Genomic DNA, 55,896 nt, shown 5'->3' with positions numbered 1-55,896 from the left:
TGGGCGATCGCCTTCGGCCCGGCGGAGTACTTCGTGCTGATGGTGTTCGCCATCGTCTGCCTGGGCGGCATGGCCGGCGATCGGCCGCTTAAGACCTTCATTGCGGCGCTGATCGGCCTGTTCCTGTCGGCGGTGGGCATCGACGCCAACAGCGGCGTGTACCGCTTCACCGGGGACAACATCCACCTCACCGACGGCATCCAGTTCGTGGTGCTGGTGCTGGGCCTGTTCTCTATCAGCGAGATTCTGTTGCTGCTGGAGAAGACCCATCGCGGCCAGGAAGCGGTGAAAGCCACCGGACGCATGATGTTCAACTTCAAGGAAGCGGCCTCGGTGTTCGTGGTGAACATCCGCTGCGGCCTGCTGGGCTTCATCATGGGCGTACTGCCCGGTGCCGGCGCGACCCTGGCCAGCGCCGTGGCCTACATGACCGAGAAACGCATCGCCGGCGCCAGCGGCACCTTCGGCGAAGGCGACAAGCGCGGCCTGGCCGCCCCGGAAACCGCCATCGGCGCCTCGGCCTGCGGTGCCCTGGTGCCGATGCTGACCCTCGGCGTTCCCGGCTCCGGCACCACGGCGGTGATGATCGGCGCCCTGTCGCTGTACAACATCACGCCCGGCCCACTGCTGTTTCAGCAGCAGCCGGACATTGTCTGGGGCCTGATCGCCTCGCTGTTCGTCGCCAACATCATGCTGGTGATCCTCAACATCCCGATGATCCGCCTCTTCACCCGCATCCTCGCCGTGCCGAACTGGGCCCTGGTGCCGGTGATCGCGATCATTACCGGGATTGGCGTCTACGCGGTGCACGCCACCACCTTCGACCTGTTCCTGATGGTGGGTATCGGCATCTTCGGCTACATCCTGCGCAAGCTGGACTTCCCGCTGTCGCCAGTGCTGCTGGGCTTCATCCTCGGCGGCTTGATGGAGCAGAACCTGCGCCGGGCGCTGTCGATCTCCAATGGCGCGATGGAGATCCTCTGGTCGAGCCCGATCACGGTCGGGGTCTGGGTGTTGACCCTCCTCATGCTGTTCATGCCGCTGCTGCGCATCTGGCGCAAGCGTTCGGCCCAGCAACGTGCCGTGGCCGATGTCTGAAGCCCGCTTCAGACAATGGTGGGGCACGCCCCTGGTGGGCCTGGCTGGCGGTTATCTCGCCAGCCAGATCGGCTGGCCATTGCCCTGGATGGTCGGCTCGTTGCTGGCGATCATCCTGGTGCGCTGCCTGACGCCCTGGCAATTGGCGGAAATCCCCGGCGGCCGTAAATGCGGGCAATGGGTGGTCGGCATCGGCATTGGCCTGCACTTCACGCCGCAGGTGATGGAACAGGTCATGAGCCACTTTGGCCTGATCTTCTTCGGCGCCCTGGTCACCAGCCTGTCCAGCGTGGTCGGGGTGTGGTTGCTGCGGCGCACCGGAGAGGACCGGGCCACCGCGTTTTTCTCCAGCATGCCCGGCGGCTCCGGGGAGATGGTCAATCTCGGCGCGCGCAATGGAGCGGTGCTCAGCCGCGTGGCGGCTGGGCAGAGCCTGCGGGTGCTGGCCGTGGTGCTCTGTGTTCCAGCGGCCTTCAAATATCTGCTGGGGGAAGGCACCCCCGCCCTGCATGCCACCAGCGTGGACTGGCAGTGGCTGGCCCTGCTGTTTCCCGCGGGCGCGCTGCTGGCCTGGATCTGGCAGCGTCTGCACCAACCCAACCCCTGGCTGTTCGGCCCCTTGCTGCTCAGCGCTACGGTGAGCATCGCCTGGGACCTGCACATCGGCCTGCCCGAGGGCGGCAGTCAGGTGGGCCAATGGCTGATCGGCAGCGGCCTGGGCTGTCACTTCAATCGACAGTTCTTCCGCCGGGCGCCGTCGTTCATGGGACGGACCTTGATCGGCACCGCCCTGAGCATGCTGATCGCCGGCCTTGCGGCCCTGGGCCTGAGTGTGTTGACCCACTTGGATCTACGTTCGCTGACATTGGGCATGATGCCCGGCGGTATAGCGGAAATGAGCCTGACGGCCGAGACCCTGCAACTGTCGGTGCCACTGGTGACCGCCATGCAGGTGATGAGGTTGTTGTTCGTACTGTTTCTCGCCGAGCCCCTGTTCCGCCACTGGAACAAAGGCCCCCTGTAGCTGCTGCCGCGGGCGGCGACAAGGTTCACAGCCTTCACCGCCGCGTCCCTACGGGCCGTTCGCAGCCTGCGGCAGCGGCTACAGAAATGCCTTGGTTCAAGTCGCAGGTGGTTTTGCCACCAAGCAGCCCCCAATCGAGCAATAGTTACAACGGCGGCAAGCGCCACTCGATGGGCGTCTCGCCATTCTGCTCAAGGTATTTGTTGGTGCGACTGAAATGCCCGCAACCGAGGAAGCCGCGGTAGGCCGACAGCGGTGAAGGATGCACCGAGGTCAGTACCAGATGCTTGGTGGCATCGATCAGTTTCTGCTTGCTCTGGGCGTGAGCACCCCACAACAGGAACACCAGGTGCGGCTGGTGCTCGCTGACCACTTCGATGATCCGATCGGTAAAAAACTGCCAGCCCTTGCCCGCATGGGATGCCGCGTTGGCCCGCTCCACGGTCATGGTGGTGTTGAGCATCAGCACGCCCTGGTCGGCCCAGCTTTGCAGGTAGCCGTGGTTGGGAATGTCGATGTTGAGGTCACGCTTGAGCTCTTTATAGATGTTCACCAGCGAGGGCGGCGCGGGCACCCCGGGCTGTACCGAGAAGCACAAGCCATGGGCCTGGCCCGGTCCGTGGTACGGGTCCTGGCCGAGGATCACCACCTTGACCTTGTCCAGCGGCGTTGAGTTCAAGGCATTGAAGATCATCGGACCCGGCGGATAGATTTCCTTGCCGGCGGCATGTTCCTGGCGCAGGAATTCGCGAAGTTCGCTCATGTAGGGCTGCTCGAATTCGGCACGCAGCGCTTCCTTCCAGCTCGGTTCGAGTTTGATACGATCGTCAGCAGTCATGGCCATGCCCGTGAAAAAAACAATGGCCGCACCCTAGGAAAGCCGACTTCGCTTGTCAATTGATCTGACACGGAACCTGCACTTTCCCTACCAGCGATCATACTGAGCGCTTCTATTTCCCCTCGAGGTCACGATGAACCTGCACGTCGAAGAACTCACCGGCACCGATGGCGCACGCATCGCCATTGCCACCCTGGACGCGGAAAAATCCCTGAATGCCCTGTCGCTGCCCATGATCCAGCAGTTGAGCGAGCGTCTCGATGCTTGGGCCAAGGACCCGCAAGTGGTCTGTGTGCTGCTGCGGGGTAACGGCGCCAAGGCTTTCTGTGCCGGCGGCGAGGTACGCAGCCTGGCCCAGGCTTGCCTCGATCACCCCGGCGAAGTACCGGCCTTGGCCGGGCATTTCTTTGCCGCGGAATACCGTCTCGACTATCGCTTGCACACCTATCCCAAACCCTTGATCTGCTGGGGCCACGGTTATGTGCTGGGCGGTGGCATGGGTCTGCTGCAAGGTGCCGGGATTCGTATCGTCACCCCCAGCAGTCGCCTGGCAATGCCGGAAATCAGCATCGGCCTGTATCCCGACGTCGGCGCCAGCTGGTTCCTCTCGCGCATGCCCGGCAAACTCGGCTTGTTCCTGGGGTTGACCGGCGCCCACATGAATGGCCGCGATGCCCTGGACCTGAACCTCGCCGACCGCTTCCTGCTGGACGAACAACAGGAAGCACTGATCGAGGGGCTGTTGCAGTTGAACTGGCAGGAACAGACGCCAAGGCAACTCAACAGCTTGCTCAAGGCCTTGCAGCAGGAAGCCTCGGCTCAACTGCCCGAAGCCCAATGGCTGCCGCGTCGGCAGCAGATCGACACCTGGCTGGACGTCAGTGACGTGGCCTGTGCCTGGCGTGCCATCAGCCAGTTGCAGAACCACAGCGATGCCCTCTACAGCCGAGCGGCCAAGACGCTGGTCGAGGGCTGCCCGCTGACCGCGCACCTGGTATGGGAGCAGATCCACCGTGCTCGCTACCTGTCCCTGGCCGAGGTATTCCAGATGGAATACACCCTGAGCCTGAACTGCTGCCGGCACCCGGAATTCGCCGAAGGGGTGCGCGCCCGCCTGATCGACAAGGATCATCAGCCCCATTGGCATTGGTCGGATATCAACAGCGTGCCCGAGGCGGTGGTGCAAGCGCATTTCCACAAGGCCTGGGAAGGCCGTCATCCCCTGGCGGACCTGACGGATTACTAAAAAGCCTGCAGCCGCCGACAGCGGCTACAGGCTTTTGGCCCACTCGGGATCAATGGCCGCGACCGCCTCGCCCATGGTCGCCCCGGTCACGATCGCCTCGACCACGATCACCACGTCCGCCGTGACCGCCCCATTCCCGATGGCCACCGTTGTTGCCCCAATTGTTGTTGCCCCAGTTACTGTGGCGATCGTGCCCGCCCCAGCCCTGGTTCGGATACGGCCGGTACACCGCCCGGGGTGGCTGGTAGTAGCGCGGAGCCGGTTGGTAGTAACGCGGAGCAGACTGGTAATAACGGGGTGCCGGCTGGTAGTAACGCGGTGCGTAGTAACTGCGGCCAGTGGAGTAATAGGAAGAACCACCACCGTAGTAATAGGCCGGCGAGGGAGAACTGTAGACTTCGGAGCTGTAATAGCTTGAACCTCCACCGTAATAAGGGACGCACGCGCTAAGACTCAGACCCAGTAATGCAACAAGCAGAAGTCGACGATACATGGCGGCCTCCTGGACCGCGAAGAAGCCACACCAGCGACGCTGGCAGGCGGCAGTCGACAACAGGTCGACTGACGAAATATCTGACCGCGAAAACCCCTTCTGGTGCGATTTTGGCAACACGTTGATACAAGTCCTTCGACCGCCGGTAACCGCCCTGTCAGGACGCCTCGGAGTCGCATTTCCGGCGCCGGAAAAACACCATGCCACGTATCGATTCCGAGACAACTCAGTGCGCTGATGAACGAGTTATTTGCGCGCCGTGCCACTAGAATGCGTCATCGGGCCACTATCACGGAATTGCCATGCCGCTTCGTTCTCCCTTGTATTCGCAACGTTCGCTGGTACTGGTCCTGATCACCTTGCTGGGCAGCGGCTTCCTCGCCACTTCCCTGCTCAGCTACTACGCCTCCCGGGACTCGATCCGCGACAGCATCGTCAACACCGAGCTGCCCCTGACCTCCGACACCGTGTACTCGGAAATCCAGAAGGACCTGGTACGGCCGGTCCTGATCTCCTCGATGATGGCCCGCGACACCTTCATGCGTGACTGGGTGGTAGCCGGCGAACGCGACCCTACCCAGATGACCCGTTACCTCAACGAGGTCATGACCCACTATGGCGCCTACACCGCCTTCTTCGTCTCCAACACCAGCCTCACCTACTACCAGGCCAAGGGCGTGCTGAAGCAGGTCAAAGTCGATGAGCCCCGGGACGCCTGGTACTTTCGGGTACGCGATATGGCCACGCCCTATGAAATCAACGTCGACCCGGACCTGGCCAACCAGGACAAACTGACCTTCTTCATCAACTACAAGGTCTACGACTATCAGGAGCGCTTCATCGGTGCGGCTGGAGTGGGCTTGACGGTGGACGCGGTGATCAAGCTGATCGACAAGTACCAGCAGCGCTACCAGCGCAGTGTGTACTTCGTCGACACCTTCGGCCGCATCGTCCTTACCGGCGCCGACGGTGGGCCCCAGGGCGCCCGCAGCGGCCAGTCCCTGCATGACCTGGACAGCCTCAAGGAACTCATGACCCAACTGCCCAAGCCCCACAGCGGCAGCTATGAATACTCGACCCAGGGCCAGGGGCACTTTCTCAATGTGCGTTTCATTCCCGAACTGAACTGGTACCTGTTCGTCGACAAGCGCGAAGACGGCGCCCTCAACAGCATCCGTCAGTCGCTGTACCTGAACCTGCTGATCTGCCTGGTGGTCACCAGCATCGTGCTGATCCTGCTCAGCGGCGTGGTGCGTCGCTACCGGCGCAAGATCGAGGCCCAGGCCACCCTCGACAGCCTCACCCGCCTGCCCAATCGTCGCGGCTTCGATCTGCTGGCAGCCCAGGCTCTGCAGGAAGCGCGGCGGGACATGACGCCACTGTGCGCCCTGCTGCTGGACCTGGATCACTTCAAGCGCCTCAACGACACCTACGGCCATCTGGCCGGGGACCTGGTGCTCAGCGGTTTTGCCCGTGACCTGCAGGACTGCCTGCGCCAGTCCGACATCGTCTGCCGCTGGGGCGGCGAGGAATTCATTGTCCTGCTCAAGGACACCCAGAGCAGCGCCGCCCTGATCATTGCCGAGAAGATCCGCCAGCAGACTGAACAACAGCGCTACTACTATGAAGGGCAGCCTCTGCAACTGACCGTCAGTATCGGCTTGACCGCTCTGCAATCGGCAGACACCCTGCACAGCCTGCTGTCCCGTGCTGACCATGCGATGTACCGCGCCAAGCAGAGCGGACGCAATCGAACCTGTGTGGAAATGCCCCACTCCAGCCATGAATGAACCTGACCTTTGCCCGGCCTGCGGTGCCCGCAACGACTGCACCCTGGCCGACCCGCGTACTGCGGACCAAGCCTGCTGGTGCTACAGCGTGAGCATCGACCCGGCAATCATCGAAGCCTTGCCGCCACAGCTGCGCGACCGCTCCTGCCTGTGCCCCCGTTGTGCCGGGGTCGAAGCGCAGTTGCGCGCCGGCACCTTGCCACGCTCCTGAACCTCCTCGCCTTGCCCCCAACCGCCGATCACCATGCGCATTGACCGTTTCCTCAGCAACCTGCCCCGCTTCAACCGTCAGCAGGTGCGCCTGCTGCTGGTGCAACGCCGCATCCGCATCGACGGGCAGCCGGTCAGCGACCCCAAGGCCGAGGTCCGTGAGTTCAGTCGCGTGGAACTGGATGAGGAAGTGCTCCAGGTCGGCAAGCCGGCGCGTTATTTCATGCTGCACAAGCCCATGGGCTGTGTCAGCGCCACCCGCGACCCGGAGCACAGGACCGTGCTGGAGCTGATCCACGAGCCGGATCCCCAGGATCTGCACATCGCCGGGCGCCTGGATTACAACACCACCGGGCTGATGCTGATCACCAACGACGGCAGCTGGTCGCGACGCTTGACCCAGCCGCAGACCAAGCTGCCCAAGCTCTACTACGTGGAAACCGAGCAGGAGATTGGCCCCGAGTACATCGAGACCTTCGCCCAGGGTCTGTATTTCGCCTTCGAGGACCTCACCACCCTGCCCGCGCAGTTGCAGATCCTCGGCCCTCATAGCGCCAGGCTGAGCATCGTCGAGGGGCGCTATCACCAGGTCAAACGGATGTTCGGCCACTTCAACAACAAGGTGGTGCGCCTGCACCGCGAACGCATGGGACCACTGGTACTGGATGAATGCCTTGCCCCAGGCCAATACCGCCCCCTCAGCGCAGACGAAATCCGCCTGATCTGACGCCGCGTCCCGCTGAATGACCGCTGGGCAGAAGCTGTCGAACAATTTGCCCAACGCACTTGCAGGTTCCCGGTTGCCCTGCTTGAATCAGACCGTCGGCCGAAATGTGACCGATGAGTCACCCATACACATCTAAGAAACCTTTTGCCGGCCTGAGCCCTGCCTGCTCTGCATTCAACCCGGTAAATCGCCCGCCTATAACAATACCCGTCGACCTGCATTACCGGATCGACATGGGCTCCGATTCCAGGCGTATGCCTACCTGTCACATTGCCCGTGCACACTCAATGTTGCGCGCATACCCGCTTGCCAGGAGTCTTATGACATGAGGCCAGAAATCGCTGTGCTGGATATACAGGGTCAGTATCGGGTTTACACGGAGTTCTATCGCGCAGATGCCGCAGACAAGACCATCATTCTGGTCAACGGCTCGATGGCCACCACTGCGTCCTTTGCCCAGACCGTGAAGAATCTGTACCCGCAGTTCAACGTGGTGCTCTACGACCAGCCCTACGCGGGCCGGTCCAAGGCCCACAACAAGCACGAACGGATGCTCACCAAGGAAGTGGAAGGGCAGATCCTGCTGGAGTTGATCGAGCACTTCGCCGCCGAGCATGTGCTGTCGTTCTCGTGGGGCGGCGCCGCGGCCTTGCAGGCCTTGTCCCAACGTCCTCGACGCATCGAGAAGGCGGTGATCAGCTCGTTCTCGCCGGTGCTCAACGAACCCATGCGCGACTACCTGGAGCGCGGTGTCGACTACCTCGGCAGCCTCGACCGCCATCGCGTCGGCCACCTGGTCAACGACACCATCGGCAAACACCTGCCATCGCTGTTCAAGCGCTTCAACTATCGCCATGTCAGCAGCCTGGCGGAGCATGAGTACGGGCAGATGCACTTCCACATCAGCCATGTGCTCAACGGCGATCGCCAGTGCTACTTGCGGGCGGCGAAGAACATCCAGGTGCCGGTGCTGTTTCTCAACGGCGAGTGGGACGAGTACACCTCAGCCAACGACGCCAAGCTGTTCGCCGACCATGTACAGCACGCGAGCTTCAGCACCATCCAGGCCACCGGGCATTTTCTCGACATGGAACACAAGGCGGCCTGCCGCGACAGTCGCCAGGCACTCCTGGGCTTCCTCAAGCCAGCCCAGTACGACAACCGCTCGCGTCCACACTATGTTCATGATCAGCATGCACGGGCCATCTGAAACCCCGTCGCCACAGGCCGTCACCCCGCCTTGAAAAACCCTGTTTTTCCTGGCGGGTGAGGCACCTGTGGCGACCTCAACCGACACGCAAGCACAAGTCAGATAAAGAAAAACTTCAAATCCCCGGCCACTTCTGGTACAAAGTCAGCCGTTCGAGCGGGTGTCGTATAATGGCATTACTCCAGCTTCCCAAGCTGATAACGAGGGTTCGATTCCCTTCACCCGCTCCACTTCCCCAATCTGCGGGCTCCAGCAGATATCTGTAGAAGCTTCTCAGGTCGTTGATTCAAACGATCTCCTCCCCTCCCAGCAGCAAACCTAGCGAACCAAGCCCAAGCCTCGTGCAGATCATTGGAGCGCCGCTGTTTCAGCATCGACCTGTACCAACGGCCCATCAGCCGGGTGCGTGGCACAACTGATCGGGATTGGCCAAAAAAGCGGCATAGTCATCCGCAACGACGCAGGTTCGACCCGTCTCATGGGACCACAGCACCACAACCGGCTCACCGGCGTCGCCCAGTACCGCGTAATCGAAGCAGTAATAGTCGCCCGTCCCAAATTGAGCGAACGGCAGCAGGCTGGAGCAGTCGAGCGCGATGCGGGAGAAAGTGTCTTGCCAAGCCCGCCAGCCTTGCTCGAAATGGCGGACTATCGACTCCCAGGTCTTGCGGGGATCACGCGCATCAAAGACAGGAAACACTTCCAGCCCCCCCAGCGCCTTGCCGTTGTGCTCCAGCAGCCAGTCCACGAATGACCCGGGCAAGGTTCGCCCCAATGCCGTCTCGGCAGCATGAATGGCCTCTATTGTCGTGCCTATCACTCGCGCTTTGCCCAAGGTGCCTCGCTTAGGGTACAGACCCGGGTTCGGGGGATTCGGTTGGCCCTTACAGACGAACACCCACCGCTATCGGTTGGCTTGGTGTCGATGACGACGCTGATCGCTTGAGGCGTGGCGCACGATAATGCATAACCCACACTGAGTGAAAATCGCCGTGACCGGGTCAGAGGAAAAACCTCAGCCGCGTCTTTTGCATCATCCGCCCGACATCACGGCTGCACACGAACCTCAAGGAAACGCTGCATGACCCAGAATATTTACGACGATCCGACCTTTTTCCAGGGCTACAGCCAGATGGGCCGCTCCCTCGGCGGCCTCGATGCGGCACCGGAATGGCCAGCCCTGCAAGCTCTGCTGCCCACCATGAACGGTCTCAAGGTGGTGGACCTGGGCTGCGGCTATGGCTGGTTCAGCCGCTGGGCCAGCGAACAGGGGGCCCGACAGGTACTGGGCCTGGACGTTTCGCAAAAGATGCTGGCGACCGCCCGCGCCAGCACCTCGGCGCCCAACATCGATTATCAGCGGGCCGATCTGGAACACCTGAGCCTGCCCGCCTGCAGCTTCGACCTGGCCTACAGCTCCCTGGCCCTGCACTACATCAAGGACTTGCGCGGGCTGTTCACCCAGGTCCATGCCGCCCTGGTACCCGGGGCACGCCTGGTGTTCTCCATCGAGCACCCGATCTTCATGGCCCCGCGCAACCCGGGTTGGCAGGTGGATGACCAGGGCCGCAAATCCTGGCCGCTGGACAGCTACCAGCAAGAAGGCGAGCGAGTGACCCATTGGCTGGCGGAGGGCGTGATCAAGCAGCACCGGACCCTGGGCACTCTGCTCAACACCCTGATCGACACAGGGTTCAGCATTCGCCATGTCGAGGAGTGGGGACCGAGCGCCCAGCAAGTGCTGGAGCAACCGGCTCTGGAAGAAGAGCGCGAGCGACCGATGATGTTGCTGGTGGCCGCCCAGCGCTGAGGCGGCCGCCGTTGCGCGGCCACCTCGGCAGGCTTGCCCTGCCTGCTAGAAGCCCTGCTGCAACGGAAAACGCCGGGCCCCGCTGTGAGCGAGGAATTTTTCCTGGGCCATGGGCCGGGCCAGGAAATAGCCCTGGGCTTCGTCGCAGCCAAAGGCCCGTAGCATCTGCAGGCATTTGAAACTCTCGATGCCCTCGGCCACGGTGCGATAGCCCAGCTCCCTGGCCAGGGCAATGACCGAACGGGTGATCTTCTGGTGCTGGGCGCTGCTCTCAAGGTCCGTGACCATGGATTTGTCGAGCTTCACCACATTGGCGGGAATCTGATGCAGGTAGGCGAAGTTGCTGTAGCCGGTACCGAAATCATCGATGGCCACGTCCATGCCCAGGCCGCGTATCTTGCTCAACTGATCCAGCACCTTGGGGTTGGAGCGCAGCCAGGCACCTTCAGTGATCTCCACCTCCAGGCGCCGGGGATCGATGCGGTGACGCTGGCAGGCCTCCCTGAGGACATCGGCAATGTCCTGGTCCTCGAAATCCTGGGGGGACAGGTTGATCGACAGGCGCTGTACATCGCTGGAACTCCAGCTGTGCAGCCTGTCCAGCACCGCGTTGATCACCCAATGGGTCACCCGGTGGATCAGGGCGTTGCGCTCCATGACCGGAATGAATTCCGCCGGGGAAATCGGTCCCAGCCAAGGGTGATCCCAGCGGATCAGCGCCTCGGCGCTGACCTGGGCACCATCGGGCAGGGCGAAGCGCGGCTGGAACATCAGGTAGATCTGTCCGCTGTCGAGGGCTTCGCTGATGTCCGACGCCAGATTGAAGGCACGTCGATAGGCCTGGTCCCGCACCACGTCATAGGGCGCCCAGGTGCTGCGCTTCAAGGTCGCCAGCTCCAGGGCGAACATGGCTTTGCGCAGCACGTCCGGCACCGCGTCGCGGTCCGTGGAGAACTCCACGGTGCCCGCACATACCCCGGGAATCATCGGCAACTCAAGGCCCGGCGGCTGGCGCCGCAAACGCCGAACCAGCCCTTCGAGAAAACGTTCGATGCCCGGCGCTGCCGGTAGCAGAAAGCCAAAACGCTTGACCGAGACGTGATACACCCGGACATGCCGCCCCAGGTAGGTGAGCAGTTGCTGGGCCAGGAAGCGCACGATGATTTCAAACGGAGCCATGCCCATGGCCAGGGTCAGCTCGTGAGCCACGGTCATGTCCACCGCATCCACCAGCACCAGCACGCGCTTTTCACCAGGATGCTGTTCCGCCAGGTCGTACAGATCGCTCTGGAATTGCTCCCGATTGGGCAGGCTGCTGACCGGATCGCGACGGGTCTGGCGCTGACGGTGCTCGATCTGCTCCATCACCAGGCACGCCAGGTCCCGCAGTTGCTGGCGCTCGACGGCATTCAAGCGCTGGGGCTGTTTATCGATGACGCACAAACTGCCGATGGCATGGCCGGTGGATGTGATCAGCGGCGCGCCAGCATAAAAGCCGATGCACGGATCTTCGGTGACCAGGGGATTGGCATGAAAGCGCACATCCCGGCGGGCGTTTTCCACTTCAAACACATCGCCGGACTTGATGGTGTAGGCACAGAACGATTGATCGATGGGGGTCTGCTCGGCGACGAAGCCCACCCGCGACATGAACCACTGGCGATCCCGATCCACCAGAGTGATCAGGGCCGTGGGTACCTTGAAGTACTGCGCCGCCAGACGACAAATACGATCAAAACGCTCACAACGGGCCGTGTCCAGCAGTTCCAGGGCATACAGAGCAGCCAGGCGCTGCTCCTCGACCAACGCCTTATCGGGCATACCGCGCCTCAGGCAGGATCAACACACTCATCAGAAAACCTATCTCAGCAGCGCAGGGGGAAAACACCACCTGGAAACGGGTTGAGCCCAAAATGGTGGCATTACGACATCCATCGACAGCATGACGCAGTGACTAGTGCTTGCCAATTCCATCCGTCGGACGAACGGTATTGCCCGGAACAATACATAGCAACCTTGAAAAGACCGTTCCAGAGCGCTAGCGCCCCATGACAAAGCGACCTTGCCGGCCATTGCGTCCTGCTCGAGCCCCTCTCTGCAAACCCTGGCAGATCGGCAGGCGCATACCTTGCGAAGACAAAAAAAGCGATCCGCAGATCGCTTTCTTTGCTATTGCATCAACAGGCCAGTTCCAGAATCCCGACCTTCTTGCCCCCTTGTCACTACCCTGCTCCTGCCGGGCGTCCGAATCTTTTAACAGCCTGCGACTGTCTGCTGGCTGAACCTGCCGACGGCAAGCGTGACAATTCATGACAGGCCCTTGCCAAGCATGAGCAAAGCCGGAACCATGCGCCGCCCTGCCCATGGATGGAGCCGTACCATGAAAAAACTCGTATTCCTGCTATTCCTCGGCCTGCTGGTGGTGCTCAACGTCGGCTACTACACCGAGCTGGAAGAAGCCGAGACCCACACCCGCTGGTTTATCAAGCAGTCCCCGACGCTGCGCCTGGAGTTCTTCAATATCCACGCCAATGACGGCGACTACCGGCGCGTGGAAAAGCTCACGCCCGAGTACCGGCAGATGATCATCGACTACTGCAAGTACCGTTTGGGCATCGACACCCAGGTCACCACCCAGGCCGACGTGGAACGTTGCGCCAAGCTCTGACCCCTCTCCTCCGGCACGCCCCCCGTGCCTTTGGTACTCGTCTCATGGCAACCGGGCCAGCCCCCGGCTAGGGTCGCTACAACTCTCCTGCCCCTGGGGAGCCCTGCGCCCCTCCTTGGTCCAGGGGTGCTATGGTGGTCGGCTGCCCTGCGTGCCAGGGCTCATTGGAGGAGTGCGACGCTGAACGCCTGGTCGTGAAGCTTGAGGAGGTCACTGAATAGATATGTGCAACGCCAAAGATATTTACACCGCGGGTTGGATTCTGGTGGTCATGTCCGGACTGGTGTCGCTGGTGATCCAGGTCTACCTGGGCTATTTCAAGATCGATGACATGGTCAAATACCTGGCCCGTTGCCGGGTCGTCGCCATTCGCATGCCACTGCTGGGCAAAGACCCTCTCAGCCGTCTGTGCATGCTGGTGTGCATCGGCGGAATGTTCGCCATGCCCCACCTCTTTCTGCGCAATGGCGGCTTGGATGTGCGCGACTACAAGAACTTCCCCCTGGGCCTGAAATGGCTGATCAATCTGTTCCAGCTGTCAGCCCTGGCCGCGCTTATCGCCTTCCTGGTGTTGTGGTGGGTCAGTCGTCACCTTTGACCGGCAACGGTCTTCATTGCGGGGCGCCACGCAACGGCGCCCCGTCTCCCCAGAGCCAGCAGCCCTTCAACCGGTCGCTGTCTGCTGATGAAAATCCTCACGGGTCATTTCGAAAAACCGGCTTGGCAGGCCTTCGAACTCGCCGTCGTGAGTGAAACGAAAACCCAGCTTGCGAGCCACCGCCAACGAGGCGCCATTGTCGATGTGAGCATCAGCGACAATCCGCTCGACCTCCGGGTCGGCAAAGGCGTGCTCGACAATGCGCCTGGCGGCCTCAGAGGCCACCCCCCGGCCCCAGGCCCGCCGCACCAGACGCCAGCCCATCTCCAGTTCCGGGCCCACGGCGTCGAAAGGAATGAACGAGACCCAGCCCAGTAAATCGTCCGGGGCCTCCTTGGCGAAGATCGCCCAATAACCGCATCGCTCACCAAAGTCCTGGGTCATACGCGACCGCAGGAAATCCCGATGCCATTGCCCACCGTCCCAGATCCCCGGAGTGAAGCGCGTGACTTCAGGGTCCGGGTCCATGCGCAAGCAGGCCTCGAAGTGTTCGAGCGTGCGTGGACGCAATATCAGATTGGGGGTTTCGAAGTGCAGATTCATCCGTGATCTCCTGGGTTGATGGCCGACCATGAAACAGCGGCTGGCGGAAAAAGAAAACGGCCCGCCGCAAGAAAACACGTCGCTCCGCACAGCAAACCCGATCAAGCCCCTCACTTCGTATACAGCCACGCATACACTTTTCGACACCATTGTTCAGAACTATCTGATTGAATGATAATAATTATCTAATGAGAATCGCTTCCAAATAAAACGGAGGCTCTATCTCAATGTCCAGTCCCGCCCGCCCACAACCCTGGAAGTTGTGGTCCACCTCTCTCGGTCTGATGGCCCTCAGCGAAGCCAGCCTGGGAGCCGCTGCTGAAGACGCCAAGCGTCACACCGAGGCGACACCTGTCACCCTGGCGCCAACCCATGTGCAAGGGGTGCATCAGCCCGGCTACAAGCGCGAGGCCTCGGATTCGGTGAAGTTCACCGCGCCCCTGCGGGAAACGCCGAAGTCGGTGACCATCATCACCGACACCCTGATGCAGGAACGTGCCGTGTCGACCCTGACCGATGCCTTGCGTACCACCCCGGGCATCACCTTCGGCGCCGGGGAAGGCGGAACGCCGCTGGGGGATCGCCCCTTCATCCGCGGCTTCGAGGCCAGTACCGACATCATGATCGACGGCATCCGCGACGTCGGCCGGATGAACCATGAAGTCTTCAACTACGAGCAGATCGAGATCGTCAAAGGCCCGGGTTCGGCCTACTCGGGACGCGGCTCCACCGGCGGCACCATCAACCTGATCAGCAAAGTACCGCAGCAGGAGAACTTCAGCGCCGGCAGCCTGACCCTGGGCACCGATCATCTGCGGCGCAGCACCCTCGACCTCAACCAGTACCTGCCCGAACAGAACATGGCCCTGCGCCTGAACGCCATGAAGCATGAAGCCGATACCCCCGGGCGCGATCATGTGCAAGTGTCGCGCTGGGGCGTGGCACCGAGCGTGACCTTCGGCCTGAACACCGACACCCGCGCCACCTTGAGCTACTACCACCTGCAGACCGACGACATGCCCGACCAGGGCATCCCGGTATCGGAAATCTCCGGCAAGCCGATCAAGGTCGACCGCGACAACTTCTATGGCTTCACCCAGCGCGACTTCCGCAAGACCTCGGCAGACCTTGCGACCTTGCAACTGGAACATGACTTCAACGACCACCTGACCCTGCGCAACACCACCCGTCAGGGCCGCAGCATGCAGGACTACGTCATGAGCCGGCCGATATCCACGGCGGCGCAGGAACAGGCGAACACCGTGCAACGTGCGGCTCGCGGGCGCAACGTGGTCAACGAATCGCTGATCAACCAGACCGACATCTTCGGCACATTCGACACCGGCTCCATCGGCCACAGCTACAGCGCGGGCCTGGAGTTCTCGCGCGAACGGATCGACGTCAAGAATCGTTATGCAAGCCCCAAGAACAGCAACCTGGGCGACCTCAATCACCCCAATCCAAAAGACCCATTCGCCCCGGTGCTACGAGACGACGGCCAGCACACCGTCACCCGACACAACAACCGCGCCGTCTATGTGATGGACACCCTCGCCCTGCACGAGCAATGGGACCTGAACCTGGGCCTGCGCTACGACGCCTATCACGTCAGGGACCCCAGCCAGAGCAACCGCAGCAATATGTGGACCTACCAAAGCGGCATCGTCTTCAAGCCCCTGCCCTACGGCAGCATCTACCTGTCCTACGGCACCTCGTTCAACCCTTCGGGCGAAACCGCCGGGCAGTCGGGCGGCGCCGATGGCGCAGCAGGCGGCCGGCTCAGCAACCTGGACCCGGAAAAGAGCCGCAGCCTCGAGCTGGGCACCAAATGGGACCTGCTCAACGAGCGCCTGGCCCTGACCGCAGCCGTGTTCAAGACCGAGAAGACCAACGCCCGGACCTACGACCCGATCAGCAACGAAGTGACCCTGGATGGCGATGTCGAAGTGAAAGGTTTTGAAGTCGGGGCCACCGGTTACCTCACCGATCAATGGGAGGTGATGGCGGGCTACACCTACCTGGATGCCAAGACGGTCAAGTACGCCTCAGGCAGGAACACCGACTTCAACGGCAACCAGATGAAGTTCATCGCCCCCAACAGCGCCTCGCTGTGGAGCACCTACATGCTCACCGACCGCCTGAAAGTCGGTGCCGGCGCCAACTATGTGGGCGAGCGCTACACCAACGATGAAAACACCCGCAGCCTCGATGCCTACTGGCGCTACGACGCCATGCTGGCCTATCGGGTGAACAAGAACCTGGACCTGCAGTTCAACGTGCTCAACCTCACCGACAAGACCTACTACGACGCGTCCCACGTTGGCTTGTTCGCCACCGTCGCGCCCGGGCGTTCCGCCGAGCTGGCGGCCAACCTGCGCTTCTGACATGACCCGCAGAACCCTGGGGGCGATGGAGATTCCATCGCCCCCAGGGCGTCATGGCAGCAAGGCCTGGATGTCGTTCCACAGTGCCCGGGGAACCTGCACCCCCTGCTCCAGGCTGCGCGCCCGGGCCTCAAAACGCCGCTGCGACGGCAACCGCGCGCCTTGCTGGGCAATGGCCGCGAACAACCCTTCCGCCCGCTCCAGCCCCTGCTGATAACCCTCGCCCAAAAACACCTGGGGATCGAACGCCAGCACCAGCTCGCCATGGCAAGGTGTCGCCCCCACGCCCTCGTCGAACGCCATGGATTCGGCGCTGGTCAGATCGCCAATCAAGGCGCCGGCTAGCAACTCGATCATCGCCGCCAGGGCCGACCCCTTGTGGCCGCCAAAGGTCTGCATGGCGCCCTGCAACGCCGCCCTGGCATCGGTGGTCGGTTGGCCCTGGGCATCTATGGCCCAATGGCTGGGAATCGGCGTGCCCTGGCGCGCATGCAGCTCGATATCGCCACGAGCGATGGCGCTGGTGGCGAAATCAAAAACAAAGGGGTGGCCCCCCGGACGCGGCCAGGCGAAGGCCAGGGGGTTGGTGCCGAACACCGGATGGCGGCCGCCGGCCGGGGCCACCCAGCTGTGACTGGGGTTCATCGCCAGGCCCACCAAGCCGCTGGCGGCAATCGCCTCGACCTCCGGCCACAGCGCAGAGAAGTGGAAACAGTGCTTGATCACCATGGCGGCGATCCCCTGGCTGCGAGCCTTTTGCGCCAGTAACGGCAAGCCGGTGTGAAAGCCCAGCAACGAGTAGCCGTAATGGGCATCGACCTCCAGCACCCCGGCGGAAATGTGCCGCACGCTGGGTTCGGCCTGTGGGTCGATCTTGCCCTCGCGTACCGAGCGCACGCAGCCCAGCAGGCGGTACACACCGTGGGAGTGGCACTCGTCACGCTGGCCCTGGGTGATGACCTCGGCGATCACCCGAGCATGTGCCTCGGACAGGCCGTGATGGGTAAGGACCCGATACGACTGGGCGCGGACTTCATCCAGTGACAGGGTGATGTATTCAGACATTCTGGAACCTCTATGGCTGGTGGGGAACGCTCCTGTGGGAGAGTCTTGGTGGATGGAGGGGGCAACAGGTACGGGCGAGGCGGCACGCTCCAGAAGGAGCGCCGTCTCGCCCCGGATCAACCGGAGAACTGACCGTCGAGCAGTTGCCGCACCTGCAACGGATTGGCGCGGTGCAGCTCGGCAGGCAACAGCGCCTCAGGCAGATCCTGGTAGGACACCGGACGCAGAAAGCGCTGGATCGCCAGGCTGCCCACCGAGGTGCTGCGGCTGTCGGAGGTGGCGGGGAACGGACCGCCATGAACCATGGCGTGGGCCACTTCGACCCCAGTGCCGAATCCGTTGACCAGCAGGCGTCCGGCCTTGCGCTCCAACAGCGGCAGCAGCGCGCGGACCTGGGGGTGATCGCCATCGCTCAGGTGCAGCGCAATGGTCAACTGGCCCTCCAGGCTCTGCAGCACCTGTTGCAAGGCGGCAAAGTCCGGGCACCTAACGATCAACGAGGCCGGGCCAAAGACCTCTTCCCGCAGTTGTGCGCAGCCCATGAAGGCCTCGGCCGAGGTGGCGAACAACGCGCCTCGGGCCTGAGTGCCCTGCCCCGCCAAGCCCTGGGCCAAGGTCTGCACCTGGGCATGGGCCGCCAGGGCGGCAACGCCCTGGCAGTAACTGCGGTGAATGCCTGGGGTAAGCATGGTCTGCGCTGCCTGTGTGGCTAGGGCAGCGGCGGCGGCGCTTTCAAAGTGCTGCAATGCCGAGCCTTCCAGGGCCAGGATCAAGCCCGGATTGGTACAAAACTGCCCGGCGCCCTGGGTCAGTGAGGCAACGAACGCCGGAGCAATCTGCTCCGCCCGCGCCTCCAGGGCTTGGGGCATCAACAGCACCGGATTGATGGAGCTCATCTCGGCATACACGGGAATCGGCTCAGGACGTAATGCGGCGATCTGCATCAGCGCGACCCCGCCCGTGCGCGAGCCGGTGAACCCCACTGCCTTGATCCGCGGGTCCGCCACCAGCCCCTGGCCGATGGCCCGGCCGCTGTCGAACAGCAGCGAAAACACCCCCTCGGGCAATCCCAGGCTCTGTGCGGCCCGGGCAATGGCCTGCCCCACCAACTCTGATGTACCGGGGTGCGCCGAGTGGGCCTTGACGATCACCGGACAACCCGCCGCCAGGGCCGAAGCGGTGTCGCCGCCGGCCACGGAAAACGCCAGGGGAAAGTTCGACGCGCCAAACACTGCCACCGGGCCCAGGCCGATATGCCGCAGGCGCAGCTCGACCCTGGGCAGAGGCTGACGCTCAGGTTGCGCCGGGTCGATCCTGACCCCGAGAAAACCGCCGTCACGGACTACCTGGGCAAACAGGCGCAATTGGCCGACGGTGCGCCCCCGCTCACCTTCCAGGCGAGCCCGGGGCAAGCCGGTTTCCAAGTGACAGCGCTCAATCAGTTCCTCGCCCAAGCCCAGAATATGGCTGGCAATGCTCTCCAGAAATGCCGCCCGCTGTGCAAGCGGCAACTGGCGATAAGGATCGAACGCCGCCTCCGCCAGGGCACAGGCGCGCTCAAGTTCAGCGGCCGAGGCGCCACCGAAAGCCGGTTGCAACACCTCGCCACTGGCGGCGGCCAGCCCATGAATCGAGCCCTGGCCGCCAAGCACGGCGGTGTGACCTATCAGCATCTGTCCAGTAACAGTCATGGATAACCTCGTCTGCATGAAAGTGGTCATTCCACCTCATCGCCGTCCAGCACCAGCTTGGCGCTGGGCACTCCGGTATTGGCACCCCAGTAGTAGATGCACAGGGCCATGAGAGTGACGGTGAGGGTGTCGTAGGGATGAGTCAGGGCGCCGATGCCGCCGAAGCTGCCCAGGTAGGAAATGACAATGGTCAGCCCATAGAAGGCGATCAGCCACAGCGATGAGCGCACCTGCTCGCCCAGGCTCAGGTGGTCGGTGGGCACCAGGCGTTTGCACAGCAGGTAGATCACGAACATCAGGATCTGCAGCCCCAGCAGCCAGGACACCGTGCCCCAGCCGGACCAGTAGACGATCAATGCCGCGATCACGAACGACACCGGACCCAGCAGGGCAAAGGCGCTGACCCGGAACGGCCGCGCCAGCTGCGGTGCACTCTTGCGCAACGCCGCGACGCTGATGGGGGCCACCGCATAACTGAGCACCAGGGCCGCTGACACCACGTTGATCAGCGCCTCCCACGAGGGGAACGGCAGGGTCCAGAACACCGACAGGCCAAAGGTCAGCCACAGCGCCGGACGCGGGATGCCGGACTCTTCATCGATGCGGGTGAAAACCTTGAAGAAGGTCCCGGTCCGGGCCCAGCCGTAGACCACCCGTGGCGTGGCGTTCATGTAGATGTTGCCGCAGCCGCTGGGGGAGATCACCGCGTCGGCCACCACCAGATAGGCCAGCCAGCCGACCCCGAGGGTCAAGGCAATGTCGCGGTACGGCAGAGAAAACTCCTTGCTGATGCCGCTCCAACCGTTGGCCAGCATTTCCGTGGGAATGCTGCCCAGAAAGGCCAGTTGCAACAGGCCGTAGATCAAGGTCGAGAGCAGCACCGAGAGAATCAGCGCGATGGGAATGGTGCGCTGGGGATTACGCACTTCACTGGCCACCGAGATGATCGGCGTCAGCCCCAGGTAGGCGAAGATGATGCCCCCCGCCGAGACCGCCATCTCGATCCCCGACAGGCCAAACGGGGCAAAACCCTGGACATGGAAGTTGTCGGGCTTGAAGAAGGTGAACAGCACCGCGATCACCAGCAGCGGCACGATGAACTTGAACAGGCTGATGAAGTTGTTGGATTTGGCGAAGGTCTTGACGCTGTAGTAGTTGAGCCAGAAGAACAGGCACAACAGGGCAAACTGCACCAGCCAGCCGATGATGGTCGGGTTGCTGGAGCCTTCGTGGGTCAATGCCGGGAACCAGGCCGCGGCGTATTGCCGGGCCGCCACCACTTCAATCGCCACCAGGCTGGAAAAGGCGATCAGGGTGATGAAACCCATCAAGTAGCCCAGCAGCGGGCCATGGGAGAACACCGGGTAGCGCACCACCCCACCAGCCCGGGGCAGGGCGGCTCCCAGCTCGCAGTAAACGATGCCCAACAGCAGCACGGCGAACCCGCCCAGCAGCCAGGAAAAGATCCCCGCCGGCCCGGCAATCGCCGAAACGTGGCTGGCCGCGAACAGCCAGCCGGAACCGAAGATCGCACCCAGACCGATAAAGGTCAGGTCCACCAGAGAGAGTTGTTTCTTGAATTTGCCTTTGCCTGACATGGGGCTGCGCCTTTTTTGAGGTTATTGGAATAGGCAAGTCGAATGTCACGTCGGCGGAGCCGCTCGACGCTTGCAGCACATGGGGTATTGCAGAAGCGGATGCCCCCACCCAGGGCACCCGACAAATCCTGCAGGCCCGTTTCTACAGGCCGACGTCCGGCAGGCTCGGGCGCGTGGCCAGGGCCTTGGCGACCAGGGCTTTGACTTCGGCCAGGGTTTCACCCTGCAGCGCCAGACGCGGCGGCCGGGTGATGGACGAGCCACGGCCCACCAGTTCTTCACAGAGCTTGATGCACTGCACCAGGTCCGGACGAGCGTCCAGGTGCAGCAGCGGCATGAACCAGCGGTACAGGGCCAGGGCCTCCTCGAAGCGTTTTTCCTTGGCCAGGCGGAACAGGGTCTCACCCTCCTTGGGAAAGGCCACGGACATGCCCGAGACCCAGCCCTCGGCCCCCACCGCCACGCTCTCGACCACCACATCGTCGAGACCGGCGAACAGCACGAAGCGATCGCCGACTGCGTTGCGCAGATCGATGAAACGCCGGGTATCGCCGGAGGAGTCCTTGAAACAGACGATGTTCTCGCAGTCCTGCAGGGCGATCAGCACCTCGGGGGTGACGTCATTCTTGTAGATCGGCGGGTTGTTGTAGACCATCACCGGCAGGTCGGTGCCGGTGGCCACCGCACGAAAATGCGCCGCGGTTTCATGGGGCTTGGCCGAGTACACCAGGGCCGGCATCACCATCACCCCATCGACCCCGACCCGAGCCGCTTCGCGCACCGTATCGCGGGCGAACTCGGTGGTGAATTCGGCCACCCCGGCTATCACCGGCACCCGACCGCCGGCGGCGTCCTTGGCGACTTCGATCACCGAGAGTTTTTCCGCGGTGCTCAAGGAGGTGTTCTCCCCCACGGTGCCGCACACCACCAGGCCGGATACGCCGTCGTCCACCAGGTTGCGCATGACCTGGTGGGTGGCCTGCAGGTCGAGGGAGAAATCGGCTTTGAATTGAGTGGTCACAGCGGGGAATACACCGCTCCATTGGATGGCTCTACGGCTCATGGTCTGGTCCTTGTTTGAGGTCGGCCGGGCCGACTGACGTTGAAAACCCAGACCAGAGTCGCCTTTTATCCCCCTTGCAGCTTGAGGCTTTTCGCCCCTGCAAGAGACGAAATCGGCACACTCGCCCCTCACCCCATTGCAGCTCCAGCGCCACAGCGGCCATGGCGAAACTGTGCTGATTTCGTCATCTGCCACAGCGAAAACCCACAAGCAACGCCGCCCCCGCCAAGGCCACTCTGTCGTTCTTTCCCGTCAGGTGCCGCCATGAAAAAAATAACCGTGATCGACTCACACACCGCAGGTGAACCCACTCGCCTGGTAATCGACGGCTTTCCCGAGCTGGGCAGTGGCTCCATGGCCGAGCGCCTGCAGACCCTGCGCAGCCAGCACGATCACTGGCGCCGCGCCTGCGTCCTCGAACCCCGGGGCAGCGACGTGCTGGTCGGGGCCCTGCTCTGCGAGCCACAGGCCAGGGAGGCCTGTGCCGGCGTGATCTTTTTCAACAACAGCGGCTACCTGGGCATGTGCGGCCACGGCACCATCGGCCTGGTGCGTTCGCTGTACCACCTGGGACGCATCGACTACGGCGTGCACCGCATCGAAACCCCGGTGGGCACGGTGGAGGCCACCTTGCACGACGATCTGTCGGTGAGCGTGCGCAACGTCCCCGCCTATCGCTACCGCACCCAGGTGGCGCTGCAAGTGCCGGGGCACGGCACGGTGCATGGCGATATCGCCTGGGGCGGCAACTGGTTCTTCCTGATCAGCGATCACGGCCAGGACATTGCCCTGGACAATGTCGAAGCCCTGACTCAATTCACCTGGCGCGTGCGCGAGGCCCTGGAAGCCGCCGGGGTGACCGGGGCCGAGGGCGAAGTCATCGACCACATCGAACTGTTCGCCGACGACCCACAGGCCGACAGCCGCAACTTCGTGCTCTGTCCCGGCAAGGCCTACGACCGCTCCCCCTGCGGCACCGGCACCAGCGCCAAGCTGGCCTGCCTGGCGGCGGACGGCAAGCTCGCTCCCGGCCAGACCTGGCGCCAGGCCAGCGTCATCGGCAGTCAGTTCAGCGCCCACTACGAACAGGCCGGCGAGCGGATCATTCCCACCCTGCGTGGCAGCGCCCACATCAGCGCCGAAGCGACCTTGCTGCTCGACGACAGCGACCCGTTCGCCTGGGGCATCGGCTCGTGAATGCCCAGGGCGAGGCCGACGTGATCGTGGTCGGCGCCGGCATCATCGGTGCCGCCTGCGCCCATGAACTGGCCGGCCGCGGCCTGCGGGTGCAGGTACTGGACGACGCCCGTGGCGGTGCCACCGGGGCCGGCATGGGGCATCTCGTGGCCATGGACGACAACCCGGCGGAGCTGGCCCTGAGTCATTACTCCATCGGCCTGTGGCGGCAGTTGCGCGAACGTCTGCCCGAGGCCTGTGCCTATCGCAACTGCGGCACCCTGTGGCTGGCCGCCGACCGCGAGGAAATGGACCTGGCGCGAGCCAAGCAGCAGACCCTGGCAGACCACGGCGTCACCGGCCACCTGCTCGACGGCCCGCAGCTGGCGGCGCTGGAGCCGATGCTGCGCCCGGGCCTGGGCGGCGCCCTGAAGATCCCCGGAGACGGCATTCTCTACGCCCCGGCCACCGCCCACTGGATGCTCAGCAGCCATCCACTGATCCAGCGCCAGTGCGGCCATGTGCGTAGGGTGGCCGGCGATCAGCTGGAGCTGGACGACGGCCGGGTCCTGCGCGCCCCCCGGGTGCTGCTGGCCAACGGCTTCGCCGCCCGGGAACTGCTGCCGGCCCTGCCCCTGCGGCCGAAGAAGGGCCACCTGCTGATCACCGACCGCTACCCACAACAGGTCCAGCATCAACTGGTCGAACTGGGCTACGCCGCCAGTGCCCACGCCAGTGACGGCACCTCGGTGGCCTTCAACGTCCAGCCGCGTCCGACCGGCCAGTTGCTGATCGGCTCGTCCCGACAATTCGACACCCTCGATCCTCAAGTCGAACCGGCCGTACTGGCGCCCATGCTGCAACGGGCAGTGCAATACCTGCCAGAGCTGGCAACGCTCAACGGCATCCGCGCCTGGACCGGCTTTCGCGCCGCCAGCCCGGACGGCCTGCCGATCCTGGGTGAACACCCGCAACAACCGGGCCTGTGGCTGGCCGTTGGCCATGAAGGCCTGGGCGTGACGACCGCCCCCGGCAGCGCGCGGCTGCTGGTGGACCTGATGCTCTGCGAATGCCCGGCAATCGACCCGCGCCCCTATCTGCCCGGACGCTTCGCCGCCCTGACTGGAGAATGCCCGTGATCATCTACCTGGATCAGCAAGCGCTGGAGGTCCGCGGCGGCCTCACGGTGGCCGCCGCTGTGGCCAACAGCGGCGTGCCCTATACCCGCACCGCCTGCAGCGGTGCTCCACGAGCGCCGTTCTGTGGCATGGGCATCTGCCAGGAATGTCGGATGACCATCGACGGTCACCGTCAACTGGCCTGCCAGACCCTGTGCCGGGATGGCATGCAAGTGGAGCGCAGCCAATGAGCGCCCAACGCCTGCACTGCCAGATCGTCATAGTCGGCAGCGGCCCGGCGGGACTCGCCGCCGCCCAGGCCGCCAGCCACAGCGCCACCTCGATCCTGATGATCGACGACAACCCGCGGGCCGGCGGACAGATCTGGCGCAATGGCCCCGGGCACCCGCCCACCGCTCTCCAGGCCGAGCGCTTCAAGATCCTGCAGCACCCGACGCTGCGCTACCTTAGCGCCACCCGGATCATCGCCGCCCTGGGCCCGCAGCGCCTGTTGCTGGAGGACGCGCAACAGGCCTGGCAGGTGGACTTTGAACAGCTGATCCTGTGCTGCGGTGCCCAGGAACTGCTGCTGCCCTTTCCCGGCTGGACCCTGCCCGGGGTCACCGGTGCCGGAGGCCTGCAGGCCCTGCTGAAGAATGGCCTGCAGGTGAATGGAAAAACCCTGGTGATCGCCGGCAGCGGCCCCTTGCTGCTGGCCAGCGCCGCCACCGCACGCCAGGCCGGCGCCCGCGTGGTGCGGGTGCTGGAACAGGCCACCGCAGCCTCCGTGCTGGGTTTCGCCGGCCAGTTGTGGCGCTGGCCAAGCAAGCTGGCCCAGGCCCTGAAGCTGGCCACCCCGGCCTACCGTTGCAACGCCCACGTGGTGGAGGCCCTGGGGGACCGGCACCTGCAAGGGGTACGCATCCGCCAGGGTCGGCGCAGCGAGGAAATCCCCTGCGACTACCTGGCCTGCGGCTTCGGCCTGGTGCCCAATACCCGTCTGGCCAGCCATCTGGGCTGTCACCTGGAACACGGCGCCATTGCGGTCGACCAGCAGCAGCGCAGCAGCCTGCCCCAGGTCCTTGCCGCCGGAGAATGCACCGGCATCGGTGGCAGCGAACTGGCCCTGATCGAAGGTGAGATTGCCGGCTGCGTGGCCAGCGGCCAGAGCGCCCGCGCCGCCGGCCTGATCCGCCAGCGCCAGCACTGGCAGGCCTTTGCCAGGCAGTTGCAGCGTCACTTCGAGCTGCAACCGCAGATCCTCGAACTGGCACGACCCGAGACACTGCTGTGCCGTTGCGAAGATGTGCCCTACGCTGCGGTGGCGGCGGCAGCCGATTGGCCCAGCGCCAAGTTGCACAGCCGGTGCGGCATGGGGGCCTGCCAGGGCCGAATCTGCGCCAGCGCCGCCCAGCGCCTGTTCAACTGGCCCATGGTGGCCCCGCGAACGCCGCTGGTGCCGGCCCGGCTCGCCACCCTGATGCTCGACGAGACCTGCCACGACGCCGCAGACTGAACCCCTGAACCCACCCTGGCCGGGAACACCCGGCCAGCTTGCACAGCCCTTTTGTACCCCCTGGCTTTATCGACACAGACCCATCCCCCAAGCCCCCTAGAGAGAGGCCGACGATGATCGATAGCGCACAGCTCCACCACTTGCCCAGGGCCATCGCCGCCCAATCCCTCGGGGACATCAACAGCCTGCTGGCCAGCATGGCCCCGATCACCCCCCTGCTGGACTGCATTCCCAGCGCCGTGTTTTTCATCAAGGACCTGCAGGCCCGCTACCTGATCGCCAACCTGACCCTGGCCCAGCGCTGCGGCTTCAAGAACATCCGGCCATTGCTCGGCAAGACCTCCGCCGAAGTCTTTCCGGCGGTGCTCGGCCCGGTCTACACCGAGCAGGACCAGCGCGTGCTGCGCCAGGGCATCACCATCAAGGGCCAACTGGAATTGCACCTGTACGGCAGTCGCGAACCCGGCTGGTGCCTGACCCACAAACTGCCGCTGTATGGACACGACCGACAGATCATCGGCATGGCCGGCATCTCCCTGGACCTGCAGGCAGCCCGTGACACCCATCCGGCCTACGAGCGTTTGGCGGCCGTGGACCGGCATATCCGCGAGCACTACAGCGAAGCCATCCGCCTGCAGGACCTGACCCGCATCGCCAACCTGTCCACGGCGCAGCTGGAGCGCTACTGCAAGCGCATCTTCCACCTCACGCCCCGGCAGATGATCCACAAGGCACGCCTGGAACACGCCTCACGGCTGCTGCTGACCCAGGAGCCGATCACCGAGGTGGCGCTGCAATGCGGCTACACCGATCACAGCGCCTTCAGCCGGCAGTTCAAGTCCCTGACCGGACTCAGCCCACGGCAGTTCCGGCTCAACGCCACGACGTAGCCAGGACTTACGCCTGGCAGAAGGTGCAATAGTCGAACAAGCCCGTGAAGCCGACCTTGCGGTAGATCGACAGGCCGTCGAGAGAGGCCTCGAGCACACAGATTTTCGCGCCCTGGGCCTGGATCAGGCGCAGCACCGAGTGGATCAGCGTCGTGGCATAGCCCCGCCCCTGGCACTCGCGCAAAGTGCCGATATCATCCAGCCGCGCCACCCCTGGCCCCAGGGACAGCGTCAGGGCACTGACCGGACGCTGGTCGACATACAAAGTGAAATGGCGCAGAGACCTGCCGGCCAGCAACGCCGCCCGGTGCCGCTCCAGGTACAGCTCGATGCCTCCGCCATCGGGCTCGAACGCGCTCTGCACCGGCAGCCCCCAATCCTCCAGATGCTCATCGGTGCAACGCACATCCGCCAATGGCGCCGATACCTCCTGCGCTTCGTAGGTCGCCAGATCGAGCACCATGCAAGTGGTCTTGTCCGCGGCCATCAGGTGCTGCTGTTGCAACTGCAGACTGACCCGCGACACCTGCGCCTGAGGGATCACCACACAGAACGGCATGCCGGTGCGCTGCAGGAACGCCACGCCCTCGGCCAGTTGCTCGCTGTTGTCGCCAGGCCGGTCCTTCATCATCAACAGATTCAGGCTGCTGGCTTCAAGCCCGGTGCAATAGGCACTCAGATCGGCGCCGAAGCGCCGATGGAACTGCGAGATGGAAACAAAGAAATAGTCTTCCGCCTGGTGATACAGATCGATGATCGACGCGCTGGGCACCTGCGCCATCTGCTACCTCCTTGAGCCTCGCGACGCGCCATGCGCCGCCTGACCCGGGCCACGTTAAGCCCACAGGCCCAGCGGCTCCAGCACAATCCTGTTTTATTGTGCGAAGGGATGTTCTGAGGTGTAAGCAAAAAGCGGAGCGCCTTGCTCATGTGGCGAGTTCCGCCGCCACATGAGCTGCAACAGTGCAGTTCTCAGCGCACGGATGGCCTATTCGTAATAACCCACAGTCTTCTTCAAGTGATCCGCATACTCGTAGATTTCGTCGACGGAACTGATCGGATGACGTGTCTCGACTTTGTCCTGGTCGAAAATGCCGATGTACTTCTGGGCTCGATTGAAATGCAAACGGCAGATGGGCTTGCGATTGTTATCGTCGAGCAAAATACCGAAGTAGCTCTGGGTATCGCGCTGGACAATACGCTTGGCATCAACCACTGAACGCACCACCGCCCGCACAATGTGATACGCCTCCAGCTCCTCCAGCGTAGTGAAGATCTTTTCCTCAGATCCGTCCGTCTCAGTGGTCTCCTGCACATCGTTGATAGGCGCCGAGTGCTGATTAATGACCACCTGGCTGGAGCCACTCATTGCCGACTTGAGACGATCATTGATCTGGTCATTGAGAAACTGACCGAGCGCCTTGCGGGTCAATTCATAAAACTGCTCCCGCACTTTTTGAGTGATCACACCTTCATAGACCCGGGACGCAAAAACCTTCACCAAGTCGTCGTCGGGTTTGCTCACCTGAGACGCAATGACCTTCTTGATCTGGCTGACGTACTTCAACTCCCCCGCTGCACTAAGAACCGATTCAACGTCAAACGCCGACTTGGTCAACTTGATCAATTCAGGGACGGAGTATTCGTCGATATCCAGCAGATCAAGTTCAAGGAAGGGCTTTTCATCCATCTTGTTCGGCGCATCCAGATCGGTGAAGAACTTGTAGACCTGACCATTAGTAAGAATGGAAATGCGCGCACTGGTGACATGAAAATAACGAAACAACTGAGAAGCATGATTGATGTGCAGCGGCTCACCGATTTTCTTGCACTCGATGAGTATCTGCACCTCTCCATCCTTGATGATCGCGTAATCGATCTTCTCGCCCTTCTTGGTTCCAACATCACAGACGAATTCAGGGGTCACCTCCATGGGATCGAAGACGTCATAACCCAGAACCGTATTGATAAAGGGCATGACGAAAGCGTTCTTCGTTGCCTCTTCAGTTTGAATGGCTGCGCCTTGCAAGCGCACCTTGGCAGCAAGACTGGTTAGTTTTTCGAAAAATTCCATGAGCGACCTCTGACTGATACCGATCCGTGAGTTAGCGTGCTGGCACTTTGACCGCCAATAGATACTAGACACAAACCGTCACCTAGACAGACATCCACATCAAGTGAGGCGCACTTCAGTCAAGGGCAACACTAAACCGCGGACGACATCAATGATGCATCAGCAAGTCTCATAGACAGACAGAGGTGAGGGAGGAACGCTGAACAGCCGCTTTGCACTCCTCCAACGATCAGGAGTGGCTGATCATCACTCAACCATCCAAGCGCTCGGTGTGACGTCCAGCCTGGATGGCCTTGGCCATTTGCAGGTGGTTCTCCAGCTTGGGCAGGGTTTCCTCGGCGAAGGCCTTGAGTTGAGGCACGTCACTGGTTTGCGCCTGTTGCTGGATCTGTCGGATCGCCGCTTCAGTGGCCTTGATCTGGTTGGCGGCATAGGCACGGTCGAAATCCGTCCCCTCGGGTAGCGGCGGCATCAAGCGCTTGGCCTGGTCCATGACCTGCTCTCGGGGGGCCACCGGCAGGTCCAGTTGCCTGGCGATTTTGGCCAGGTGCTGGTTGGCCGTGGTGCGATCGTTGATCACCTGAATGGTGTATTCCTTGACCGCCCTGGACGAGGTGTGTTGATGCGCCAGGCGGCTGGCTTCGATATCGGCCATGCCCTTGGCCGAGGCGTCGTCGATAAAGGCCGCGGGGGACTGGGCCAGGGCGTTGCTGGCGCCAAGGCCGAGCAGCAGGGCCAGGCCGGCACGACCGAGGATGGTGGCCATGGGGTTCATGCTGGGAGTCTCCTCTTGCAAGTCAGTACGGCGGGAGCCACAGCACCCGCCTGCATAGGGAAAACCCGAAGCCGCAAAGGTTTAGAAAAATCGCCGGTGGTACGACGAATGGCGAGTCGTTCAGGCCGGAAGCAGAGCCTCGCCCCTGGCCTGGACCTCAGGCGCTGGAGCGGCTTTTGCGCTCGCGCTTGACCGCGTACATCGCCTCATCGGCGTGCTTGAACAGCTGCTTTTCTTCCAGGCCATGTTCGGGGTACAGGCCAATGCCGATACTCGGCAGGATATTCAGCGAATGGCCATCCAGGCGCAGCGGCTCGTTGAGCGCGTGGCGAATCTTCTCGGCGACACGCTGGGCATCGTCGCTGTGCTGCACGCTCTCCAGCAGCACCACGAACTCATCACCGCCCATGCGTGCCACGGTGTCGGTTTCCCGTACGCAGCCTTTGAGGCGATTGGCCACCGCTTGCAGCAGCATGTCGCCCACAGCATGCCCGCAGGTGTCGTTGACCTCCTTGAACTTGTCCAGGTCGACATACAGCAAGGCCATGCGTCCCGAGTCGCGCCGGGCCCGAGCCAGGGCTGAACGCAAGCGCTCGCGCAGCAGCTCACGGTTAGGCAGGTGAGTCAGTTGATCGTACTCGGCCATGTAGTGCAGGCGCGCATGCAGTTGCGCCCGTTCGATGGCCGCGGCGAGCTGGGCGCTGACGTACTGCAGCAATTCCAGCTCTGCCTCCCCGTAGCCCCGGGCACCGGGTGCACTTTTGACCATGAGCACGCCGATGGTGCCCTTCTGCGAATTCAGTGGCACGCCCAACCAGCAGCGAGGACCTTGAACGACGGCGAACTGGTTCCACAAATCCCGGCTCGACGGACACTCCGGTGCCAGCAGCAAGGACTGGCCGTGCCGCAGCACCTGCGCGCAGAAACGCCCGATCAGGGTCCCGGGCAGTTCCGGGCTGCTTTCGCAGTCATCGACATGGTAGGGAAAGTTCAGGCTATCGCTGCGCTCGTCGTACAGCGCCAGAACGAAATTGAGCGCCGGCAGCCACTCACCGATGATCCGATGCACATGCTTGAACAGCACCAGCAGGTCCTCGGTGGCGTGGGCCGCTTCGGAAATGGCATACAACGCCGCCTGTTTCGATTCAGCCTGTTTGCGCTCGGTAATGTCCCGGGCCACGGCGATGCGCAACTGGTCCACTTCCGACCAGCGCGCCGACCAGAGGATGTGCGCCACCCGCCCGTCCTTGCGCAGGTAACGGTTCTCGAAGTTGGGCTTGGGCACGCCCCCCATGATTTCCCGGGCGGCCTGCAGGGTGCGCTCACGATCGGCCGGGTGCACCAGCTCGATCATCGGCCGGCCGATCAGCTCGTCGGCGGTGTAGCCGAAGACCCGCTCGCAGGCGGCACTGACAAATACGAAACGACCCTGGCTATCTACGGCGCACACGACGTCCAGAAGCAGATCGATGAAACTCGCCAGAGGCGCGGAGTTCTTGGTTGCCATCAGAGAAAGCTACTACCCATGAAAAATGCACTGAGTACCCATCCCTTGAGCCCGGTCAGCCAGTGACGAACACCGGCTGAACACCACCCTCGCACTCCGCGAGCGGCGTTATGCCTTGTTGCCGATCAGCCCCGGCAGCGCATGCAGCAGGGCATTGATCGCGAAACCGATGAACATCACCCCGCAGACCCGGGTGATCGCCAGCTCGTGACGCTGATACCAACTGCGTACCTGCCGCGCCCCCACCACGCCGATGAGAATAGCGTAAGCGCCGAGACCGCCCAGGAAGCTCAGGGCAATCAGGCCGGGAAGCATGGACCAGCTGAGCAGCTCCGCACGACTGGACAGCAGGGCGGTGAACGTCGCCACCGCCACCGGATAAGCCTTGGGGTTGGTCAGGCCGAAGATGATCCCGTGCCAGAACGGATTGCGCGCTGCACCCTGAGGCTCATCGCCATTGCCACCACGACTGCGGATCGCCCGCAGCCCCAGCCAGAACAGGTACAGACCGCTGAGCACCCCGAGCATGTTGAAGGCGTCGCTGCCGATTTCCCGGGCGCCGACAATGGCGATCAGTGCCGTACTGCACCAGACCACATCCCCCAGCAAGTGCCCGCAGAGAAACCCTGCGCCAGCCTGTCGACCACGGGAAGCGCCAATACCGAAGACCGCCAGGACACCGGGCCCGGGGGTGATCGCGTAAATGAAACCCGAGGCGATAACAGCCAGCAACAGCGATGAGGTCATCAGCAAGACTCCAGAACGGATGCACCTCACGGCAACGCCAGGCACAGAACGAATCTGGCGGATTCTGCACGATCAAGGCACCTTGCCACCAGCGGCTTTCGTCAGCTGCTTCCCGGTAGCGGCGCCTCAGTCGGCGGGGTAAAAGCGCATCCCGGCGTAAGGATGTTCGCGACAGGCCCGTAATCGCGAAGCCAAGTCACCGACATGAGCTTCCAGTCGATGCCCATCGGGATCGAGAAAATAAAACGACGCGCCCTCGCTGCGGTTGTCGCGCCACTCCGGCACTCGCGCCTCACGCAGGCGCTGGACCAGCGCTGCAAAATCCACAGCGCCGACGCCAAAGGCGTAATGGGTGTAATCGGCAACTGCCGGTGCCCGCCGTTGCCGGTCCAGGGAAAGGCACAGCCATAGTCCCGGCAGTGACAGGTAGGCTCCCGCATCCCAGGTGGCCTCCAGACGCAGTTGCAACAGCGAGTGATAGAAGGCCAGGCTGCGGGGCAAGTCGCTGACCGCCAGGGTCAGGTGATTGAGGCCGGTGAGCATCGATTACTGTCCTTTCAGGGCTTTGCTCAGCGCATAGCGCTGGCCGTCATAATGCAGGGTCGCCAGCGTGTTCCTGGGCGGCAGATCACGGCTTTCACAGCCATCACGGCCCTTGAAATGCCTGGTGCTGACTTCACGGGTACGCACGATCAGATCGGCGTAACCGTTGCGCTGGCCACTGCCGACTTCCAGGGTCCGGTGCAGGGTCCGGGAGCGGCCCTCGCACTCACTGCCCCAGCCAAACTCGCCGTGGCTCTCATCCATCACCAATCCTTCGAGCAGCGGCAGGACTTCCTTGTCTTCACGTCGATACAGGGTCAGCACGCTTTTCTCGTAGGGCATGGCACTGGAGCTGTGGTGATAGAGAACTCGCAGGCCAAAGGCTCGCTGCTCTTTATTCAAACGGTAGCGCCCGGTGTCGATCTGCAGCCCCTGCAGGGCCACGGCATCGGAGAACAGAGCGCTATCCTTGTAGTTGCTGGCCAGGGTCCAACCGGAGTCGATGTCCTGCAGCGATACGTCCAGGCTGTAGCTGCTGACGTCGCCAGCCTGGCTCCCGGGCATGGGCGTCGCCCGGGCACTGATGCTCAGCTCCGGCTCTGCGGGCCAGGGCTTGCAGACATAGAACTCTCCGGGAATACCCGTCGTGTTGTCGCACCCCGCCTGCGCCGCCGTGACACCCCCCAACCCGGCACAAAGGGCCAGGCCCAGGCCGCATGACTCAAGCCACTTCATCAAAACTCCCTCAGATACCGCTGTAGCCATTGGGCAGCACGTAACGCTGGCCGTCGTAATGCAGAGTGATGAGCACCGGCTTGGCGGTCACGGACTTGGACCGGCACTCCTCCCCGACTTTTTCGCTCCGGGTACTGACGCTGACCGAACGCACGATCAGGTCGGCATAACCGTGGCTGCGGGTCTTGGCGATCTCCAGGGTACGCGTGGTTTCAGTGCCCTCGCCGGCGCACTGGCCATCCCATTCGCCGTTGTAGGAATGGGCCAGGAACTTCTCCAGCACCGGGCGCAGGGTGCTGCCTTCGCGCACATACAGGCTGAGCCAGACCTGATTGAAAGGGTTGACCCGGGACGAGCCCTCGAACGCAGCCCGAACCCCAAAGGCCCGCACTTGTGGCGCCAGTTGGAAGCGCCCGGTGTCGAGTTTCACGCTCTCCAGGCGGAAGGCGTCGGAGACGAAAGCCACAGGCTGCCTGTAACTGGCCAGGGGCTTGCCGCTGTTGCGGTCCAGCACCGCCAGTTGCAGGTTGTAGGTGCCGTCACCGTTGCCGGTGTCGCTGGGGTCCGGGACCTGTTCCGACAGCAGGCTGATGCTCTGGTCGTCGAAGGCCGGCCAGTCCTTGCACAGGGAAAAGCCCGGAACCTCGGCATTGCGGGGCGGCGGCAGGCACTGGGCCGCGACGGATGTGGTGCCGGCCAGCAGCGCCAGGCTGCCCAGAAGCGGGATCAAAGAAGAGCGACGGAACATTCACGACTCCTTGTGACAGGCGGATACAGCGCGATTTCAGGTCGCACTATCCTCTGCCCCGTCGACGCTTTCAACGCTGGGAGCACGGGTCCGGGAATAAGGCCGCCATATTGCTCAGGCCGATCCTCAGGCCGGCTACCCGGCACCCGGGGGTGGGTGATATCCGGCTGGCCTTACCTGATTCCCTAGCGGGTACGGGGGGACCGGCTACAGATACTGCGAATGTTCCACACTCAACGTCGGCCACCGCAGCAAGGGTGAGGGCTTCACCGACAAACCGGCTCTTGTAGGAGCTGGCTTGCCAGCGAAACGGACCTGCCCGTTCCTCAAAACGCGCTACGGAAAATCTCTTCGATCTGCCGTTGATCCGCCGGACGCGGGTTGGTCAGGCCACAGGCGTCTTTCAGGGCGTTGGCCGCCAGCAGCGGAATGTCCTGCAACTTGGCGCCCAGTTCCCGCAAACCGGCGGGGATTTCCACGTCCCGAGCCAAGGCGCGAATCGCCGCGATTGCCGCCTGGGCTCCCTCCTCCGGGCTGAAGCCTCGAATATCCGCGCCCAGGGCGTGGGCCACATCGGTCAGGCGCTCGGCACAGACGCTGGCGTTGAAGCTCTGCACATGGGGCAACAGCACCGCGTTGCACACGCCATGGGGCAGGTCATAGAAACCGCCCAACTGGTGAGCCATGGCATGCACGAAGCCCAGGGACGCGTTGTTGAAGGCCATGCCGGCGAGGAACTGCGCATACGCCATGTTCTCCCGGGCCAGCAAATCGCTGCCGTCGTGCACCGCCTGGCGCAAGTTCGCGCTGATCATGCTGATGGCTTTGAGCGCACAGGCGTCGGTGATCGGGTTGGCGGCGGTGGACACATAGGCCTCCACCGCGTGGGTCAGGGCGTCCATGCCGGTGGCGGCGGTCAGGCCCTTGGGCATCGCCACCATCAGCGCCGGATCGTTGACCGACAGCAGTGGCGTGACGTTGCGGTCGACGATGGCCATTTTCACGTGGCGCGACTCGTCGGTAATGATGCAGAAGCGGGTCATCTCGCTGGCGGTGCCAGCGGTGGTGTTGATGGCAATCAACGGCAGTTGTGGCTTGCTCGACTGGTCGACCCCTTCGTAGTCGCCAATGTGTCCGCCGTTGGTTGCACACAGGGCAATGCCCTTGGCGCAATCATGGGGCGAGCCGCCGCCCAGGGAGATGACGAAATCACACTGCGACTGCTGCAACTGCGCCAGCCCTTGCTCGACGTTGGCGATGCTCGGATTGGGCTTGGCGCCATCGAAGATCACCGAATCGATGTCCTGCATGGCCAGCTTCTCGGCGATCATGCCCGCCACCCCGGCCTTGGCCAGGCCGACGTCGGTGACGATCAGCGCCTTGCGAAACCCATAATTGCGAATGGCGCTCATGGCCTCGTCCAGGCAATTGATGCCCATGATGTTGACGGCTGGGATGAAGAAGGTGCTGCTCATGAGGAAGTCTCCAGGCGAATGCCCAATGCGGGGTGTCGATTCATGTCTGCCCGACAGGATCGACTCATCGGTCACGGGCGATCTTGATCTGGCTCAAGGGTCGGTCGTGATAAAGTCGGCGCCCTGATGACCTTCTGCCTTGAGACCAATGACCGCGATGACGGATTTCCAGGAATTTGACGCCGAACTTGAAGACTGGAACGCCCTGGGCACGAGCACACCGTTCAATGGCCTGCTGATCGGCAACGGTGCCAGCCGTGCCGTCTGGGAAGACTTTGCCTACGACTCGCTGTTCGAAAACGCTCGCACAGTGGAAGAAAAGCCCCTGAGCCAGTCCGAGCTCAGCGTCTTCGAAGCCCTGCAGACCCGCAGCTTCGAACAGGTACTGGGCGCATTGAAAACCACCAGCCGGGTCAACAAGGCCCTGGCCGTCAGCTCGGCGGCGCCGCGCAACCGCTACTACGCGATCAAGGAAGCCCTGATCAACACCGTGCATGCGGTGCACATCCCCTGGCGCCTGGTACAGCCGCAAAGCCTGGCGGCGATCAACCAGGAACTGCGACGCTATCCCACGGTGTTCACCAGCAACTACGACCTGCTCAACTACTGGGCGGTGCAGCACGACAACCAAGGCATCGATGACCTGTTTCACGGCGCCGATCCGGCCTTCGCACTGGGCACCACCTCCAGCGCCGCTACCCGCTTGCTCTACCTCCACGGCGGCCTGCACCTGGTGCGCAACCTGGACGGCAGCGCGCGCAAGCTGAGCTCCACCGAAGGCACCCTGCTGGGCAGCTTCGCCATCAACAACACCCTCAAGACCCTGGACGACGTGCCGCTGTTCGTCAGCGAAGGCCCCCTGACGGACAAGCTCAAGACCATCCGCAGCTCGGACTACCTGTCGTTCTGCTACCAGCAACTGCTGGACCACAGCGGCGCCCTGTGCATCTTCGGCCACAACCTCGGCCCCCAGGACCAGCACCTGGTGCAGGCGATCCGCCAGTCGGCCGTCACGACCCTGGCGATCTCCATCTACCCGCGCAGCGCGGCGTTCATCCAGCACCAGAAGCGCCACTACACCAAGCTGTTCGAAGGGTTGGAGTTGAACCTGCGCTTCTTCGATTCCAAGACCCACGCCCTGGGCAACCCGGCCCTGTCGGTGCCCGTGGAACGCTGATTGCGCCGGGCGCGGGAGTCCTTGGGATCGCTGCGGGCCTGCGGACCGTTCGCAGCCTGCGGCAGCGGCTACAGGAAGTGGTCGGGTTCATTCTTCGTTGCTGTGTACCACCACTAGCAACTGCGCCTGCTCATCCCCCAGGGAGCGGATGCGGTGGGGTTTCTGCGCGTTGAAGTGCAGCGCGTCGCCACGGTTGAGAATCACCCGCTCGGTCATGAAATCTACTTCCACCTGGCCTTCATGAACAAACAGGAACTCCTCCCCCAGGTGTTCCTTGAAGGTCTTGTCACTGAACTCTTTGGCCGGGTAGATGATGAACGGCAGCAGGTTGCGCTCGCTGACCTGATGGGCCAGCACCGCATAGCCCGGGGTCTGGTCGTTGGCCGCCAGTGACTGGCGCTCATCGCTGCGCACCAGGCTGTAGCTGTCGAGGCTGAGGCTGTCTTCGGCGAACAGTTCCTCGACCTTGACGTTCAGCGCCTTGGCCAATTTCAGCGCCGCCGCGATCGACGGGGTGTTCAACCCGCGCTCGACTTTCGACAGATAACTCTTGGTCATCCCGGATTTTTCGGCCAGGGCCTCCAGGGTCACGCCAAGTTTTTTTCTCAATAATTTCAAACGGATAGACATGTGGAGCGATTAATCCATCTAGAAAACAACGATTGGCGCTTGCCAATGACACAAAGTGTCATATAGCCTCTTTAGTGTCATTCGCATTCACCCAACAACCTTGCAAGTAACAGGTGAAGTGCAAACCCGACGTCCATTGCACCCTCACCAAGGACCCCGATATGGCCAAGACATTAGCACTGCCCAAGGACCAACTGATCAAGCAAGCCCTGACCCAGATGCAAAACACCCTGGCGGATAATACGTGGACCGACCGGCAAAAGCTGGCCCTGACCTGCCGCATTCTGTTCGAGAACGGTCACGACTCGGGCCTCGCCGGGCAGATCACCGCCCGCGGCCCGCAACCGGGCACCTACTACACCCAGCAACTGGGCCTGGGTTTCGATGAAATCAGCGCCAGCAACCTGCTGCTGGTCAACGAAGACCTGGAAGTCCTGGAAGGCCACGGCATGCCCAACCCGGCCAACCGCTTCCACAGCTGGGTGTACCGCGCCCGGCCAGACGTGAACTGCATCATCCACACCCACCCGACCCACGTTGCCGCGCTGTCGATGCTGGAAGTGCCGCTGGAGGTGTCGCACATGGACCTCTGCCCGCTGTACGAGGACTGCGCCTTTCTCGAAGCCTGGCCCGGGGTGCCGGTGGGCAACGAAGAAGGCGAAATCATCTCCGCGGCCCTGGGCGACAAGCGCGCGATCCTGCTTTCCCACCACGGTCAGCTGTCCACCGGGGCCAGCATCGAGGAAGCCTGCGTCATCGCCCAACTGATCGAGCGCGCAGCCAAGCTGCAACTGCTGGCCATGGCCGCCGGCACCATCAAGCCGATCCTCCCTGAGCTGGGCCGCGAAGCCCACGACTGGATCTCCAAGCCCAAGCGCCACGGCGCCGCCTTCAACTATTACGCTCGGCAAAACCTGAAAAAACACGCCGACTGCCTGAACTGACCCACCCCCCTATGCCTTGCAGGAGTTGCACCATGCCTACCACCAAGATCCACGGCATCATCGGCTACACCGTCACCCCCTTCGGCCCTAACGGCGAAGGCCTGGACCTGGATGCCCTCGGGCACTCCATCGACCGCATGATCGACGCCGGCGTCCACGCCATCGCGCCCCTGGGCAGCACCGGCGAAGGCGCCTACCTCAGCGACGCGGAATGGGACCAGGTCGCCGAGTTCAGCATCCGCCACGTGGCCAAGCGCGTGCCGACCATCGTCAGCGTCTCCGACCTGACCACCGCCAAGGCCATCCGCCGCGCGCGCTTTGCCGAAGCCCGGGGCGCCGACGTGGTGATGGTGCTGCCCACCTCCTACTGGAAACTCAGCGAAGCCGAGATCCTCACCCACTACCAGGCCATCGGCGCCAGCATCGGCGTGCCGATCATGCTCTACAACAACCCGGCCACCAGCGGCACCGACATGTCGGTGGAGCTGATCCTGAAGATTTTCCACAGCGTGGAGAACGTCACCCTGGTCAAGGAAAGCACCGGCGACATCCAGCGCATGCACAAGCTGCACCTGCTGGGCGAAGGCCAGGTGCCGTTCTACAACGGCTGCAACCCGCTGGCCCTGGAAGCCTTCGCCGCGGGTGCCAGCGGCTGGTGCACGGCGGCGGCGAACCTGATCCCGCAGCTCAATCTCGACCTCTACCAGGCGCTGCTGGACAACGACCTGCAGCGCGGCCGGGAGCTGTTCTACCGCCAGCTGCCGCTGCTGGATTTCATCCTCAAGGGCGGCTTGCCGGCCACGGTCAAGGCCGGGCTGGAACTGGCCGGGCTGAACGCCGGCGAGCCGCGCCGGCCGGTGTTTGCCCTGGACCAGGGCGCACGCCAACAGTTGCAGAGGCTGCTGCATACCCTGGCTTGAAACCCTGAGCAAAAAGCCCGGGCGGCTGACACCGTCCGGGCTTTGCCATGGGCCGCGTTCACGCGTGGCTCAGTGGCTGTTCTGCGCCACAGGGGCCTGGGCCTTGAACTGCGGGTCCTGCAGCATCTGCGCGATGAAGTCGTCGGTGATGCGCTGCACATGCTGGTATTGGCTGCCATCAGGATTGGCCCAACCGCGCCAGGAACGGGTCTGATTGCTGACCCGATACTTGGCCAGCGGCTGGTCGCCACGGCTGACATGGAACATCACCTGGCTGTCCCAGGTGACCCGGCCCGGCACGATGAAAAAGGTCATCGCACTGAGCAGCCCCATGGGAATGTTCTGCCAGCCAAAGTAATCACTGTTGGCCATCACGATCACGTTGTAGCCATCGGCACTGAACCCCGGCTGCACCTGCTCGAAGGTGCCGCGACGACGCAGGTCGTCACGGATCAGGCCGGCAGGGATGGCTCCCATCACACTGACGCTGATCGCTGGCAACCGCTGCTGATAATCCACCTCGGCCGACTTGAGACTATGGCTGGTCTGGCAACCGCCAAGTCCCAGCATCAGCAGCAACAACCACAACCGACTGCGCATTACAGATCCCCCGATAGCATGGCTTTGAGCATTGACGCCTTGGGTCCCTGCTCCTTGACGATCAGCGACGTGACGTCTTCCATCTTCTCTAGATCGACCCGCTGCAGGCTCGGCACCTGCGGGTACTTGGCCCGTACCAGGGCGGCGTCGCGCTCCAGGTGGTCACTGTGCAGAAACACGCACTTGGCCCCCGTCGCCGACAGGCAGCCGGCGCGGAAATCACCGACGTAATAGGCCTTGCCGGCTTCCAGTTCCAGGGGGATGGAGAAGTCTTCGCGGCTCCAGGCCGTGGCGTTGCCGCGGTCAAAGTGCAGGTTGTAGATCTCGTAGCGCCCGGGTTTGAGCGGCATCACGAACAGGCTGCCGATGCCGTGCCAGGTCCCGCGCACATCCCGTGGCGTGCGGCCGTAGATCTGGTTGTACAAGCGTGCCGAGGCGAATCCCTCACCGCCCCGCGGGCGAATCAGCAGCATCTGTTCGTTGGCGGTGTGCACCGCCTTCGGCCAGATGCCCACCACCCCCACCACATAGGCCACCCCCGACTGCGAGTCGGGGCGCATGCTCTCGGCGATTTTCGTGGAAGACAGGCTGTAGCAACCGCTCAGCGCCAGCAGCGCGGCGAGTAATACGAGAGGGCGAATCATGAGGTCGCAGATCCCTTGGACAATGATCGATAACGTCAACCCATGCGCCAGGCCTGCCGAGCGCCCGTTGACGGGCGCGGAGGATAAAACAAGTGATGGCATTTCGCCAGAATTCAGTCGCCAATCGGCTGGCGCCAGCCAGGGGCTCGAACCCAAGCCCGCCGCCATCGCGGGCGACCCGCTGCCACAGGGCCGATGGCGCTGCAGCAAGGCCGCCTGGCCCCCGATCGGGCCAAGCGGCAAAGACCTTGTCGAACCGGGTTCAGGCGCCCGTCAGGTCCTTGATGTTGTGGCTCGGACCGTTGGCCTTGACGCTGGCGATGCCCTTGTCCCGGGCCGCCTCCGATGAATAGGCTTCACTGCTGCCGATGATCTGGTGATTGGCCGCCTTCAGCGTGAAATAGGGCTGGCCGTCCTTGGTGCTCTTGCGCTCGTAGCGCTCCTCCAGGGGACTGTTGGCCTGCACCGAGGCAATGCCGTTCTCCGCGGCCGCGCGAGTGGTGTATTGCTCGCTGGTGAGAATGGTCTCGGCGTTGGCCGCCTTGAGCACGAAACGAAATTGACCGTTGCTGCTTTTCTTCAACTCATACCATCCGGACATGCTGTTGTTCCTTGCGTTGATTGATGGGCGTTGCGGCTTGAAAGTAAAGACTCTTTGCGCGATTCAGCCATTGCCCCGATGACTGAAAAATCGGTTTTCCACTCGCGCAAGCCCCAGGTGTTCGCGCAGGGTGCGCCCCGTGTAACGCTGGCGAAACAGGCCCCGGCGTTGCAGCTCCGGGGTGATCAATTGCACAAAGTCGTCGATGGCCCCCGGCAGGTGGGTGAACAGCACATTGAAGCCATCGGCGGCGTACTCCTCGTACCAGGTCGCCAGTTCATCGACGATCTGCCCTGGCGTCCCCACCAGTACCTTGTGCCCGCTGGCGGACAGGCTGCGCAGCAGCTGCGCCAGCGTTGGCCGCTCCCGACGCACGAGATCCACCACCAGTTGCCGGCGGCTCTTGTGGCGCTCGGTGGGCGCCGCATCCGCCAACAGCGGCACTGGGGCATCCAGGGGCAGTGTCGACAGGTCGATGCCCAGGTCCAGCAAGTAGGACAGCGCCCTGAGCTGGGCCTCCGGGTCCTGCAGCTCCTGCAACTGCTGATACTTCTCCTCGGCCTCGTTGAGGGTCCGGCCAACCGTGGGCGCAATCCCCGGGAAGATCTTCAACTGCCCGGCATGGCGACCGTAATGGGGAAGTCGTTCCTTGAGCCTGGCGTAGAAATCCTTGGCCTGTTGCAGGTCGGTCTGGGCGGTGAACACCAGCTCGGCACAGCGGGCCGCCAGCTCACAGCCCGGGCCCGAGGAACCGGCCTGGGCGATCACCGGCCAGCCCTGCACCGGACGAGGCGCGTTCAATGGCCCCTGGACCTGAAAGTGCTGCCCGTGGTGCTGCAACAGGTGCATCCGTTCCGGGCGCAGCCACTGGCCGCTGGCCTGGTCCCGGGGGAAGGCATCATCGGCCCAGCTGTCCCACAGGCCACTGACCACGTCGAAAAACTCCTCGGCGCGGGCATAACGCTGGGCGTGGCTCATGGGCACGGGCTGATTGAAGTTCTCCCCGCCGATCAGCCCCGTCACCAGGTTCCAGCCGGCCCGGCCCTCGCTCAAGTGATCGAGCGAGGCAAACTTGCGTGCCAGGTTGTAGGGCTCGTTGTAGGTGGTGCTGGCGGTGGCGATCAGGCCGATGTGCCGGGTCACCACCGCCAGGGCCGGCAGCAGGGTCAGCGGGTCCCAGCGCAGGCTGTGGGAACTGCGAGCCAGCACCCGCGGATCGAGATCCCCCACGGCCACGTTGTCGTTGAGAAACAGCGCGTCGAAACAGCCCCGCTCCAGGGTCTGGGCGTAGTGTCGGTAGCGCTGGAAATTCAACGAGGCATCGGCATCCGCCCGGGGATGGCGCCAACTGCCGCCGTGGGCCCCGGAGCCGGAGAGAAAGGCCCCCAGCCCCATCTGCCCGCCGCGCTCAGCCACGGCTGGCGCCCTCCTCGGCCGCCGCCACCGGACTCGGCGCGGCGCGCAGCAACAGGCTGACCGCAGTCCAGACCAGCAGCGTCGCCAATGCCAAGAACAGCATCACCCCGCGATAACCGTTGAGAAAGGCGCCCTGGGCATCGTCCAGCGGCGTCGCGGAAAAGTAGTGGAACAAGCCCACCCCCACCGCCAGCCCCACGCCACCGCCGACGTTGTGCAGGGTCATCAGCGAACCCATGGCCACCGAGCCCACTGCCTGGGGCACCGAGGAAATCCCCAGCACCGTCGACGGCCCGAGAATGCTGGCCCAACCCAGGCCCATGATGACGAAGGCGCCAAGCAGATACGCCAGCGACGTCTGGCGGTCGAACCCGGCCTGCAACAGCGCCGACAGCACGAACAGCAGCAGCCCGGTCTTGATCAACAGCGCCGGACCCTTGCGGTCCACCAGCCGTCCCACCAGCGGCGACAGCAACGCCACCCCCAAGGTGGTGGGCAGCAACAGCAGGCCGCTGGCCTGCACCGACTCGCCACGGATCTGCGCCAGGTACAGCGGCATGACGAAGAACGCCACGCAGTAGAACAGCGCCAGGCCGAAACTGGCCGCGACCCCGGCGACAAAGCGCCGGTTGGCGAACAGCTTGAGGTCGATGATCGGCGCCGCCACTCTTTTCTCCACCGCCAGGAACGCCACCAGGGCCAGCAGCGCCACGGCGATCAGGCTCAGGGTCAAGCGTGAACCCCAGCCCCAGGCTCCGCCCTGGACGATCACCAGCACCAGGCTCGGCAAGCCGATCAGCAACAGCAAGGCGCCCCAGCCATCCAGCCGCGCACCGGCCTCGGCCGAGCGCGATTCCTTCACGCTGACACTGCAGATGCCCAGACTCAGCAGCACGAAAGGCACGTTGATCAGGAAGATCCACTGCCAGCCAAAACCACTGGTGATCAGCCCGCCCAGCACCGGCCCGACAGCCAGCCCCACGCCGTTGACCCCGAACAGCACGCCAAAGGCCTTGCCCTGTTCGGCGCTGTCGAAGGTACTGGAGACAATCGCCCCGGAGGCGGTGTAGAGCACCGCGCAGGCCAGCCCCTGGATCACCCGCGCGCCGATAAGGGTGTCGATCTGCGTCGCCAGTCCGGCCGCCAGGGACGCCAGGCCGAACACGCTCAGGCCGATGAACAGCACCCGCTTGCGTCCATGCAGGTCGGCCAGGCGCCCCACCAGCACCATGAAACTCGACAGCGTCAGGATGAAGCCGTTGATCACCCACTGCAGGCTGTCCACCGAAGCCCCGAGATCGGCCTGCAGCGCCGGTAGCGCAGTGTTGACGATGGTGAAATCCACACAGCCGAGAAAACTGGCGATGCTCACACCGAGCAATGCCCACCACTTGCGTTGCTGTTGCGCAAAAACGCTCATGGAAACTCCTTGTCAGTCAAAAAAAACCGCTCTGCAGGCGCCCGCTTGCCGGCGAACAGGCCCTTGAGTCCTGCATCGCTGGCCAGGGCGCTTTCGCTGGCAAGCCAGCTCCTGCATTGATCGCGGCGGGTCAGATGGCGATGGCGCCGCTGGTCCAGTTGGGGTGAATGGCGCCGGGCAAGGTGAACGGAATCGGAATCCCGCGCTTCTTGAACTTCAGCGGCAGCCAGCGCACCCGGTCCGGGCTGTGGGGTTCGATCAGCAGCTCGCGGCTGGTGGCCATGGCGCTGGTCATCTGCTGCGGATAGAGCACGTAGTGGTAACCCTCGTCGGCCCACAGCGGCAGGATGATCGGGATTTCCTCAAGGATGTATTCCCGGCACTGGGCCGCCGCCCGTTCGATGTCCGCCTGTTCATCCCGCAGGCGCAGGCGCTCGGTGAACACGTTGATGGTGCTGTCGATGGCCTGGCGCAATTCCTCGCGCTGCTGATAGATCTGATCCAGTTGCTGGCGCAACTCGGCGTAACGGTCGCTGGCCAGCTCCTGGTTCCAGCGGGTGATGTGGTACGGCACCCGCAGGCCATCGAGGATGCTCTGGTTGCGCGCCAGCCAGGCATCGCCGTCGCGGATCGACGCCGACAGCGCCTCGCCGGGGGATTTGCCGTGCTTGTTGTGGCGTTGCAGGGTGTCGGCCACCACCACCTTGACGTGGCTGAAGCCGGACTGGTTGATCAGGTGGATGGTGGACCGCAGCTTCTGGTCCTCGTGGTATTCCTGGCCGACGCTGACCGCCAGGACCACGCGCTTGCCGTCGAATTCGTGCTCCTCGCCGCCCTTGTTGAAGTAGGCCTTGAGGTTGATTTCCTGCACCTTGCTCATGAGTTCAGCTCCAGTAGGCCAAAGGCTGGTGTTCGCCGTAGTAACCGATAAAGACCCCGAGGGTGACCCGGGTGCTGCTGGCCGAAGGGCGTACCGCGTGGATCAGCCGTGGGTTGAGCAGGATCAGATCGCCAGGCTCGGGCTTGACCACGAAGTCCGGCGGCGGCAGCAGGTGGCGCTCGATGCCGTAGGCCCGCTCGCCCTTGAGGCGGTTGTATTCCTCCTCGTCCGGCTCGATGCCCCAGATCTCCAGCTCTCCGCCGTCCTCGGGGATTTCCAGGTAAATGTTGGTGGACAGTTGGGTCAGCAGTGGCGGGCTGTGGCCCTCCGGCGCGTTGCGTTCGAGCTTGTCGGTGTGGGGCGTGAGATCGACCCCCGAACCCTGGAAGCGGGCGATGCCGACAAAGCACTTCTGCCCGTCCACCTGCAGCAGGTGCGCGCCCTGGGGCCAGACCTCATCCAGCAAAAGGCGCAGCTCGTCGATGGGCGAGGCCAGGGGCCGGAACAGGTTGCGGATCTTGCGGATGTTGGGCAGGGCCAGGGCGTGGTATTCGGCCCGGCTCTGCTCGTCCTGAATCTCGATGTAGGCCTTGCCGACGCGGACGAACTCCTGCTGCTGGCTGAAAGCGCTGCGCAGCTCCTGCTGGTACAGATGATCCCGCGCCACCTGCAAGGTGTCCGGCGGACAGAAACCTTTGAGTTGGACGCCATAAGAGCGTTTTTCAACGACATCGAGGATATGCCGCGCTTCAAGTTTATCGGCCGTAGTGACTGTGAACATGCAAGCTCCCTTAATTCCCTGGAAGTAGCGACGAAGTTATGGTTTTGCAGAAGGTAATAATTTGTTTCAAGGCCACCTTAGGCAGTTACGAAAGCCTTGTGAAATATCCTTTACCTCTAATCTCCAAACTTAAAAATGTATCGAAAAACAGGCAAATAGCGGCCGTTATCGGCACTTTCACAAGTACCGACAGAGGATTATTAAATTCGCTGATAGTTAACTTAAAAGAAGGACATCATTGTTTTTTATTTATTCAACATCTCCCGAGCTTAATTAATAAAAGTGCCATCACTTCATTCAACTTCATTGAATGATGCATCCATGTAAGCCGCCGCATCGAACGACTGGTGGATGATGCCTTCTTCACGGTACAGATCGGCGGTGTGCTGCACGTCCTCGACCACGGCCGGGCCCACGGCGATGCGCCGGGGCAGCGAGTAGCGATTGGAGCGTTCATGTACCTCCAACGGCAGGCCGCTGTAACCGGCCTGGATCTTTGAAAACTCGTGCTGGTGCTGGTTGGCCCAGGCATAGGCACGGTCCAGGCGCCGGAGGAAATCAGCGATCTGCCGTGGTTTTTCACGAATCGCCTGGTCATTGGCCACCAGCAGCATGTGCCCGGCAAACAGCCCCTCGCCACTGACCAGGACCCGGGTTCCACCTTCCATCTGCACCATGCTGGTATAGGGGTCCCAGGTCGACCAGGCGTCGGCCTGACCGTTGCTCAGCAAACTGCGGGACTCGGCCGGCTGGAGAAAGATGAACTGCGCATCCGCGCCGTGCAGGCCCACCGAACGCAGCGCCGCCAGGGCCAGGAAATGGCCGATGGAACCGCGAGTGGTGGTGATGCGCCGACCCTTGAGGTCGGCGGCATCCCGTAGCGGCGAGTCATCCTTGACCACAATCGCCACCGCCGTGGGCGTGACCTTGAGCTTGATCACCCCCACGGTCTTGATCGGCGCCCCGGCGGCCGCGGCGAACACGAACGGCGCATCCCCCAGGCTGCCGATGTCCACCGCCCCCGCGGCCAGGGCCTCGGCGGTGGGGGCGGCAGCGGCAAAGGAGGCGAACTCGATGGGGTATGGCACCTGCTCCAGTTCGCCGGCGGCCTGCAGCAGGATCTTCAGCGACTGCTTCTGGCTGGACACCCGCAGCGCCGGCTGCGCCAGGGCATGGCTGGCGAACAGAAGCAGCGCCAGGATCGCCAGCCGCCGTCTGCTGCGCAGCCGATCGCAGCCTGCGGCAGCGGCTACAGGGTGCTCGTTCGCCTGCTTGATCATCGATCAGAACGCCAGGCTGACGCGGCTGTAGTAATAGCCACCGCCCAGGCCATAGGGCGAGAACATCCCGTATTCATAAGTCCCCGCCCAGGCCTTGAGGCCGATCTTGTCCGGGTACACGTCGAACAGGTTGTTGGCCCCCACAGCCACGGTGAGGTTCTGGGTCACGTCGTAGGCCACGTCCAGGTCGGTGATCCACTTGGCGCTGTAGGTGCGGTCGTTGGCCGGGATGTTCGAGCCTTCGGTGTACTCGCCAAAGCGGGTCAGCTGCAGATTGGTGGTCCAGTCGCCGACCTTGTAGTTGGTGGAGAGGATCCACTTGTCCTTGGGCGTGGATTTAGTCAGGTCGATCTGCTGCTGGCGGTCGAACAGCACATAGCCGGCCCCCAGGCGCGACAGCGCCGCCGGGGTGTCCGCCAGGTCGCGGATGGTGGTCTTGTTGTGGTTGTAGGCGACGCTCCACTTGGCCGTGCCGTACTCGCCGAACGACTGGCTGTAGTCCGCCACCAGGTCGACGCCCTTGGTCCGGGTGTCGGCGGCGTTGGTGTAGTACTGCCCGGCGAGGTTCGGCGACAGGCCGTTCTCCACCAGGATCTGCGACACCGCCGGGCCCTTGAGGATGCCGGTCTGGAGGATGCGCTTGTCGATGTCGATCAGGTAGAAGTCGGCGGTCAGGCGCAGCCGTTCGGTGGGCTCGGCGGTGAAGCCCAGGCTGTAGTTGCGCGAGGTTTCCGGCTCCAGGTCCTTGGCCCCCAGGGCGATGGCTTCCGGCGAGTTGGGGCGCATCTGCTTGGTGCGCACCGAGCTGGTGGTGCCGCCCGCGCCAAACTGGGTCACGGTGCTGGTGGTGGAGAACACGCTCTGGGCCAGGGACGGCGCGCGGAAGCCGTTGCTTACCGCCGCCCGCACCGCGTAGCCGGGGAGGAACTCGTAGCGCGTGGTCAGCTTGCCGCTGGTGGTATCGCCCACCCCGAGGTTGTACTTCTCATAGCGCGCCGCCGCGCCGACGTACCAGTTGGGGGTGATGTTCAGGCCGAAATCCACATAGGCGGCTTCACTGTGGCGCTTGAGGCTGTAAGCGTCTTCCGGCGTGGTGCCGTTGACCGAAAACAGCCCCGGGTCCGGTACCACGCCGGCAAAGGGACCGGTGGCCGGGACGTAGCTGCCCTGGTTGTAGGAGTTGGGTTCGCCCTCCTCCAGCGCGTACTTCTCCCAGCGGTATTCCACGCCGAAGGAGGTTTCCAGCGGGCTGCTCCAGCCGATGTCCAGGGCTCGGGAGAAGTCCAGGTTGTTGGTCCACTGGTCAAACACCAGATTGCCCAGGTGGAAGTCGTGCTGGCCGTAAGGACCGTTGGAAATGTTCAGGTTGTTGGCGGTGTCCAGCACCCCGCGATCCTTGCCATAGGTGCTGGACAGGTCCCAGTCCCAGCCGCCCAGCAGGCCCTTGGCCCCGCCGGCGACCTGGAAGTCGGTCTCGCGGATCTCCCGCCGCGCCTGGCCGCCATTGGGATATGGCGCGTTGGGTACTCCCGCCAGGCTGGTGATGTCGGTGGGCTTGCGATGGCCCAGGTTCTTGTTGCTGTTGCGGTAGCTCAGGGTCGAGAACGAATACAGCTTGAGGTCGTCGGCCAGAGGCAGCTCGGCGTTGTAGGCCAGGCTGGTGGTGCGGTCGCGACCCAGGCCGTATTCGGTGCCCCAGCCCTGGCGATTGCTTTCCCGCGGGTCCGGCGAGCCGTCGGGCTGATTGAAGTACAGCTGTCCGCTGGCGGCGCTGGAACGCTCGTAAGGCTCCTGGAGCTTGGCGTCCCAGGACAGGTTGATGAAGCCGCCGTCCTCCCCCAGCTTGTTGCCCCAGTTGAAGGCCTCGTGGCCGGTGGTGCCATCGCCGTCGTAGTACTGGCCCAGGGTGGTGTCCGAGGTCAGGCCCTCGGCGTTGCGCTTGAGGATGATGTTGATCACCCCGGCGATGGCGTCGGAGCCGTATTGCGCGGCGGCGCCGTCGCGCAGCACTTCGATGCGTTCGATGGCGGCCGTGGGAATCAGGTCCAGGTCCACCGGCACCGAGGCGTTGCCGACTCGGGCCCCGTTGTTGATCAGCGCCGAGTTGTGCCGACGCTTGCCGTTGATCAGCACCAGCACCTGATCACCGCCCAGGCCACGCATGCTCACCCCACGCACCAGGAACGCCGTGCCACCGCCGTTGATGGTGGGCACGTTGAACGACGGCAAGAGGCGCCCGAGCATTTCTTTCAGGCCGTTCTGGCCGATGCTGCGCAGCTGTTCGCTGTCGATCACATCGATCGGCGCCGGGCTGTTGGTGACGGTACGTTGCTGGCTGCCGCGCACGCCGGTGACCACTACGGTGCCGAGGGTTTCATCGGCGGCCAGCAGCTCCACCGGGGTTGCCAGGCTCAGCAGGCCAAGGCTCAGGGGCGCGGCGCCGCGAACGATTTTATGCAAGGAAATACTCATGACTTCAGATCCTTTGACAGGCGCCTCAGCGCGCTCGGGCGGCGACGGTTTCGACTTCGATCAAGGCGCCGGGCAGTACCAGCCCCGCCACTTGCACCGTGGTCCGGGCCGGTTTGAGCGGCTGTTTCTCGGTGCCGAAGAACTCGCGAAAGGCCACTTGCAGGCCGTCGAAATCCAGCTTGCCGCCCAGGGCCGGGTCGCCCACCAGGTAGATCCGCAGTTGCACCACATCCCCCAGGGTCAAGCCCTGGCTAGCAAGAATGGTTTCCACCTTGCGCAGCACCACCCGGGCCTGGGCCTCAGTGTTACCGGCAGCGTGGATCTGTTCCTTGGGCGCCTTGGGGTCCACCGGGTCCGGCAGCAGGCCGGAGAGGTAGGTCAGCTCGCTGTTGGCGGGCAAGGTCACCGATTGCAGGATCGGTGAATGGGGATAGGTGGACGGCACGCGCTGGATTCCCGCAGCCCAGCTGCTGCTGGCGGCGCACAACAGGCCCAGCCCTACGACGGTGTTTTTCAAAGACATGCAAAGACGCTCCAAGGTTGTGTTTGCCAGCCTCGGAGGTCCGCTACCCGGCAATGGGTGACTGCTGTTTTATGAGTGCTCGGCTTTTTCAGGCCGTTTGCTGTAGCGACGAGCCTTGCGCCCGTTGAAAAAGTTGCCGTACCACCCGCCGCGCGGCACCGGCAGCGGCTTCCTGCCAGATGCCCACGCCGCTGTGGGCCAGGCCGTCGCTGGTCAGGTAGACCCGCCCCTGGGGCTGGTTGAGCAGGCTGTAGTCCGGCTCGGCCACTTCATGACTGATCCAGGGGCCGAAGTTGTAGGGGATCTTGCCCCAGGCAATCACCAGCGGCTTGCGCAGTTCATGGCTGTGGCCAGGGTGCAGCAGCTCCACCGCCTGACGGGAAATCTCGATCTGCTGGGCCAGGGTTTTCTCCCCGAACTTGCGCGCGGTTTCACCGTTGTTGTAGGCCGCCACCAGCACCCCCTCGGCCTGGTTGAACCCGCCGCTGGGGTACCACAGCCCGGAGGCTTCCTGATTGATGAACGACAGCCCGCCGTAGATCTGATACTGGCTTTCCCAGAAGCGCCGCGACTGCCAGGCCACCTTGTTGGCGTAGCCGAACTGCACCGCAGCAATAGCCTCGCGTACCGGTGCGCTGAAGTTGTTCTGCACCTTGGCCAACAGCGGCAGGGGCAAGGAACTGATCACGTAGTCGGCCTTCAGGCTCTGGGTGCGGCCGCTGCGGCGATCCAGGTAGACCACCTCGACACCGTCGGCCCGGTTGGTGATGGCGCGCACCTCGCTGTGCAGCCGCAACTGCCCTTGCAGGCGCCGGGCAAAGGCCTGGGGAATGCGGTCCATGCCACCCACGGGCTGGAACATGGTGGGCGAGAATTCCGGGTATTCATCGATCATCAGCGCCGTGGTCAGCGCCGGGTTGAGCAAGGTCTGCAATGGCAGCGGATCGTTCTTCTGCGCCAATTGGTCACCGGCGCCGGGCCAGACCTTGTAGCCGGAGCGGGCCGATCCCAGGTATTCCAGCTTGTCCGAGAGATCGCCCCAGGTTTTCAGGAAGCTCAGCAGGTTGCTGCGATCAGCCGCCGTCAACTCCTGGTCCAGGGCATGCCGATTGACCGCCTTGGCCAGCAACTCGGAAAAATGCCCGCGGCTGTCATTGACCGCCTGGCGGATCTGCAGGGCCGGCTGGTTCAGGTCCGGACGCACCAGGGCATTACGGCTGGTGTTGACCAGCACTTCCAGCTCCACCCCCAGCTCGCGGCAGTAGCCGAGCATCAGTTGATGGTGACTGGGCAAGCGACCGGCCCCGGCATTCAGATAGAACCCGTCGTCGAACTCGGCGACCTGCACACTGCCGTCGCTGTACTCCACCCGATCGCCGCCCCGCACCGTCCAGTTGCGCCCGCCGACCCGATCCCGGGCTTCCAGCAGCGTCACCTTGAACCCGGCCTTGTTCAGTTCATAGGCACTGACCAGGCCACCGATCCCGGCGCCGATCACCACCACCGAAGCGCCCTTGCCCACGGCGGCTGTGGGCAGCGACGCATAGTTCTCCTCGAAGGCCTCGGCGTTGCCCGGCCCGCCGAACAGGCCCATGACCGCACTCGCCGCCTGGACCCCGCCGACAGCGGCGATACGGGCGATCAATTGTCTTCTGGTCAGTGGCATGCCAGCGCTCCCTGCTGCGAATGGATAGTGCGTTCGGTTATAGCCCGTGGACTTATGCAGTCACTTGGGTCTATGGGAAGCCATCCTAGGGGCGCTCATTTAATAAGAGAAATACATTTTAAGCATATGCAAATATTACTTTGTTTCATATTCAAGCCGGAAGATTCTGCGCCCCGCGCATAGCCCGAAAAGCGAAACCCTCCCCCCTCAAACCTCAAGGCCCATTCGCCGGCAAGCTGGCTCCTGCCCGTTGGGCGGCGTCGAGGACCCGCAGCAGATTCCCACCCCAGATCTTCGCCAGATCCGCTTCGCTGTAACCCGCCGCCAGCAGGCGTTCGGTGATTCGCGCCAGCTGCGTCACATCCTCCAGCCCCTGCACCCCGCCGCCGCCATCCCAGTCGGCACCGATGCCCACATGGTCCGGCCCCACCACGTCCAGGATGTGCAGCAGATGGCGCATGTAGTCGTCCAGGCTGGCCCTGGGCTGCGGGTAACGCGCCTCGACCTGACGAATGCGCTCGGCCAGGTCCGCCACCTGCCCCGGGCTCAGGCTCGCCGCCAGGCGAAACTCGCGGTACAGCGGCCCCAGGGCCTTGTCGCGCTCGGGGTTGGGCGCGTGGTTGATCAGGTCGCTGGGAAAGCTGTTGACCTGCACCACTCCGCCCCTGGCCGCCAGCTGGCGCAGGCGCCGGTCATCCAGGTTGCGCGGATGGGCGGTGATCGCCCGGCTGCTGGAATGCGAGGCAATGATCGGCGCCGTGGACAGGGCCAGGACCTGGTCGAATACCTGGTCCGAGGCATGGGACACGTCCAGCAGGATGCCCAGGCGATTGGCCTCAGCCACCAGTTCGCGCCCCGCCGGGCTCAGGCCGTGCCACTGCGGCAGGGCGGTGGCCGAGTCGGCGAAATCGTTGTTGGCCGAGTGCACCAGGCCGAGCATGCGCAGGCCCTGGCGATGGTAAGTGAGCAAGCGCCCGGGATCGGCGGCCAGGGGCTCGGCGTTTTCCATGCTGATGAACACCACGCGCTGGCCACGGGCGATGATCGCCGGTACATCGGCAGCGCTCAGGGCCAGGGCGAAGTCCTCGGGGTGGGCGGCGATCAGGTCGCCAATCCGCGTGAGCACCGCCAGGCCATGCTCGCTGGCCAGGGTCCGGCCTTCGGCATTGAGCGGGCCCTGGGGGGTGAAGATGGCCCAGAAGCCGCCGTCCAGGCCGCCCTCTTTCATCCGTGGCAGATCGACCTGGGACAGGTCGTCCCGGTAGGCATGGCGCTGGGTGATGTTCCAGCCGGGGCGGGCCAGTTGCATCGGGGTATCGAGGTGGCTGTCGAGCACCGTCAGGCGCTGGTGCAAGGATTGCGCCGGGCTGGCGGCCAGCGCCCAGGGGCTGACCAGCGCCAGGCACAGCAAGGTTCGAGAAAACATCGGGCCTCCTGGCCAATCAAAGAAATCGCCCCATCGGACCGTAGGAGCTGGCTTGCCAGCGAAAGCGGCCCCGAGATTCTTGCAAGGCTCATGGGCCCGTTCGCCGGCAAGCCGGCTGCTAAAAGGGGTCAGGACCAGTGGAAGCTGCGGTCCCACAGCCCGGAAACATCCAGCTGCTGGGGCAGGACGCCGGCTTCGAAGAACAGGTCGGCCACGTCCTGCTGGGATTTCACCGCCGCGTCGTCCACCGGTTGCAACAGTCGTGGGCCGCTTTGGGCGCGGTATTGGGCCAGGAACACTTCCCGGGGCATGCCAAGAATCTTGGCGCTCTTGGTGGCCCATTCTTCGGGATGGCTGGCGATCCATTGCCAGGCGCGGTACTCGCGCAGGATGTAGTCGGTGATCGCCGCGTGCTTGAGCGGGTCGGCAATGCTGTTCTGGTTGGCGGCGATCACGTAGTTGCCGGACAGGTTGCCCTGGCCGGTCTTCAGCACCCGGGCCCCGGCCCGCAGTTCCGCCAGCTGGATGAAGTAGCCGAAGCTGACCCAGGCATCCAGGGCGCCGTTCTGAAAGGCGGCGAAACCGTCTTGCGGGGTCAGCGCCATGGGCACGATGTCGGCAAAGCCCAGGCCCTGTTCCTTCAGTGCCTTGAGCAGAAAGTAGTGCGAGCTGGTGGAGCGGATGTAGCCGATGCGCTTGCCCTTGAGCTCGGCCACCGACTGCACCGCAGAGCCCTTGGGCACGATGAAGGCCTGGTTGTTGACGTCGCCGGTGAGCACCGCGATCAGTTTCACCGGGGCGTGGTTCTTGATGCCGAAGATCGGCGGGATCTCGCTCATCGGCGAGATGTCCAGGGTGCCGCTGACCAGGGCCTCGAAGCTCAGGTTGCCGCCGGTGAACTCGGCGTACCTGACCTTGTAGGGCGGCGGCTCGATGCCCGCCTCGGCGAAGAAGCTCGGCGCCGCGCCCTTGTAGGTGGCGACATTCAGGGTAACCCCGGACAGGTCCACGGCGGCCCCCAGGCCCAGGCGCGGCAAGGCGGCGGCCAGACCGGCCAGTGCCGAGAGTTGGAGAAAGTGACGACGCTGCATGGGCAAGGGTCCTTAATCGAGAAAATCCGGTTCTTCACGCACGATCCGTTCGCGGTAAGGCTGGAAACTGAACCAGCCGCCGAACTCGGTGCCGACCTGGCGCGCGGTGTGGCGCGCCACCTCGTGGGGAATGAGTCGCGGGGTGCCGGCGGCTTCCGCCAGCAGCTGGGTCTGGGCGGCGTTGTCCATGGCGATGAAGCGCCACACCGCCGCCTCGACGGTTTCGCCCACGGTCAGCAGGCCATGGTTCTGCAGGATCAGCGCCTTGTGCCCTTGCAGCGCGGCGGCGATCCGCGCGCCTTCGCTGGCCTCCAGCACCACCCCGGAGAAGTTGTCGAACAGCCCGTGCTTCTCGTAAAAGGCGCAGGCGTCCTGGGTCAGCGGGTCCAGCAGGCGGCCCAGGCTCGACCAGGCCTTGCCGTGCAACGAATGGGCATGGGCCGCGGCCACCACTTCGGGATGGGCTTCGTGCAACGCCGCATGAATGGCGAACGCGGCGAGGTTGAGCGCCCCCTCGCCTTCGATCACCGCGCCTTCGGGGTTGACCAGCAGCAGGTCCGACACCCGCACATGGCCGAAATACACCCCCACCGGGTTGACCCAGAAATGGTCCGGGCGCCCCGGGTCGCGCACGGTGATATGCCCGGCGCCGCCCATGTCGAAGCCCAGCCGGGCGAACACCCGAAAGGCCGCGGCCAGGCTTTGCTTCCGCTGCCGGCGCTCCAGCTCGACCGTGGCCTGCTGGGGCGGGTGCTCCCAGCGAAACACCGTATGGCCATCGCGGGGCAAGTCATACACCGCGGGACGAAAATGTGCGGTCATGTCCGCTCTCCTTGAAGTGGTCATCGATACCCTGCGCGCAAAGGCCCGCAGGACCTTGCTTGGCGATCTCCCGCCAAACCTGCAGCAACCTTGAGAACCTCGCGTCCCTTCGGGCCGTTCGCAGCCTGCGGCAGCGGCTACACGAAGCGCTGCAGGCCAAGGCTGGAACCGTGTGTTAGTAGCCACGCTGGATCTCCACCGGGTTTTCCAGGGGTAAACCATCACTCCAGCGCTGCAGATTGCGCCCCAGCAAGCGGGCGATATTCAGGTAGACACGTGGCGAATGGGCCGAGGTGTGGGGCGACAGGCGAATCCGCGGGTGGCGATAAAACGCGTGGCCCGCGGGCAGCGGTTCGGGGTCGGCCACATCCAGGCTGGCCAGGCCGATGCGCCCCGTCTCCAGGGCCTGCAACAGCGCCGACTGATCGATCAGCGCACCGCGAGCGATATTGATCAGGTGCAGCCCCGGCTTGGCCGACGCCAGGACATCGGCATCGATGATGCGCCGGGTGTGCTCGGTCAGGGGCACCGCCAGCAGCAAGTGATCGGCCCGGGCGAACAGTTGATGCAGGTCGGCCACCGGTTGAACCCCGGGCACTTCGAAAGGCTGCGCCGAACGGCGCAGGGCCAGCACCTGCATGCCCAGGGCCTGGGCCTTGGGCGCCAGTTCGCGGGCAATGCTGCCAAAGCCGAACAGCCCCAGGGTGCTGCCGGCCACCGAGGCCAGCGGCCGTTGCTGCCAGTGTTCGGCGCGCTCGATCCACACCTGGGGCAGTTGCTTGGCGGCGGCGAAGATCGCCGCCAGGGCAAACTCGGCAATGCTCTCGGCGGTGCTGCCCCGGGCGCTGGCCACCGGCAGATCCTGGAACAGCCAGCGGGGAAAGTAGTCCAGGCCCGAGGTCACCAATTGCACGAAGCGCAGGCCGAAGGGCCAGCCCGCAGGCGGCTCTGGAGCATCACGAAAATCGGCATGGGGCGCCGCCAGCAGCACCTGAACATCCCCGGGCAGATCACTGGGCAGTCCTCGGGGCAGGCTCAGCACCTCGACGCCTGGCAGCGACTGGCGCAGTTGCTGGTTGAAGCCCTCGTCGAGCTGGCTGGCAATGCGCGTCACACCTGGGCTCCCCGGCTGGGCAAGGCAAAGGCGGCGCGGCCCACGGCGCCAAGGATCGCGTCGTTCTGC

General features: G+C 63.6%; 55 protein-coding genes and 1 tRNA gene (2 of these 56 cut by a window edge). 21 read left to right on the top strand and 35 right to left on the bottom strand.

Translation table 11 applies throughout. The features are described from left to right. Together DWF74_RS23180 and DWF74_RS23175 are read left to right on the top strand one after the other, a co-directional pair. Positions 1–1,098, top strand: partial view of a tripartite tricarboxylate transporter permease gene (locus DWF74_RS23180; protein ID WP_102861589.1) — the 3' portion only. It extends 417 nt beyond the left edge of the window; 1,098 of the gene's 1,515 nt are visible here — the last part of the coding sequence; its start codon lies beyond the left edge, outside the window; its stop codon occupies positions 1,096–1,098. Next, positions 1,091–2,122, top strand: a complete 1,032-nt coding sequence (locus tag DWF74_RS23175; protein ID WP_102861588.1) for an AbrB family transcriptional regulator — start codon at positions 1,091–1,093, stop codon at positions 2,120–2,122. Before DWF74_RS23180 ends, DWF74_RS23175 begins: the two co-directional genes overlap by 8 nt. Positions 2,123–2,267: 145 nt before the next feature. Here the strand turns inward: DWF74_RS23175 and ung are convergent, their stop codons facing one another. Next, positions 2,268–2,960: a uracil-DNA glycosylase gene (ung, locus tag DWF74_RS23170; RefSeq protein WP_102861587.1), complete on the bottom strand. Its 693-nt coding sequence runs from the start codon at positions 2,958–2,960 to the stop codon at positions 2,268–2,270. A 133-nt stretch (positions 2,961–3,093) separates the two neighbouring features. On the opposite strand from ung, the gene DWF74_RS23165 reads away from it, so the two are divergent. Then, entirely contained in the window at positions 3,094–4,206 is a 1,113-nt protein-coding gene (locus DWF74_RS23165; RefSeq protein WP_115581788.1) for an enoyl-CoA hydratase/isomerase family protein, read from the top strand. Positions 4,207–4,255: 49 nt separating this feature from the next. Here DWF74_RS23165 and DWF74_RS23160 read toward each other — a convergent pair whose 3' ends face one another. Continuing rightward, complete coding sequence (locus DWF74_RS23160; protein WP_115581787.1) at positions 4,256–4,699, bottom strand: hypothetical protein; 444 nt, start codon at positions 4,697–4,699, stop codon at positions 4,256–4,258. A gap of 302 nt (positions 4,700–5,001) precedes the next feature. Here DWF74_RS23160 and DWF74_RS23155 point away from each other — a divergent pair, with 302 nt between their 5' ends. The 5 genes from DWF74_RS23155 (at position 5,002) to DWF74_RS23135 (ending at position 8,866) form a co-directional block, all read left to right on the top strand. Beyond that, positions 5,002–6,489: a sensor domain-containing diguanylate cyclase gene (locus DWF74_RS23155; RefSeq protein ID WP_115581786.1), complete on the top strand. Its 1,488-nt coding sequence runs from the start codon at positions 5,002–5,004 to the stop codon at positions 6,487–6,489. After that, positions 6,482–6,700: a cysteine-rich CWC family protein gene (locus tag DWF74_RS23150; RefSeq protein WP_102861583.1), complete on the top strand. Its 219-nt coding sequence runs from the start codon at positions 6,482–6,484 to the stop codon at positions 6,698–6,700. The genes DWF74_RS23155 and DWF74_RS23150 overlap by 8 nt, the downstream gene beginning before the upstream one ends. Before the next feature lie 33 nt (positions 6,701–6,733). Further along, positions 6,734–7,426, top strand: a complete 693-nt coding sequence (locus DWF74_RS23145; protein ID WP_102861582.1) for a 16S rRNA pseudouridine(516) synthase — start codon at positions 6,734–6,736, stop codon at positions 7,424–7,426. Positions 7,427–7,751: 325 nt separating this feature from the next. After that, positions 7,752–8,636 (top strand): alpha/beta fold hydrolase, encoded by an 885-nt coding sequence (locus tag DWF74_RS23140; RefSeq protein WP_102861581.1) that lies wholly within the window; start codon positions 7,752–7,754, stop codon positions 8,634–8,636. Between the two features lie 156 nt (positions 8,637–8,792). Then, positions 8,793–8,866, top strand: a tRNA-Gly gene (locus tag DWF74_RS23135). Between the two features lie 164 nt (positions 8,867–9,030). On the opposite strand, the gene DWF74_RS23130 is transcribed toward DWF74_RS23135, so the two are convergent. Then, complete coding sequence (locus tag DWF74_RS23130) at positions 9,031–9,456, bottom strand: SMI1/KNR4 family protein (RefSeq protein ID WP_240322077.1); 426 nt, start codon at positions 9,454–9,456, stop codon at positions 9,031–9,033. Positions 9,457–9,717: 261 nt separating this feature from the next. Between DWF74_RS23130 and DWF74_RS23125 the strand changes: the two genes are divergently transcribed. Then, a complete protein-coding gene (locus DWF74_RS23125) occupies positions 9,718–10,446 on the top strand; it encodes a class I SAM-dependent methyltransferase (RefSeq protein ID WP_102861579.1) in 729 nt (242 codons plus the stop codon). A gap of 45 nt (positions 10,447–10,491) precedes the next feature. Here the strand turns inward: DWF74_RS23125 and DWF74_RS23120 are convergent, their stop codons facing one another. Beyond that, positions 10,492–12,267 carry a putative bifunctional diguanylate cyclase/phosphodiesterase gene (locus DWF74_RS23120; protein WP_102861578.1) on the bottom strand — a complete coding sequence of 592 codons (1,776 nt, stop codon included), beginning with the start codon at positions 12,265–12,267 and terminating at the stop codon, positions 10,492–10,494. Between the two features lie 559 nt (positions 12,268–12,826). Between DWF74_RS23120 and DWF74_RS23115 the strand changes: the two genes are divergently transcribed. Both DWF74_RS23115 and DWF74_RS23110 read left to right on the top strand, forming a co-directional pair. Further along, on the top strand, positions 12,827–13,114 hold the full coding sequence (locus DWF74_RS23115) for a hypothetical protein (RefSeq protein WP_115581784.1): 288 nt from the start codon (positions 12,827–12,829) through the stop codon (positions 13,112–13,114). A 223-nt stretch (positions 13,115–13,337) separates the two neighbouring features. Further along, positions 13,338–13,712 (top strand): hypothetical protein, encoded by a 375-nt coding sequence (locus DWF74_RS23110; RefSeq protein WP_102861576.1) that lies wholly within the window; start codon positions 13,338–13,340, stop codon positions 13,710–13,712. Positions 13,713–13,778: 66 nt separating this feature from the next. Here DWF74_RS23110 and DWF74_RS23105 read toward each other — a convergent pair whose 3' ends face one another. After that, positions 13,779–14,315 (bottom strand): GNAT family N-acetyltransferase, encoded by a 537-nt coding sequence (locus DWF74_RS23105; protein WP_115581783.1) that lies wholly within the window; start codon positions 14,313–14,315, stop codon positions 13,779–13,781. 28 nt (positions 14,316–14,343) lie between these two features. Between DWF74_RS23105 and DWF74_RS30460 the strand changes: the two genes are divergently transcribed. Both DWF74_RS30460 and DWF74_RS23100 read left to right on the top strand, forming a co-directional pair. Continuing rightward, complete coding sequence (locus tag DWF74_RS30460) at positions 14,344–14,490, top strand: hypothetical protein (protein WP_162884111.1); 147 nt, start codon at positions 14,344–14,346, stop codon at positions 14,488–14,490. Between the two features lie 52 nt (positions 14,491–14,542). Then, complete coding sequence (locus DWF74_RS23100; RefSeq protein WP_115581782.1) at positions 14,543–16,699, top strand: TonB-dependent receptor; 2,157 nt, start codon at positions 14,543–14,545, stop codon at positions 16,697–16,699. A 51-nt stretch (positions 16,700–16,750) separates the two neighbouring features. Here the strand turns inward: DWF74_RS23100 and DWF74_RS23095 are convergent, their stop codons facing one another. The 4 genes from DWF74_RS23095 to DWF74_RS23080 form a co-directional block, all read right to left on the bottom strand. Further along, positions 16,751–17,764 carry an Ldh family oxidoreductase gene (locus tag DWF74_RS23095; protein ID WP_102861573.1) on the bottom strand — a complete coding sequence of 338 codons (1,014 nt, stop codon included), beginning with the start codon at positions 17,762–17,764 and terminating at the stop codon, positions 16,751–16,753. Positions 17,765–17,880: 116 nt separating this feature from the next. Continuing rightward, on the bottom strand, positions 17,881–19,455 hold the full coding sequence (locus tag DWF74_RS23090; RefSeq protein WP_115581781.1) for an aldehyde dehydrogenase (NADP(+)): 1,575 nt from the start codon (positions 19,453–19,455) through the stop codon (positions 17,881–17,883). A gap of 26 nt (positions 19,456–19,481) precedes the next feature. Beyond that, a complete protein-coding gene (locus DWF74_RS23085) occupies positions 19,482–21,053 on the bottom strand; it encodes an APC family permease (RefSeq protein ID WP_102861571.1) in 1,572 nt (523 codons plus the stop codon). 142 nt (positions 21,054–21,195) lie between these two features. Continuing rightward, the gene (locus DWF74_RS23080; RefSeq protein WP_115581780.1) at positions 21,196–22,116 is read right to left on the bottom strand and encodes a dihydrodipicolinate synthase family protein; all 921 of its coding nucleotides are present in this window, start codon (positions 22,114–22,116) and stop codon (positions 21,196–21,198) included. A 264-nt stretch (positions 22,117–22,380) separates the two neighbouring features. On the opposite strand from DWF74_RS23080, the gene DWF74_RS23075 reads away from it, so the two are divergent. The 5 genes from DWF74_RS23075 to DWF74_RS23055 all read left to right on the top strand — a co-directional run bounded on the left by DWF74_RS23075 (position 22,381) and on the right by DWF74_RS23055 (position 26,816). Beyond that, positions 22,381–23,313, top strand: coding sequence for a 4-hydroxyproline epimerase (locus tag DWF74_RS23075; protein ID WP_115581779.1), 933 nt, complete (start codon positions 22,381–22,383; stop codon positions 23,311–23,313). Beyond that, a complete protein-coding gene (locus DWF74_RS23070; RefSeq protein WP_102861568.1) occupies positions 23,310–24,431 on the top strand; it encodes an NAD(P)/FAD-dependent oxidoreductase in 1,122 nt (373 codons plus the stop codon). The genes DWF74_RS23075 and DWF74_RS23070 overlap by 4 nt, the downstream gene beginning before the upstream one ends. After that, positions 24,428–24,661: a (2Fe-2S)-binding protein gene (locus DWF74_RS23065; protein ID WP_102861728.1), complete on the top strand. Its 234-nt coding sequence runs from the start codon at positions 24,428–24,430 to the stop codon at positions 24,659–24,661. The genes DWF74_RS23070 and DWF74_RS23065 overlap by 4 nt, the downstream gene beginning before the upstream one ends. Next, positions 24,658–25,926, top strand: coding sequence for an NAD(P)/FAD-dependent oxidoreductase (locus DWF74_RS23060; RefSeq protein ID WP_115581778.1), 1,269 nt, complete (start codon positions 24,658–24,660; stop codon positions 25,924–25,926). The genes DWF74_RS23065 and DWF74_RS23060 overlap by 4 nt, the downstream gene beginning before the upstream one ends. Before the next feature lie 113 nt (positions 25,927–26,039). Further along, positions 26,040–26,816 carry an AraC family transcriptional regulator gene (locus DWF74_RS23055; RefSeq protein ID WP_102861566.1) on the top strand — a complete coding sequence of 259 codons (777 nt, stop codon included), beginning with the start codon at positions 26,040–26,042 and terminating at the stop codon, positions 26,814–26,816. 7 nt (positions 26,817–26,823) lie between these two features. Here DWF74_RS23055 and DWF74_RS23050 read toward each other — a convergent pair whose 3' ends face one another. The 9 genes from DWF74_RS23050 to yiaY all read right to left on the bottom strand — a co-directional run bounded on the left by DWF74_RS23050 (position 26,824) and on the right by yiaY (position 35,420). Beyond that, positions 26,824–27,597: a GNAT family N-acetyltransferase gene (locus DWF74_RS23050; protein WP_102861565.1), complete on the bottom strand. Its 774-nt coding sequence runs from the start codon at positions 27,595–27,597 to the stop codon at positions 26,824–26,826. Positions 27,598–27,804: 207 nt separating this feature from the next. Next, the gene (locus DWF74_RS23045) at positions 27,805–28,890 is read right to left on the bottom strand and encodes a type I restriction endonuclease (protein WP_102861564.1); all 1,086 of its coding nucleotides are present in this window, start codon (positions 28,888–28,890) and stop codon (positions 27,805–27,807) included. Between the two features lie 250 nt (positions 28,891–29,140). Then, on the bottom strand, positions 29,141–29,665 hold the full coding sequence (locus DWF74_RS23040; protein ID WP_115581777.1) for a DUF4142 domain-containing protein: 525 nt from the start codon (positions 29,663–29,665) through the stop codon (positions 29,141–29,143). 157 nt (positions 29,666–29,822) lie between these two features. Then, positions 29,823–31,172, bottom strand: coding sequence for a sensor domain-containing protein (locus DWF74_RS23035; protein ID WP_102861562.1), 1,350 nt, complete (start codon positions 31,170–31,172; stop codon positions 29,823–29,825). A 108-nt stretch (positions 31,173–31,280) separates the two neighbouring features. Next, entirely contained in the window at positions 31,281–31,919 is a 639-nt protein-coding gene (locus tag DWF74_RS23030) for a LysE family translocator (RefSeq protein WP_115581776.1), read from the bottom strand. A gap of 126 nt (positions 31,920–32,045) precedes the next feature. After that, positions 32,046–32,462 (bottom strand): fosfomycin resistance glutathione transferase, encoded by a 417-nt coding sequence (gene fos / locus DWF74_RS23025; RefSeq protein ID WP_115581775.1) that lies wholly within the window; start codon positions 32,460–32,462, stop codon positions 32,046–32,048. 3 nt (positions 32,463–32,465) lie between these two features. Then, entirely contained in the window at positions 32,466–33,197 is a 732-nt protein-coding gene (locus tag DWF74_RS23020) for a hypothetical protein (RefSeq protein ID WP_102861559.1), read from the bottom strand. A gap of 10 nt (positions 33,198–33,207) precedes the next feature. Beyond that, positions 33,208–33,945 carry a hypothetical protein gene (locus DWF74_RS23015; RefSeq protein WP_115581774.1) on the bottom strand — a complete coding sequence of 246 codons (738 nt, stop codon included), beginning with the start codon at positions 33,943–33,945 and terminating at the stop codon, positions 33,208–33,210. A 326-nt stretch (positions 33,946–34,271) separates the two neighbouring features. Beyond that, a complete protein-coding gene (gene yiaY / locus DWF74_RS23010) occupies positions 34,272–35,420 on the bottom strand; it encodes an L-threonine dehydrogenase (protein ID WP_102861557.1) in 1,149 nt (382 codons plus the stop codon). A gap of 157 nt (positions 35,421–35,577) precedes the next feature. Between yiaY and DWF74_RS23005 the strand changes: the two genes are divergently transcribed. Next, positions 35,578–36,597, top strand: a complete 1,020-nt coding sequence (locus DWF74_RS23005; protein WP_115582480.1) for a DUF4917 family protein — start codon at positions 35,578–35,580, stop codon at positions 36,595–36,597. A gap of 87 nt (positions 36,598–36,684) precedes the next feature. Here the strand turns inward: DWF74_RS23005 and DWF74_RS23000 are convergent, their stop codons facing one another. Then, positions 36,685–37,227 carry a helix-turn-helix domain-containing protein gene (locus DWF74_RS23000; RefSeq protein ID WP_102861556.1) on the bottom strand — a complete coding sequence of 181 codons (543 nt, stop codon included), beginning with the start codon at positions 37,225–37,227 and terminating at the stop codon, positions 36,685–36,687. A 161-nt stretch (positions 37,228–37,388) separates the two neighbouring features. Here DWF74_RS23000 and DWF74_RS22995 point away from each other — a divergent pair, with 161 nt between their 5' ends. Beyond that, positions 37,389–38,171, top strand: a complete 783-nt coding sequence (locus tag DWF74_RS22995) for an aldolase (protein ID WP_102878683.1) — start codon at positions 37,389–37,391, stop codon at positions 38,169–38,171. 32 nt (positions 38,172–38,203) lie between these two features. Continuing rightward, on the top strand, positions 38,204–39,091 hold the full coding sequence (locus tag DWF74_RS22990) for a dihydrodipicolinate synthase family protein (protein WP_102861554.1): 888 nt from the start codon (positions 38,204–38,206) through the stop codon (positions 39,089–39,091). A 69-nt stretch (positions 39,092–39,160) separates the two neighbouring features. On the opposite strand, the gene DWF74_RS22985 is transcribed toward DWF74_RS22990, so the two are convergent. The 16 genes from DWF74_RS22985 to DWF74_RS22910 all read right to left on the bottom strand — a co-directional run. Then, positions 39,161–39,691 carry a hypothetical protein gene (locus DWF74_RS22985; RefSeq protein WP_115581773.1) on the bottom strand — a complete coding sequence of 177 codons (531 nt, stop codon included), beginning with the start codon at positions 39,689–39,691 and terminating at the stop codon, positions 39,161–39,163. Beyond that, complete coding sequence (locus DWF74_RS22980; RefSeq protein ID WP_115581772.1) at positions 39,691–40,335, bottom strand: hypothetical protein; 645 nt, start codon at positions 40,333–40,335, stop codon at positions 39,691–39,693. Before DWF74_RS22980 ends, DWF74_RS22985 begins: the two co-directional genes overlap by 1 nt. A gap of 262 nt (positions 40,336–40,597) precedes the next feature. Then, positions 40,598–40,936 carry a YegP family protein gene (locus DWF74_RS22975; protein WP_102861551.1) on the bottom strand — a complete coding sequence of 113 codons (339 nt, stop codon included), beginning with the start codon at positions 40,934–40,936 and terminating at the stop codon, positions 40,598–40,600. 63 nt (positions 40,937–40,999) lie between these two features. After that, complete coding sequence (locus DWF74_RS22970; protein ID WP_115582479.1) at positions 41,000–42,331, bottom strand: LLM class flavin-dependent oxidoreductase; 1,332 nt, start codon at positions 42,329–42,331, stop codon at positions 41,000–41,002. A 13-nt stretch (positions 42,332–42,344) separates the two neighbouring features. Next, positions 42,345–43,772, bottom strand: coding sequence for an MFS transporter (locus tag DWF74_RS22965; RefSeq protein ID WP_115581771.1), 1,428 nt, complete (start codon positions 43,770–43,772; stop codon positions 42,345–42,347). Between the two features lie 130 nt (positions 43,773–43,902). Next, positions 43,903–44,652 carry a tRNA-dependent cyclodipeptide synthase gene (locus tag DWF74_RS22960; protein ID WP_060837942.1) on the bottom strand — a complete coding sequence of 250 codons (750 nt, stop codon included), beginning with the start codon at positions 44,650–44,652 and terminating at the stop codon, positions 43,903–43,905. Between the two features lie 4 nt (positions 44,653–44,656). Then, positions 44,657–45,433, bottom strand: a complete 777-nt coding sequence (locus tag DWF74_RS22955; RefSeq protein ID WP_115581770.1) for a 2OG-Fe(II) oxygenase — start codon at positions 45,431–45,433, stop codon at positions 44,657–44,659. Between the two features lie 293 nt (positions 45,434–45,726). Next, the gene (locus tag DWF74_RS22950; RefSeq protein ID WP_240321956.1) at positions 45,727–46,713 is read right to left on the bottom strand and encodes an aliphatic sulfonate ABC transporter substrate-binding protein; all 987 of its coding nucleotides are present in this window, start codon (positions 46,711–46,713) and stop codon (positions 45,727–45,729) included. Positions 46,714–46,716: 3 nt separating this feature from the next. Further along, complete coding sequence (locus DWF74_RS22945) at positions 46,717–49,185, bottom strand: TonB-dependent receptor plug domain-containing protein (protein WP_115581769.1); 2,469 nt, start codon at positions 49,183–49,185, stop codon at positions 46,717–46,719. 25 nt (positions 49,186–49,210) lie between these two features. Continuing rightward, positions 49,211–49,708, bottom strand: coding sequence for a RidA family protein (locus DWF74_RS22940; RefSeq protein ID WP_115581768.1), 498 nt, complete (start codon positions 49,706–49,708; stop codon positions 49,211–49,213). An 88-nt stretch (positions 49,709–49,796) separates the two neighbouring features. Next, positions 49,797–51,374, bottom strand: a complete 1,578-nt coding sequence (locus DWF74_RS22935) for a flavin monoamine oxidase family protein (protein ID WP_102861546.1) — start codon at positions 51,372–51,374, stop codon at positions 49,797–49,799. A 214-nt stretch (positions 51,375–51,588) separates the two neighbouring features. Next, positions 51,589–52,800, bottom strand: coding sequence for a dipeptidase (locus DWF74_RS22930; RefSeq protein WP_115581767.1), 1,212 nt, complete (start codon positions 52,798–52,800; stop codon positions 51,589–51,591). A gap of 128 nt (positions 52,801–52,928) precedes the next feature. After that, complete coding sequence (locus DWF74_RS22925; protein ID WP_115581766.1) at positions 52,929–53,891, bottom strand: ABC transporter substrate-binding protein; 963 nt, start codon at positions 53,889–53,891, stop codon at positions 52,929–52,931. A 12-nt stretch (positions 53,892–53,903) separates the two neighbouring features. Next, entirely contained in the window at positions 53,904–54,713 is an 810-nt protein-coding gene (locus DWF74_RS22920) for a class II aldolase/adducin family protein (RefSeq protein WP_115581765.1), read from the bottom strand. A 175-nt stretch (positions 54,714–54,888) separates the two neighbouring features. Then, the gene (locus DWF74_RS22915; protein WP_102861543.1) at positions 54,889–55,827 is read right to left on the bottom strand and encodes a D-isomer specific 2-hydroxyacid dehydrogenase family protein; all 939 of its coding nucleotides are present in this window, start codon (positions 55,825–55,827) and stop codon (positions 54,889–54,891) included. Next, a protein-coding gene (locus tag DWF74_RS22910) for an acyl-CoA dehydrogenase family protein (RefSeq protein WP_115581764.1) crosses the window boundary here: on the bottom strand, positions 55,824–55,896 show its 3' end. It continues 1,133 nt past the right edge of the window; 73 of the gene's 1,206 nt are visible here — the last part of the coding sequence; the start codon falls outside the window, past its right edge; the stop codon is at positions 55,824–55,826. Before DWF74_RS22910 ends, DWF74_RS22915 begins: the two co-directional genes overlap by 4 nt.

The organism is Pseudomonas protegens, from assembly GCF_003363755.1.
Classification (GTDB): Bacteria; Pseudomonadota; Gammaproteobacteria; order Pseudomonadales; family Pseudomonadaceae; genus Aquipseudomonas; species Aquipseudomonas danubii.
The sequence above is the reverse complement of the archived record's forward strand: the minus strand, read 5'-3'. Positions and strand labels throughout refer to the sequence as shown.

Excerpts from the sequence above, each read along its gene's own strand:
- DWF74_RS23005 (WP_115582480.1), top strand. The coding sequence starts at position 35,578 with ATGACGGATTTCCAGGAATTTGACGCCGAACTTGAAGACTGGAACGCC.
- DWF74_RS23175 (WP_102861588.1), top strand. The coding sequence starts at position 1,091 with ATGTCTGAAGCCCGCTTCAGACAATGGTGGGGCACGCCCCTGGTGGGC.
- DWF74_RS23085 (WP_102861571.1), bottom strand. The coding sequence starts at position 21,053 with ATGTCAGGCAAAGGCAAATTCAAGAAACAACTCTCTCTGGTGGACCTG.
- DWF74_RS22930 (WP_115581767.1), bottom strand. The coding sequence starts at position 52,800 with ATGTTTTCTCGAACCTTGCTGTGCCTGGCGCTGGTCAGCCCCTGGGCG.
- DWF74_RS23140 (WP_102861581.1), top strand. The coding sequence starts at position 7,752 with ATGAGGCCAGAAATCGCTGTGCTGGATATACAGGGTCAGTATCGGGTT.
- DWF74_RS22985 (WP_115581773.1), bottom strand. The coding sequence starts at position 39,691 with ATGCGCAGTCGGTTGTGGTTGTTGCTGCTGATGCTGGGACTTGGCGGT.
- DWF74_RS23035 (WP_102861562.1), bottom strand. The coding sequence starts at position 31,172 with ATGGCAACCAAGAACTCCGCGCCTCTGGCGAGTTTCATCGATCTGCTT.
- DWF74_RS22925 (WP_115581766.1), bottom strand. The coding sequence starts at position 53,891 with ATGCAGCGTCGTCACTTTCTCCAACTCTCGGCACTGGCCGGTCTGGCC.
- DWF74_RS23045 (WP_102861564.1), bottom strand. The coding sequence starts at position 28,890 with ATGGAATTTTTCGAAAAACTAACCAGTCTTGCTGCCAAGGTGCGCTTG.
- DWF74_RS23075 (WP_115581779.1), top strand. The coding sequence starts at position 22,381 with ATGAAAAAAATAACCGTGATCGACTCACACACCGCAGGTGAACCCACT.
- DWF74_RS23030 (WP_115581776.1), bottom strand. The coding sequence starts at position 31,919 with ATGACCTCATCGCTGTTGCTGGCTGTTATCGCCTCGGGTTTCATTTAC.
- DWF74_RS23100 (WP_115581782.1), top strand. The coding sequence starts at position 14,543 with ATGTCCAGTCCCGCCCGCCCACAACCCTGGAAGTTGTGGTCCACCTCT.
- DWF74_RS22940 (WP_115581768.1), bottom strand. The coding sequence starts at position 49,708 with ATGTCTTTGAAAAACACCGTCGTAGGGCTGGGCCTGTTGTGCGCCGCC.
- DWF74_RS23080 (WP_115581780.1), bottom strand. The coding sequence starts at position 22,116 with ATGAGCCGTAGAGCCATCCAATGGAGCGGTGTATTCCCCGCTGTGACC.
- DWF74_RS23020 (WP_102861559.1), bottom strand. The coding sequence starts at position 33,197 with ATGAAGTGGCTTGAGTCATGCGGCCTGGGCCTGGCCCTTTGTGCCGGG.
- DWF74_RS30460 (WP_162884111.1), top strand. The coding sequence starts at position 14,344 with ATGAAACAGCGGCTGGCGGAAAAAGAAAACGGCCCGCCGCAAGAAAAC.
- DWF74_RS23040 (WP_115581777.1), bottom strand. The coding sequence starts at position 29,665 with ATGAACCCCATGGCCACCATCCTCGGTCGTGCCGGCCTGGCCCTGCTG.
- DWF74_RS22990 (WP_102861554.1), top strand. The coding sequence starts at position 38,204 with ATGCCTACCACCAAGATCCACGGCATCATCGGCTACACCGTCACCCCC.
- DWF74_RS23110 (WP_102861576.1), top strand. The coding sequence starts at position 13,338 with ATGTGCAACGCCAAAGATATTTACACCGCGGGTTGGATTCTGGTGGTC.
- DWF74_RS22965 (WP_115581771.1), bottom strand. The coding sequence starts at position 43,772 with ATGAGCGTTTTTGCGCAACAGCAACGCAAGTGGTGGGCATTGCTCGGT.
- DWF74_RS23150 (WP_102861583.1), top strand. The coding sequence starts at position 6,482 with ATGAATGAACCTGACCTTTGCCCGGCCTGCGGTGCCCGCAACGACTGC.
- DWF74_RS22955 (WP_115581770.1), bottom strand. The coding sequence starts at position 45,433 with ATGTTCACAGTCACTACGGCCGATAAACTTGAAGCGCGGCATATCCTC.
- DWF74_RS23120 (WP_102861578.1), bottom strand. The coding sequence starts at position 12,267 with ATGCCCGATAAGGCGTTGGTCGAGGAGCAGCGCCTGGCTGCTCTGTAT.
- DWF74_RS23060 (WP_115581778.1), top strand. The coding sequence starts at position 24,658 with ATGAGCGCCCAACGCCTGCACTGCCAGATCGTCATAGTCGGCAGCGGC.
- DWF74_RS22950 (WP_240321956.1), bottom strand. The coding sequence starts at position 46,713 with ATGATCAAGCAGGCGAACGAGCACCCTGTAGCCGCTGCCGCAGGCTGC.
- DWF74_RS23015 (WP_115581774.1), bottom strand. The coding sequence starts at position 33,945 with ATGTTCCGTCGCTCTTCTTTGATCCCGCTTCTGGGCAGCCTGGCGCTG.
- DWF74_RS23055 (WP_102861566.1), top strand. The coding sequence starts at position 26,040 with ATGATCGATAGCGCACAGCTCCACCACTTGCCCAGGGCCATCGCCGCC.
- DWF74_RS22970 (WP_115582479.1), bottom strand. The coding sequence starts at position 42,331 with ATGGGGCTGGGGGCCTTTCTCTCCGGCTCCGGGGCCCACGGCGGCAGT.
- DWF74_RS22920 (WP_115581765.1), bottom strand. The coding sequence starts at position 54,713 with ATGACCGCACATTTTCGTCCCGCGGTGTATGACTTGCCCCGCGATGGC.
- DWF74_RS23160 (WP_115581787.1), bottom strand. The coding sequence starts at position 4,699 with ATGTATCGTCGACTTCTGCTTGTTGCATTACTGGGTCTGAGTCTTAGC.
- ung (WP_102861587.1), bottom strand. The coding sequence starts at position 2,960 with ATGACTGCTGACGATCGTATCAAACTCGAACCGAGCTGGAAGGAAGCG.
- DWF74_RS22980 (WP_115581772.1), bottom strand. The coding sequence starts at position 40,335 with ATGATTCGCCCTCTCGTATTACTCGCCGCGCTGCTGGCGCTGAGCGGT.
- DWF74_RS23145 (WP_102861582.1), top strand. The coding sequence starts at position 6,734 with ATGCGCATTGACCGTTTCCTCAGCAACCTGCCCCGCTTCAACCGTCAG.
- DWF74_RS22960 (WP_060837942.1), bottom strand. The coding sequence starts at position 44,652 with ATGAGCAAGGTGCAGGAAATCAACCTCAAGGCCTACTTCAACAAGGGC.
- DWF74_RS23095 (WP_102861573.1), bottom strand. The coding sequence starts at position 17,764 with ATGTCTGAATACATCACCCTGTCACTGGATGAAGTCCGCGCCCAGTCG.
- DWF74_RS22935 (WP_102861546.1), bottom strand. The coding sequence starts at position 51,374 with ATGCCACTGACCAGAAGACAATTGATCGCCCGTATCGCCGCTGTCGGC.
- DWF74_RS22995 (WP_102878683.1), top strand. The coding sequence starts at position 37,389 with ATGGCCAAGACATTAGCACTGCCCAAGGACCAACTGATCAAGCAAGCC.
- DWF74_RS23165 (WP_115581788.1), top strand. The coding sequence starts at position 3,094 with ATGAACCTGCACGTCGAAGAACTCACCGGCACCGATGGCGCACGCATC.
- yiaY (WP_102861557.1), bottom strand. The coding sequence starts at position 35,420 with ATGAGCAGCACCTTCTTCATCCCAGCCGTCAACATCATGGGCATCAAT.
- fos (WP_115581775.1), bottom strand. The coding sequence starts at position 32,462 with ATGCTCACCGGCCTCAATCACCTGACCCTGGCGGTCAGCGACTTGCCC.
- DWF74_RS23090 (WP_115581781.1), bottom strand. The coding sequence starts at position 19,455 with ATGACTGTTACTGGACAGATGCTGATAGGTCACACCGCCGTGCTTGGC.
- DWF74_RS23155 (WP_115581786.1), top strand. The coding sequence starts at position 5,002 with ATGCCGCTTCGTTCTCCCTTGTATTCGCAACGTTCGCTGGTACTGGTC.
- DWF74_RS23050 (WP_102861565.1), bottom strand. The coding sequence starts at position 27,597 with ATGGCGCAGGTGCCCAGCGCGTCGATCATCGATCTGTATCACCAGGCG.
- DWF74_RS22975 (WP_102861551.1), bottom strand. The coding sequence starts at position 40,936 with ATGTCCGGATGGTATGAGTTGAAGAAAAGCAGCAACGGTCAATTTCGT.
- DWF74_RS23125 (WP_102861579.1), top strand. The coding sequence starts at position 9,718 with ATGACCCAGAATATTTACGACGATCCGACCTTTTTCCAGGGCTACAGC.
- DWF74_RS23000 (WP_102861556.1), bottom strand. The coding sequence starts at position 37,227 with ATGTCTATCCGTTTGAAATTATTGAGAAAAAAACTTGGCGTGACCCTG.
- DWF74_RS23115 (WP_115581784.1), top strand. The coding sequence starts at position 12,827 with ATGAAAAAACTCGTATTCCTGCTATTCCTCGGCCTGCTGGTGGTGCTC.
- DWF74_RS23105 (WP_115581783.1), bottom strand. The coding sequence starts at position 14,315 with ATGAATCTGCACTTCGAAACCCCCAATCTGATATTGCGTCCACGCACG.
- DWF74_RS22945 (WP_115581769.1), bottom strand. The coding sequence starts at position 49,185 with ATGAGTATTTCCTTGCATAAAATCGTTCGCGGCGCCGCGCCCCTGAGC.